Source organism: Streptomyces sp. NPDC096048, from assembly GCF_044763415.1.
Classification (GTDB): domain Bacteria; phylum Actinomycetota; class Actinomycetes; order Streptomycetales; family Streptomycetaceae; genus Streptomyces.
In genome coordinates, this window is record NZ_JBIWGG010000006.1 from 282399 (window position 1) to 338323 (window position 55925).

Genomic DNA, 55925 nt, shown 5'->3' on the forward strand with positions numbered 1-55925 from the left:
GTTCCCCCGCGGCAAGGCCCTCCCGGAGGACTTCGGCGAGGCCACCGTGGTCATCGTGGACCCCGACTTCCACAAGATCACCCCCGCCGAGCTGCGGCTCGCGCACCCGGAGCTGGAATTCGGCCGGTTCGTGGAGATCGTCGACGCGAAGACGCTGGAGGACGCCTGTCAGTCGGCGCGCACCGAGCAGTGGAGCCTGCTGCTGTTCCGCGACCCGACCAAGATCCCGCTGGAGATCGTCATCGCGGCGTCCGCCGCCGCCCGGGGCAGCCTGATCACGGTGGCGGCCGACGTCGAGGAGGCCGAGATCATCTTCGGCGTGCTGGAGCACGGCTCCGACGGCGTCATGATGGCGCCCCGCAAGGTCGGCGACGCCACCGCGCTGAAGGCCGTGGTCAACGCCGAGACCCCCGACCTGGTCCTGACCGAGCTGGAGGTCGTGGGCACGGAGCACGTCGGCATGGGCGAGCGCGCCTGCGTCGACACCTGCACCTACTTCCGTGAGGACGAGGGCATCCTGGTCGGGTCGCACTCCAAGGGCATGATCCTCTGCGTCAGCGAGACGCACCCGCTGCCGTACATGCCGACCCGCCCGTTCCGGGTGAACGCCGGCGCCATCCACTCGTACACGCTGTCCAGGGACGGCCGGACCAACTACCTCAGCGAGCTGAAGGCCGGCAGCAAGGTCGTGGCGTCCGACGTCGAGGGCCGCACCCGGCTCGTCACCGTCGGCCGGGTCAAGATCGAGACCAGGCCGCTGATCTCGGTGAACGCGGTCTCCACCGACGGCCGCGAGGTCAATCTGATCCTCCAGGACGACTGGCACGTGCGGGTGCTCGGCCCGGGCGGCAAGGTCCTCAACAGCACCGAGCTGAAGCCCGGCGACAAGGTGCTCGGCTTCCTGCCGACGGAGGACCGGCACGTCGGCTACCCGCTCGACGAGTTCTGCCTCGAGACGTGACGTAGTGGACGCGCTCCTGTACGTCCCGGCCCGGGTCGGCGACCTCGACGGCGCGGCGGCCGTCGTGCGTACGGCCCGGCCGGGTGCCGGTACGGAGCGGGTCGGCCTCGCCTTCACCCGCGAGGAAAGACTCCGCGCCGCGCTGGGCCCCGCCCAGCGGTGGATCCGGTTGTCCCGGCCCGCACTCCTGGCGCTGCTCGGGCCACTGGGCATCGAGCACGTCCGGATCGACCCGCTCTACGTCGGGCCGGAGATGCCGAGGATGCCGGAGGCGGCCGGCCTGCCGACCGTGGACATCCGCGGGAACGGACCCGTCCTGACCGGCCCGCGACGGTACGCGCAGTGGCTCCCGGACGACGTCTGGTGACGGTCGGCTCCGGCCGGCCTCACCGCCCCGGAACCGCCAAGTGGCGTACGGTGGTGCCGGGTTGTGACAGGCAAGGCTGACTCTTCATCCGTAGACCACCCCGGAACGGAGTGCCGGAGATGCCCACTGCTCTCGGTCGCGACGAACTCCTCCTGCGCGCCGGACGCGCGGACAGCCCGCACACGCTGTTCAGCACGCTGGCGACGCAACTGCGCAGGGCGGTCCCGTACGACGCCGCCGTCTGGCGGGCCACCGACCCGGAGACCGGCATGATCACGTCGCCGATCCTCGCGGAGAACATCGAGGATCACAGCTGTGCCGTCTACTGGCAGTACGAGCTGTTCACGGAGAAGGTCAACCTGTTCCGGGACCTCGCGCTGGCGCCGGTACCGGTGGCCAGCCTGTGGGAGACCACGGGCGGCGAGCCCGAGCGCAGCTCCCTGTACCGGGGTTTTCTGGCGCCGCGCGGGGTGCACGACGAGTTGCGGGCCGTGCTGCGGGTGGACGGCCGGCCCCACGGGTACATCAGCCTGTTCCGGGAGAAGGGGCGGGCCGAGTTCTCCACCGGGGAGCGCAGGTTCATGGAGGACCTGGGCACGCCCGTCGCCCGCCTGCTCAGGGCGTACGCCAAGCAGCGCCCCGAGGCCTCCGGCGACGCGCTGACCGGCACCGGGCTGCTGCTGTTCGACGCCGGGGGCGCTCTCGTCTCGGTCAACGACGAGGCACGGCGCTATCTGGAGGAGATGCCGCAGGGTCCCGCCTCGCTCACCGCGCTCGGCCTGCGCATACCCCTGTGGGTGCACGGCACCGCGATGCGGGCCAGGGCGATCGCCGAGGAGCGCGGCGGGGACACCGCGCGGATCAGGATGCGCACCCGCACCGGCCGCTGGCTGGTGTGCCACGCGTCCTGCCTGCGCGGGGCCGACGGGCGCCCGGGCGCCTCCGCGGTGATCATCGAACGCGCCCCGGTCTCCGACGTCACGCCGCTCGTCGTGCAGGCCTACGAGCTGTCGGAACGGGAGCTGGAGGTCACCCGGCGGGTGGCGCGCGGCCTGTCCACCAGCGGGATCTCCGAGGAGCTGCACCTGTCGCCGCACACGGTGCGCGACCACATCAAGGCGATCTTCGAGAAGCTCGGCGTGTCCAGCCGCGGCGAGTTGGTGGGCCGGTTGTTCACCGAGTACTACGAGCCCGTGGAGTCGTCCCCCACCGGCCGGCGGAGCTAGGACCCGGCCCGGCACGCGCGCCGAAGGAACCGGCACCACCACCCTAAGAACCGACCGCACCGCGGCCCCGCGCGGGCCGCCGCCCGAGCGGCCGTGCCCGCGCGCGCACGCGGCCGTGCGCGGGAGGGCCGGCATGTGCTCGAACCGGCACGTGCGCGGGACCGGCACGCGCCCGGGCCGGCAGGCCCTCGGGACCTGCCGCGGATCAGCTAAAGGAAGTGAAGATGCCGACCTCACCCATGTCGTACGGCCCCCCGCCGTACGCGCCGCCCCGGGCCGACGGCCCGGAATTCACCGTTCTGCTCGGCCCGGACTACTCGGGCAAGTCGTCGGTGCTGCGACGTCTCGCCGACAGCGGTCGCTGGACGGTGGTCACCTGCGACCAGGCACCGCTCGACACCGACTACGCGCTGATCGGCCGGGCCCGCCGGGAACTGCTGTCCGAGGCGCTGAGGGCACCGGCCGGACGCTACTCGCCGGACATCCTCCTCACCCTGATGCAGCTGGCCGTGGTGCACATGCGCGACCGCGTGACCGGCGCCCCGCCCGGACGCCCGGTGATCGTGGACTCCTACTACCTGAAGATCATGGCCAAGTGCACGCTGCTCGGGTACGCCAATCCCTCGTTGTTCTCCTGGTGGCGGTCGTTCCCGCAGCCCGCCCGGGTCGTCTACCTCGACGTTCCGTCCGCCGTCGCCTGGGAGCGCAGCGGGCGGGGAGCGGCGCTGAACCCGATGGAGCACTACGGCGACACACCCACCGAGGAAGCGTTCACCCGGTTCCAGGACGATCTGCGCGACTTGCTGCACGCGGAGGTGGCGGGCATGGAAGTGACCACCCTCGAACCGGGCTCCGGCATCGACCGTGCCGTCGACGCCGTCGTGCACGCGTCGGGACAGCGGGCCGGTGTCTGACATGGAAGCAGAACTGTTCCCCGCGTACCGGGAAAGGGTGCTGGCCGAGCGGGACGGGCTGCGAAAGGCGCTCGGCGACGTGCGGGCGGCACAGGACGGCGCACTGCGGCACCTGCTGAGCGCGAACGCCGACACCGAGTTCGGGCGGCGGCACGGCTTCGCCCGCTGCCGGAGTGTCGACGACTTCCGCGCGGCCGTCCCCATCGCCGACTACGAGGCCCTCGGGCCCTGGATGGAGGCCGCCGCGGCCGGCCGGCCGAACGTACTGAGCGCCGATCCCCCCGTGGTCTTCTTCAAGAGCAGCGGCAGCACCGGCGACAGCAAACGGATACCGGTCACCCGGGAGTTCATGCGGACCTCCTTCTTCCCGCCCTACTACGCGGCCTGGGCGAACATCGTCGAGCACCACCCGGAAGCCGTCCGCAGGCCCGACGCCACGCTCAACCTCAAGCACGACCCCGCGCCCGCCGCGGCCGCGACCCACTCCGGACACCCCCATCTCGGCGCCAGCCAGGTCGACTTCGGCCGGGTCTTCGGTGAGCGGCTGTCGGCGGAACCGGGCAGCCGCGCCCCCTGGAGCACCCTGCCGTCGTTCGTGGACCCGGCCGACCACCCGCGGCGCGACTACGTACGGCTGCGCACCGCCATGGCGCACGACGTGCGCTGCGTCATCGGTATCAACCCCGCCGTGGTGGCCGCGCTGCCCCACCAGCTGGTCCAGTGGTGGCCGCGCCTGGTCAAGGACGTGTACGACGGCACGGTCGACGGCCGTCCGGGGCCCGCCCCCGACCCGGAGCGCGCCCGGCTGCTGGACCGGCTCGCCGAACGCGCGGGCGCCCCGCTGCCCGCCCATGTCTGGCCGCGCATGGAAGTGCTGTTCTGCTGGACCACCGGACTGGCCTCCCTCTACCTCCCCCGGCTGCGCGAGGCGTTCGGGCCCGGGGTGAGCGCGCTGCCCGCTCCCGCGGCGGCGTCGGAGGGCTTCGTCGCCGTGGCGCTGGACCGGCATCCCACGGCCGGCTCGCCCGCGGTCACCGGCGGGCTGCTGGAGTTCGTCGACGCCGACGGGGAACTGTCTCCCGGCAGCGACACGCTGCTCTGCGACGAACTGGCGACGGGCCGCGAGTACCACGTCGTCCTCAGCCATGTCGGCGGCCTCTACCGGTACGCCCTCGGCGACGTGGTACGCGTCGTGGACCGCGCCGGGGGCGTGCCCCGGCTCGAGTACGCCGGCCGGCGCACCCTGTCCGACGCCGCCGGTGAGCGGCTGCGCGAGGGGCACGTGGTGAACGCGCTGCACGGCGCGACGCGTGCCACCGGCCTGGAGATCCGCAACGCCACCTGCCGGGTGACCGGGCGCCCCGCGCGGCCGGGCACGCCGGAACCCGGTGCGGACGGCCCACGGCGGTACGCCTTCGCCGTGGAGCCGTTCGGCCGTTGGTCGCGCGAGGAGACCGAGGCGTTCGGCCGGGCCCTGGACAGCGCGCTCGGCGGGCGGTCCGACGGCTACCGGGCGGCTCGCGCGAGCAACCGCCTCGGCGCCGTCGACCTGCACCGCGTGGCGTCCGGCGGCTTCGCCGCCGACTGGCAGGCCAGGGTCGCCGGGGGCACGCGGCCGGCACAGGTGAAGGACCGGGTCTTCCAGAACGACGACGCGGCGTGGCGCCGGCTGCTGGGCACCTGAACGGGCCGCCCGCGCCCGCCGGGCGCCGACGGAACAGGCGGGCGAACCCTTCCCGACGCGTGAACGGGCCCGCGCGCCCGCCGGGCGCCGGCAAAGCCGGCGGCCGACGCCCGGCCGGCACCTTCGCCCTCCCGCCCCCTCCCCCTCTCCCTCTCCCTTCTTCAAGGAGCAAACGTGGAAACCCTCGACGCGGTCGCCAGGACCTCCCTCCTCACGGCGGCTCTGCGGGCCCGGGAGAGCCGGCGCCCGGACCGGTTGTTCCGGGACCCGTTCGCCGCCCGGCTGGCCGGCGTCCTCGGCACCGACCTGTTCGGCCGGATCGGCGACGCCACCCGGCCGAACCGCGCAGGCCCCGCGGCGCCCGTACCGAGCACGTTCGCCTACAACGCGATCAGGACCCGGTACTTCGACGACCTCCTGCTCGCCCGCGTCGCGGAGGCCGACCGCCCCCAGGTCGTGATCGCCGCGGCCGGCATGGACACCCGGGCCCACCGGCTGCCCTGGCCGTGCCCGGTCGATGTCTTCGAACTCGACCGCGCGGAGGTCCTCGCGGCCAAGGAATCGGTGCTGCGCGCCGAGCCGGCGCCCCCGCGGGCGACCCGGCACCGGGTCGGCGCCGACCTGCTCGGCCCGGACTGGACCGCCGCGCTCACCGAGGCCGGCTACGACCCCGGCCGGCCCTCCATCTGGCTGCTCGAAGGATTCCTCTACTACCTCACGCGGGAACAGGTCGGCCAGGTGCTGGACCGGGTGCGGGACACCACCGCGACCGGCAGCACGCTCGCCGCGGACCTGGTCAGCGCCACGGCCCTCACCGCACCCGCCGTCGCGCCGCTGCTCGCGGTGTTCGAGAGCTGGGGCTGCCCGTGGCTGTCCGGGCACGACGAGCCGGAGGCGCTCTTCGCCGAGTACGGCGTCGAGGCGACGGTCCGGCAACCCGGGGAGCCCGGCGCCGACTTCGGCCGCTGGCCCGACCCGGTCCCTCCGCGGGACGTTCCCGGGGTCGGGCGCGTCTTCCTCGTCCACGGCCGGCGCCTGTGACCGCGCCCCGCCCCAGACTCCTGATCGCCCCGGTCACCGTCACCCCCACCAAGGCACTCGGCCTCAGCCACCTCAAGGGACTGCTGTGGGTGGACGTGATGTACCGCGCCACGCGGATGCTGGACGACCACGACGTCGACTACCTCTACAGCAACACGACCTTCAACGGCACCCGGCAGACCGCCGGCTTCTGGGAGTACCTCGACCGCGTCCACGGCGACGCCGACCTGAGCGCCGCCACCGAGGACGAAGTAGGCCTGCTCTACACGGAGTTCCAGACCCGCGGCGACCCGCCCGGCGACGCTGCCCTGCTGCCGTACGTCCGCGCCGTCGAGCAGACCGGCTGGACCCATCCGGTGAGCCGGCGGCTGCTGGAGCTGTGGCGCGGCCACTTCGCCTGGCTGGGCATGCACGACCCGGGTCTCACCGCCACGCGGCGGCCGGGCCTCGAGTTCGAGGAGACGGTCGAACGGCTCGCCAAGCACGGTCTCTGCCTGGACACCCGCGACGACGGCGGCCCCGTCTACCTGGACGCCACCGCCCAGGGGCTGCCGCTGCGCCCCGCCACGTCCGCCACGGGCCGCCCCAACTACCTGGGCTGCGCCCTGCGGGACCTGCTGCCGGCGGTGGAGGAGTACGACGAGATCGTCCTGCTCCACGACCGCGAGCTGACGGAGGACTACGTCCTGCTGCAGAAGCTCCTCGGTGCGCTCGGCGGCGCCCGTGCGCACCGGGTCTGTCTGGACCGGGTTCCGCTGGACGGCGCGGTGCGCTCCAGCCGGCACGGCGTCGCCCACGCGCACACCGTCGCCGGGCTGGCCGGCGCGCTGCGGGACCACGCGTCACCGGAGGCCGTCCGGCTCGGCACGAGGCTGTACTTCGTCGCCGGGCTCGGAAAGGGCGTGAACGGGCCGTCCTACCGCGAGGACCTCCTGCGCCAGACCGTCGAGCGCGCCGCCGGACTGCTCGCCCGCGAGGACCCGCCGTCCGCCCCGGACGCCCCGGAGTTCGTGCGCCGGCAGACCGGCGGGCGGGCCCACGTGGATCCCTACCGGCTCACCTCCGCGCTGCTGCGCAGGCACCAGCGAGTGCCGCTGCGCGCCGTCGCCTCCGCCGTCTACCTCTGACCGCCCGGCAGAAGGGGCACCGCCCGTGTTCACCCAGCAGTACCTCCGGGAGCACGCCGAACGCCGTGTCCGGGCCGCGCACGCCGGCCCGGCGGCCGAGCCGGGCCGGACGGCCGTGACGGTCGTCCTGCGGCGCTTCGAGCCCACGACGTTCGTGCGGTCCGCGGTGGCCTACGCCCTGAACCTGCCGGACACGCTGAGCGAGCCGTGGCTGCGCGCCTACACCCGCACGGTCTTCCTCTCCGGCAACCCCGACAACCTCCGTACGCGATTCGCCTTCCAGCACGTCAGCGCGGACGGCGCCATGGCGTGGACGCTGCCCGAGGACACCGGCGAGGCCCCGCCGCTGCGGCGCCTGCTGCGGCTCTTCCCCGCGGCCGCCCTGCCGCCGCTGCCCGCCCGGATCGAGATTCCGCCGCGGGACGGCGCCGGTCCGGACCTTCGCACGGCACGGCTCGACGTCGTCACCACCCGGGTGTCCCTGGCCGACTACCTCGTGCACGTCCACCACGCCCTGGCCGAGGCGGTCCTGTCCGGGGTGATCGGCGCGGGCACCGGAGTCGTGCTCCGGCACCTGCCCCGACTCGACCCGGCCGAGGGGCCTTACGCGATGCTGCGCGCCGTCCCCGACCGGGACGCGGCCGACGGCCGGCTGCGCGCCTGCGCGGGCGTCGCCCGGTGCGGCGTGGAAGGCGAGGAAAGCGAAGGGACTTGGGTTCATTTGGAGTGAAATGAGAAGGAAGCCCCTTCATGGCCTCGCCGCGGGCAACGCTAGCACTCAGCCCGGGATCAGGTCGCGCAGATTTTCGAGGGTGACGATCCGGGAGTCCGGGTGCAGCCCCTCGGGGCGTTCCAGACCGATGTACGTCACGGGCTCCTCCGGGACCGGCCCGCCGTCCCACAGGTCCAGGACCGTGGTGTCGCGGGACATCAGGTCGATCAGGTACCCGATCGTGAGCTGCTCGCGCTCCACGAGGGCACGCACCACCTTGGCCACGGACACCTGGTTCTCCTCGACCCGGTTCGCGTACGAGACCCCCTTCAGGTGCAGGTGCAGCCACTTGGCACGCCACCTGCCGTCGTCCCCGCGCCGGAAGACGAGCGGCAGCGCCACCCGGCCCGCCCCGCGCAGCTCCGACTTCATCCGCACCGTGCGCGGCTCGAACGGACGGCCCTTCTGCTCGCCCTCGCGCAGCATGAACCCGAAGAACGACTCCTCGACCTCCTCGAAGCTCTCGCCCGCGTAGATGTTGACCTGCGGAACGACGAACGTGCTGCGCACCCGGTCCAGGGACAGCTCGATGAACTCCGAGGCCCCGTCGGGCGCCTCGGTGACATCGCCCGAGTGCTCGCCCCCGACGGCTGTGAGGGCCGTGTAGGAGAGCCAGGAGTCGGTGCTGTAGTCGCTGTGCAGGAGCAGCGCCGACAGGTCGTAGTCGGTCCGCTCCCCGGTCTCCTTCCAGTACACGAAGAAGCGCAGCCGTTCGCCGTCGATCTCCGAGACCGAACCCCGCGGCAGTACGCCGAACCCGGCCGCGGTCGCCCTGCCGCTGAGCGGGAGCGCCACGTCGAGGACGTCGGGGTCGATCAGCAGCCGGCCCGGCGCCGGGAGCCGGCGGCGCGTCTCGGCGTCGAGGGCGGCGATCAGGCGGTCGCGGTCGGCGGCCGGTACCGCGGGCCGGACGTCGCGGGCGGCCCAGGCGCGGCCCCGGCGGTTGACGAAGACGCGGGGTTCGCCGGTCTCCCGCTCCCGGTTGTGGAAGTGCTCACGGACCGAGAGGACGACCCGGCCGGAGACCTCGGGAGCGACCTCCACCGCGGCGGCCACCACCGCGTCCCGCTCCTCCTGGTCGGCGGCGATGCGCAGCAGGAGGTCCAGGGCGCGGAACAGCCTGCCGGGAGCGGATTTCAGCAGCCGCACCGCACCGGGGACGTCGAAATCGTCGAGCAGCTGCTCGAGGCGGCTGCCGAAGGACCGCGCCTCCTTCTCGCCCCGCGCGACGGCGAACACGTCGGCGGCGTGCGGCCAGCGCGGGTACTCGTGCGGGTGGAGACGCTCACCGAGCCGCTTGAAGGGCTCCCGGTGCGCGTGCACGTCGGCGAGCTTGGCGGGGTTCGCCGCGATCAGCGCGTCGAGGCCCGCGAGCAGCCCCCGGCGCACCGGGCGCGACAGCTTCCGGAACCGGGTCGGCTCCTGGAGCGTCACGTCGCCGCCCGACAGCGCGCAGGCCAGGCGGAGCACATCGGTGACGGTGTCCAGCAGCAGACCGGCGCCGACGCCGAGGCGGGCCTCGTTGACGACCGCCCGGTTCTCCCGGACGGGGATGGCCTCCGGCTGGGGGCCGAGCGCGCATCGCTCGGCGAGAACCTCCAGGTCGCGCAGGTGGTCCTCGCCCAGGGGCGTCGTGCTGCCCGCCAGGGCCAGGTACAGGTCCGTGAGTTCGTCGTCCAGGCCCCGTCCGAGGTGCAGGACGGTCACCCGGTCGCCCGCCGCGGCGATCAGCTCGTCCTGCGCCGCGAGCATCTCCTCGTAGGTGTGCTGGTAGCGGCCGTACGCGGGAAGGCTGAGCAGGTCCAGCACCCCGTGCGCCAGTTGCGTCAGCACGTTCTCGCGCGACGTGGCGTCGCCGAGCGCCTCCGCCACACACCGGGTCCAGAATTCCTCGGTGTCCGGCACGTTCGCCGGGAAGTCGATGAAGTACGCGTTGTGCCGGACGTGGTCGCCCACCATCTCGCCCACGGTGCGCAGCGTCCGCTGGGCCGCGTGCACGACCGCGGCCTCGGACAGCCCGGACAGCCGCTCCAGCAGCTCGGCCGAGAGCTTGAAGCCCACGGATGTCAGCGCCACGTCGAACTGCCGCGCGGCGGCGGCCCCTTCACCGGCGGAGCCCTCGGGGACGGGGAGGCGGTGGGTGTGCCGGATGACCAGCGATTCGAGACTGTGCGCCATTCGGGGATGATCGCAGAGGTGTGCGAACCGGCGCACAGGGGTTTTCCGTACGCGCTTGCCGGTCGATGGACCTCGGCGGTCACCCGCCCCCGTCGCTGCGGCCGTCCTCTTCCGCCGTCGCCGCCCGGTCTCCCGGGTGGCGCAGTGCGCAGAAGTAGCCGACCGCGAGGGCGACGGCCATGCCGTAGAAGACCCACTGGTTGGCCTCGGCGAAGTCCATGCGGATCGCGGGCATCGCCTCCCGCATCGTCGTCTCCAGCGCGCCGTCACCCGTGGGGGTGCGGGAGTCCGCGTTGCCCGTGATCGCCTGCGTGACGTCGCGGGCCACGGAGTGCTCCGCGTCCGGCGGTACTCCGCGGGTGCGGAGGGTCTCCGTGACCCGGTCGGTCATCGTGTGGGTCAGCATGGTGCCGAAGACGGCCAGGCCGATGCTCGCCGCGTAGTTGCGGACGGTCTGGGTGATGCCGGTGACCTCGCCGTACGAGGCGTTGATCGCGCGGTTGACCGCGTCCGTCGACGCCGGGGCCAGGATGAAGCCGATGCCCGCGCCGGCGAGCGCGGCGTAGGGCCACTGGTCGTGCATGGACAGGTCGGTGAGTTTGCCCGCCCAGAGCGCGAAGCCCACGGCGCCGACCGCGCAGCCGATCCGCATCGCCGGGCGGGCGCCCCGCTTGTCGAGGATGCGGCCGCCCCACTGGGAGGCGAGGGCGAACCCGGCGAAGAAGTACAGCAGGTACAGCGCGGCCTGGTTGGGTGAGGCGCTGAGGGAGACCTGGGCGTAGACCGAGGCGAAGAAGAAGACGGGGACGAACGCCAGCATGGCGAAGAAGAGCACCAGCGTGTCCACGGTGAAGGCCCGGTCGCGGAAGACGGCCAGGTCGATCAGGGGGTGGCGGCGGGTGGTGCGCAGCTCGTAGTGGCAGAAGAAGGCGAGGAGGGCGAGGCCGCCCGCGATGCAGAGCCACGTCGCCGCGCTGTCCCAGCCCCAGGCCGACGCCTGCTGGAAGCCGAGGACGCTCAGGCCCATGCCGGCGACGATCAGCAGGGCGCCCCTGACGTCCAGCGACTCGTCGCGGCGGCGGTCGGAGATGTGGGCGAGCGCGGTGAGGATCAGCGCGATGATCGCGACGGGGACGTTGACCCAGAAGATCGCCCGCCAGGTCCAGGACGTGAGCCAGCCGCCGAGCAGCGGTCCTACGGCGGTCAGGGCGCCGGTGACGCCGAAGAAGAGGGCCAGGGCGCGGCCCCGGCGCTCCACGGGGAACACCGCCACGACCACGGCGAGCGCGGCCGGGAAGAGCAGGGCGGCGCCCAGCCCCTGGGTGGCCCGGAAGACGACGAGCCAGGTCAGTGCGTGGTCTCCGGCGGGTACGCAGCCGCACAGGACCGAGGAGACGACGAAGACGAGGGTGCCCGCCACGACCACGCGGCGCGGCCCCCACAGGTCGGCCAGACGCCCGCCGAGGGCGAAGAAGGCGGCCAGGGAGAGCAGGTAGGCGTTGATCACCCACTGCATGCCCGAGGTGGAGAGGCCGAGTTCGGAGACGATGTCGGGGGCCGCGATCGACACGATCGTCTGATCGATGAACGTCATCGCCACCGCGAACATCATGGCGGCGAGTGCCAGCGGCTGGGAGGCGGCGTGGCCGGCACCAGGCGCGTTCTCGTCCTGCTTCGTGTGCGTTCCGCTCACCCGGCCAGTGTGCGCCCGTCCCCGCGCCCCTGCATCCGGGGCCGCCGCCGGGTCGGCTCAGGAGCGGCCGTACTCCGCCAGGGCCGGTGTCAGCAGGTCGAAGGCGCGCGGCGCCTCCCGTGTCAGTACATCCGCGATCTCCGGGTTGGTGGACCCGGCCAGCGTCAGTTCCTGGATGCGGGAGAACAGGACCCGGTGGACTCCGCCCAGCAGTGCCGCGGCCGTGCGGGGCGTGATGTCGTCGGGCGGGGTGGCCGTCGTCTCGGCGAGGGCCGCGGTCAGCGCCTCCTCCCGCCGGTCGTGGAGGCCGCGCAGGCAGGAGGTGAGAGTGGGGCTGTCGGCGATCATGCGGGTGAAGGCCGGGCCGGCGAAGCCCGCCACCGGGTCCTGGGCCTCGACCGCCGCCAGGAAGGCACGGCGCAGGGCCGCCAGCGGGGTCTCGCCCGGTTCGCGCGCGGCGACGGTGTCGGCCAGGGCGGCGACGAACTGGTCCTGGTGGTCGAGGGCCAGGTCCTCCTTGCGCGGGAAGTAGTTCGTCACCGTCTTCTTGGCGACGCGGGCGGCGTCGGCGATCTCCGCGATCGTCGTGCGCTCGAAGCCCTGCTCGATGAAGAGCCTGGTCGCGTGGTCGGAGATCAGCTGCCGGGTCTCGCGCTTCTTGGTCTCGCGGAGGCCGGGCGCCGGTGTGTTCAGGTCCATGGAAGTAATCTTACCTCGGTAGTATTTTTATGTTGCCAGTCAGCATGCCCTCTGTGTAAACTTACTCTCAATGAATGAATTCACGGTACGGGAGTTCACCGTCAGCAGCCCGGACGCCGGTCCCTACGCCCTCGCCGAGGGGCCGGACGGCGCCCTCTGGTTCACCCTCGTCCACCAGGACGCCGTAGCCCGCCGGGACCCGGGCGACGGAAGGGTCACCGTCCACCCGGTCGGGGCCGGGCCGACCGTGATCGCGCCGGGCCCGGACGGGGCGATGTGGTTCACCGAGTACCGGGCGCACCGCGTCGGCCGTATCGCACCCGACGGCACCTACTCCTCCTTCGCACCCCCGACCCCCGAGGGCGGGCCGTTCGGGATCGTCGCCGGGCCGGACGGCGCCATGTGGTTCACGCTGTCCGGCGTCGACCGCGTCGGCCGCGTCACCATGGACGGCGAGGTCACCGAGTACCCGGCGCCCGGCGCCTTCCCGTCGGCCATCACCGTCGGCCCGGACGGGGCCCTGTGGTGCGCCCTCAACCAGCAGAACGCCGTCGGACGGCTCACCACCGACGGCCGCGGCACCGCCCACCCCCTGCCGACCGGGGGCGCCGCGCCGGTGGGCATCACCGCGGGACCCGACGGCGCGCTGTGGTTCACCGAGATCGGGGCCGGGCGGATCGGCCGGATCACCGTGGCCGGCGAGATCACCGAGTACCCGCTGTCCGACCCCGCGGCCCGGCCGCACGCGGTCACGGCCGGGCCCGACGGCGCGCTGTGGTTCACCGAGTGGGGCAGTGGCCGGATCGGCCGGATCACCGTCGACGGCCACGTCACCTCGTACGCGCTGTCCCGCCCCGACAGCGAACCGCACGGCATCGCCCGGCACGACGGCGCCGTGTGGTGCGCCCTGGAAACCGGCTCCCTGGCCAGAATCGAGGTCACCCATGACCGAACCCACGACCGATCCCACGACCGATCCCACGACTGATCCCACTACCGTTCCCGGGCCCGCCGCCGGCACCGCCCCCGACCCCGGCGTCCTGCACCCGCTCGCCCAGCACCCGCGGGTCGTCCTCCTCAAGCCGCTCGTCACCGACGAACGCATCCAGGTCGGCGACTTCACCTACTACGACGATCCCGACGACGCCACCGCCTTCGAGACGCGCAACGTGCTCTACGCCTACGGGCCGGAGAAGCTGATCATCGGCAGGTACTGCGCGATCGCCTCCGGCACCCGGTTCCTGATGGCCGGGGCCGAGCACCCCACCATGGGCGTGTCGACGTTCCCGTTCACCATGTTCGGCGGCGCCTGGGCCGAGGCCACGCTCGACCTCGTCACCGGCATGCCCAGCCGCGGCGACACGGTCGTCGGCAACGACGTGTGGTTCGGCCACGGCGTCACCGTCATGCCCGGCGTGCGCGTCGGGGACGGGGCGATCGTCGCCGCGGGGTCGGTGGTCACCGGCGACGTCCCGCCGTACACCGTCGTCGGCGGCAATCCCGCCCGCCCCATCCGCAGCCGGTACGACGCCGACGACGTCGCGCGGCTCCAGCGGGCCGCGTGGTGGGACTGGCCGGTCGAACTGGTCACCCGCCATGTCCGGACGATCATGTCGGGCAGCCCGGCCGACATCGAGGCCATCGCGACGAAGGAGCTCTCCTGACCGACACCGACCGCGTCCCCGGCCACCCCGCGACAGCCTCGACGGAAGGAACCCGCTTGACCGACCGAACGCACCACACCAGCGACTCCCCCGCCTTCGACGCCGCCGCCGAGTTCGACCGGCAGGTCCGCACCCTCGACGCGCTCGGCTACCCGGCGCTCTGCGGGCGCACCCCGGAGCAGTTCGCCGAACTGGTGGCACCGCTGCGCGCCGAGGCCGTGGCCCACGCGGGCGACGCGGGCGAGGAGTACGACGCCGCCGCGTCCGGCCGGGTGCCCTTCGTCCTGGTCGTCACCCGCGAACTCGCCCCGATCGAGCGGACCATGCCGCTGACCACGCTGCACGGCGGCCGGCTGCCCGGGTTCGTCGACCGCTCCTTCGAGCCCGGCTCCCTGGAACGGTTCGTCGCCACCGAGGAGGCCGAGCCGCCCGGCCGGGACGGCGTCCACATGCTCTTCGACGTCGAGCGCGGGGAGGAGTTCTGCGGAGTCGTACCGCGCGACGCGATGGCCGCCGTCGCCGAGCGGGGCCGCGGTCTGCTCACCATCGAGGAGGGCATCGCGCTGATGACGCACGCACCTCAGGTGCTGGTCAAGAACAAGTGCTTCTCGCTGGGCGGTTCACGGTCCGGCGACCGCCGGGTCCCGGCGATCTGGATCAGCCAGAAGGCCCCGAAGCTCGGCTGGTGCTGGGAGGGCAATCCGCACACCTGGCTCGGCATGGCGTCGGCCGGCGGCCGGCGGGCCTGAGCCCTCACGCCGGCCCGGCCGCTCCCCCGCCGTCATGGCCCTGGTACCGCAGCAGCAGCATCGCGGCGTCGTCGTGGTGCGGTCCCGCCGCGTGCCGCACCAGGTCCCCGCGGAGGGCGTCCAGGGCCCGGTGGACGTCGGAGTCCTTCAGGAGGTGGGCGCGTTCGGCGAGCGGGTAGAAGCCGCCCTCCTCGTCCCGGGCCTCCGTCACGCCGTCGGTGTAGAGGAGCAGCTGGTCGCCGGGGACGAAGGGCACCGGATACGGCTCCGGTCCGGGGCCGCCGTGTGCGGCCAGGCCCAGCGGGAGGGCGTGGTCGGGCGGCTCCGGGAAGTCGGCGGTGCCGTCGTGGTGGACGACCATCGGGGCCGGGTGGCCGTAGTTGAGGAGGACGACCTGGTGGTCGTAGCCGATCTCGGCGACGACCGCGGTCACGAACTTCTCGTCCTCCAGCTCGCGGGCGACGCTGCGTTCCAGCCGCTCGCCGAGCTTGACCAGGTCCTTCTCGTCGTACGCCGCCTCCCGGAAGGCGCCGAGGACCCTGGCCGCGGTCTCCACCGCCGCCAGGCCCTTGCCCTGCACGTCGCCCACGATCACCCGGACGCCGTGCGGGGAGGCCACCACCTCGTACAGGTCGCCGCCGATCCGGGCCTCGGCGAGCGCCGAGGTGTACGAGACGGCCGCGTGCAGCGGGCCCGCGGTCAGCGGTACCGGGCGCAGCAGGACCCGCTGGGCCACCTCCGCGATCGACCGCACACTGGCCAGTTCCGCCTCCCGGCGCGAGCGCATCACGGCCGCCGCGATCCCGACGCCGGTCACACCGGCCACCGACACCATGGCGGTGTAGCCGCGGGGGCGGTCGAAGAGGCCGTTGTACAGGCCGAGGCCCACGCAGAGCAGCAGCGCGACCAGCCCGATCACCGCCGTACGCCGCCAGCCGCCGACCAGTCCGGCGAACGCCGGGCCCAGCGACACCAGCGGCAGGAGTCCCACCCCCGGCCCGGCCGTGAGGTCCACGACGGCGACCACGGTCATGGCCGCGGCGGGCATCCAGGACAGCATCGCTGAACTGGACGGCGACTTCTTCACGGTCATGACTACTCCGGTGTCGCAGCGCTCAAGAGTCGCCTCTTCCCTGTGCTCGGGCGTCCCTCCCCAGTCTCTTAGACTATGCAACGGTTTGTCGGCGCAGGAGTTCCCGAGCGGTCCTTAATCCAATCGAGGCCGGGTGACGCGCCCGCCGGCCCGGCATGTCGCGGGGCTAGCATCCGCTCATGACGACCTCAGAGAACACGCAGCGCGACGACAGTCTTCCCCTCGACGTCGGGATCGACGCCCTCCAGGGCGGGTCCGCCGACCTCTCCCAGTACGCGGGCCGGGTCGTACTGGTGGTGAACGTGGCCTCCAAGTGCGGGCTCACCCCGCAGTACGCCGGCCTGGAGCGGCTGCACGAGCGGTACGCGGAGCAGGGCCTCACCGTGCTCGGCGTGCCGTGCAACCAGTTCATGGGCCAGGAGCCGGGCAGCGCCGAGGAGATCGCCGAGTTCTGCTCGGCGACGTACGGCGTGACCTTCCCGATGACCGAGAAGGTGGACGTCAACGGGGAGGACCGGCATCCGCTGTACGACCGGCTCGTCGGGTTCGCCGACGCCGAGGGGCACAGCGGGGACGTCCGCTGGAACTTCGAGAAGTTCCTGATCGGGCGGGACGGCAAGGTCGCCGCGCGGTTCTCGCCGCAGACCGAGCCGGAGTCGGCCGAGGTCGTGGCGGCCGTGGAGGAGCGGCTGGCGGGTTGACCTTGCCCCTGGGGCAGGCCCGAGCGTCGTCGTCGCCGGGCGGAACAGGCCGCCCGGCGACGGAGGATGACGACGTGGACGATGCACGCGACGACGAGTCGCTGACCATCGGGGCGTTCGCCGCGCGGGCCCGGCTGTCGGCCAAGGCCCTCAGGCTGTACGACCGTATGGGCCTGCTGGTGCCCGACCGTGTGGACGAGGCCACCGGCTACCGCTACTACCGCACCGGGCAGATCGAACGCGCCCGGCTCGTGGCCCTGCTGCGCCAGTTGGACATGCCGCTCGCGCAGGTCGCGCAGGTGGTCCACGCGGACGGGCCCGGGGCCGCCGTTCTGCTCGACGCCTACTGGGCGGGAGTGGAGGCCCGGGTGGCCGGGCAGCGGACGCTCGCCGACTACCTCCGTGGACGTCTTTCGGGGAGGAGCTCCGAGGTGTACGGAAAGTTCGCGGTCGAGACGGTGGACGTGCCCGAGCAGGTGGTGATCAGCGAGACCCGGCACACACTGGCGGGCGAGCTGCCGGCGTGGATCGGTGCCTCGCTGACCCGGCTGGAGGAGGCGGCGCGGGGCTGCGGGGGTGTGACGGCGGCGCCGTTCGTCGTCTACCACGCCGAGGTGTCGATGGAGAGCGACGGCCCGGCGGAGTCGTGCGTGCCGGTCGCCGACGAGGCGGCGGCCCGGGCGTGGAGCGAGGAGCGGGGGCGGGCCTGGCAGTCGCAGGTGCGGGTGGAGCCGGCCCGGCGGCTGGCCTACACCCGGATCACCAAGGCGCAGGTGGCCCATCCGCAGATCCTGGCCGCCTTCGAGGCGGTGGAGGAGTGGGTCGCCGCTCAGGGTCTGACGGTGGCGGGTCCGTGCCGTGAGGTGTACTTCGCCGACTGGGAGGCGTCGGGTCCCGAGGACCCGGTGTGCGACATCGCCTTCCCCGTCGGCTGAGCCCGGCCGGGCTGAGCCGACGCGGGGCCGGAACTGAGCAGAGCCCTCTCGGCAAGGTCGGCGAACTGGTCGAGAGGGCTCCGTCGGGCCGGCGGACGGCGCGCGGAGTCGGTTACTCCTTGACCGAGGTCACGAAGGCGTTCCACGCGTCCGCGGGGAAGGCCAGCGTCGGTCCCGCGGGGACCTTGGAGTCGCGGACGGCGAGTGCCGCCACGACCGGTGACTTGACCTCGACGCACGCGCCGTTTCCTCCGGAGTAGGAGGACTTGGTCCACGATTCCTGGGCGCCCTGAAGAATTGCCATGTCTGCTCCGATGGCGAGTGCTGAGTGCGGTTTACGCCAATGACGCTTGATCTTTGGCGTGATCGACGCTACTCGCTGACCCAGCCGTACGGAGCAGCCATTCACCCGACCGGGTGGCATATTCCAGGTGACTCTTCCAGTACTACGCACCAGGGATGTAACATCCGTCGCCGCATCAGCGGGCGTACTCCTTCGCCACGTCCTCGATGCGCCGCCGCGACTCCTCCACGTTCAGGGCCTGGGCCCGCAGGTGCTCGTACATCACCGTGTACTTCTGCACGTCCTGCGCCTTCTCCAGGTACAGGTCGCTGGTCACGCCCTCGATGTACACGACGCTCGAGTCGGCGGCGTCGGCGAACTCCAGGATCGAGTACTGCCCGTTGATGCCGGGGTGCGCCCCGACGTCGAACGGCAGCACCTGCACGGTGATGTGCGGCAGCTGCGACATCTCGGCGACGTGCTCCAGCTGCTCGCGCATCACCTGCTTGCCGCCCACCACCCTGCGCAGGCAGGCCTCGTCCAGGACCACCCACAGCCGCAGCGGGTTGATGTCGGCGGAGATGCGCTCCTGGCGCCGTATGCGGACCTGCACCCGTTTCTCGATGTCGGCGACCGAGGTCTCGGGCAGGGCACCCTGGATGAGCGCCTCCGCGTACGGGCGGGTCTGCAACAGGCCGGTGATGATCTGGGGTTCGTAGGTCCGCAGCGACTCCGCGTCGGTCTCCAGGCCGATGTAGACGCTGTACGGGATGTCCCCGAAGGCGTGCCACCAGCCCTGCTGGCGCGAGTCCTTCGCCATCTGCATCAGCGAGTCGACGATCCGCTGGTCCTCGACCTCGTAGACCCCGCACAGGTCGCGGACGTCGCGCTGGCTGATGCTGCGCCGGCCGTTCTCCAGGCGGCTGATCTTCGACTGCGAGACCAGCAGCCGCTCCGCCACCTCCTCGGCCGTCATGCCCTTGAGCTCACGGAGCCGGCGCAGCTCCTGGCCCAGCCGGCGTCGCCTGACGGTGGGATTGACATTGGACGCCACGGGACGTGCACCTCCGGCTGCGTGACTCATACCTGCCACTTTGCGTATCTGCTGCTGAGCAGACTGCCACCAAGGTGCTTCGTACCGCTGGGAAACGGTCGATATGCGCCGCGTACACGCCAGTTCGGGGCGCCACCCGCACACATGGCCGCGCGGGGCGGCGGGACCGTACCGCCGTCCGGGCGTGCCGGGCGTACGGTCGGTCCCGCCGCCCCGCGCGAACCTGCGGCTCCCGTGACCGGGCTTAGGGGACTGATGGTGCGGCGGTGCGGTACTGCTGTGCCCTCAGGGCTGAGCGCTCAGGGCTGTGCGTTCACTGCTGTGCGTTGCTGCGGTGGGTGCGGCTCAGTGGGCCACCGCACGCGCCATGGATCCGTGGCGCGGTTGCGCCGGAACACCGCGGGCGGGTTCCGGGGCGGGCCTGGCACCCGGTCCCGCGGCCTGTCGGCCGGCCGGGGCCGGAGCGCGGCGTGGCTGTGCTCCCGCGCCGTTCTGGACGTCCATCACCGCGTGCGCCACCAGTCCGCCCATGGGGTCGTGCCTGATGAGGTCCCGCAGGCGGGACCGTGACGAGCGTCCTTCGTTGCCCGGGTAGAGGTGCTTGCCGAGACCGACCGCGTGGGCCAGCGCGGCGAGCGCCGCGGTCCGCGGGTCCGGCGGTACGCCGGTGCGGATCGCCGAGTCAAGGCGGGCCTTGATCTCCCTGCTGATCGCCGTGTCCGTCGCCTGATAGCGAGTCGTCGGCAGCACCCCGCACATCTGGCCCTCCACGGCATGCACCATGCCGCATCGCTCCAGATGCGAGAGGTAGGTCTGGCGCAGCCCCAGGCGGGGCCCGCCAATCCAGTTGACCGCCCGTACGGGAGCGCCACGCCTTCGCAGCAACTCCAACGCGCAGTCCAGTGTTGGATCTCCTGTCGGCCGTGGTGCCACCACGGCGATACGATCCCCGTCTGGGGCTATCCGTCCGGCCAGCGCCAGCTCCACCAGCTGTGCTCCGGCCAGACCGAGGTCGAGCGACTGCGGCTGTGCGGTGGTACCCGTGGTCGGGTCCAACGCCAGCAGCAGAAGCTCCTCCGGAAGTGTTCTGCGGCTCCTGCCCATCCATGCCTCCCCGCGTGGATGACAGACAGGGTGACCCCTCTCACATTGGTCTGTCGAGGGTGCGTGACCGGTTCGCAATGGAACCAGTAGGTATGTCGTTCTCGTCTACCGCGTGGGTTCCACCCGTACACAGGACACTGGTACATGGTTTCGGTACGGGTTCGGTAGCGCGCACGAGGCGTGCGGCGCATGGAGGAGGCATCGGTGGCGGGCGAGTCCCCCGACAGGTCGAAGCAGCGCGAGTCGTCGGAAGAACCGACGTCGGGGAGCGCGGGTCCGGTTCCCGAAGCCAGGACCGAGGCGAGCGAGACGCGTGATCCGCGGCTGGCGGTGGCACGGGAGGACGCGAAGCCGCCGGCGTCGGCCGGGTCCGCCGGGGCCGCCGGGTCCCGTGGGGGCGTCGATACGGCGACCCGGGTGCTGTCGGTTCGCGAGACGGAGACGGAGTCCGACGCGGCGTCCGACACGGCGTCCGACGTGGAGGCGGAGGGCGGGGTCGCGGGCGCCGGCTCGGAGAACCCCGTCGAGGACGGCTCCTCCGAGGCACCCGGAGCGTCCGACGCCTCCGAGGAGTCCGATACGTCCGACACCTCCGAGGACGAGCGCGCCGAGCCCGCCGCCACCACCGACGGCCGGCTGCGGGACGCCGTCGCGGCCTGGGTGGCGACCGCGGACGAGCGGGCCGCCGTGGAGGCCGGTACCGAGGACACGCCGCGCGCGGGGGCCGCGGAGGAGACGCGACGGGACACCGCCGCGGACTCCGACGCGCCCGACGACGAGCGCGACGCGACGGCCACGGACGCCGACACGGGATCCGGGACCGGCTCCGATGCGCCCGCAGACGCCGAGGAGCACCCGGGCGGCGAGCCCGACGACCGCTCCGACGCACCCCAGGACGCCCAGGAGCGCGACGACGAACGCGCCGCCACCGACACCGCCGCGGACTCCGGCAGGCGCGAGGGTGCGGAGCGGCGCGCGGACGCCGCCGCCACCACGGACGCCGCCGCGTCCGAGGACACCGACGCGTCCGAAGGCGCCGACACGTCCGAGGGCGCCGACACGTCCGAGGGCACCGAAAAGCACGTGGCCGCCGAAGAGCACGCGAACGGGGCGCCCGACGGCCGCTCCGGCGCGCCCGCGGGCCCCGCGGAGAGCCCGGACGGTGAGCGCGCCGCCGGAGCCGCCGGGGCCGCCGGGGCCGCCGACAGCGACGCCCATGACGGCTCCGGGGACGACGGGCGTCCCGTCGATCACCCCACCGCCGTCTTCAAGGCCCCGCGACCCGCCGCGCCCGCCGTCGACCAGCCGACGACCATGCTGAAGCTGGGCGACACCGCCAACCCGCCCAAGCGGACCGGCAAGGGCGCCGACGTCCCCGTACGGCCCGCCGAGACCGACGCCGAGCGGACCAGCAAGTTCGTCGCGCTCCGGCACCCGGACGACCCCGCGACGCGCAAGCCCCCGCCCGAGGCCCCCAGGGCGCCGCAGGCCCCCCGTACCGGAGCCACCGCCGCCGTACCGCAGGCCGGGCCCGAGCGGACGACGCAGCAGCCGGTGCCGCCGAAGCCGCCGCTGGACCTGCTGGCGGAGCTGACGAACACCCCGCCGCCCCCGGAGACCCCGCTGCGGACGACGGTGCGCCGGGTCAAGATCTGGACGCCGCTGGTCATCCTGCTGGTGATCGTCTTCGGCGTCGTGCAGTCGATGCGCGAACTGCCCGCGCCGGAGCTGGACCTCACGGCGCAGGACAGTTTCACCTTCGAGGGCGGCAAGCCCGAGATCCCGTGGCCGGCCAGCGGACAGGCCGCGCTGGACGTACAGGGCATCGGCACGTTCGGCTCGTCCGGCGATCAGAAGCCCGTGCCGATCGCGAGTGTCGCCAAGGTCATGACCGCGTACGTGGTCCTGCGCGACCACCCGCTCAAGAGCGGCGCCGAGGGTCCGAAGATCGAGATCGACCAGGCGGCGGAGGACCAGTCGCAGGCCGGCCAGGAGTCGACCGTCAACGTGTACCAGGGCGACTCGATCTCCCAGCGCGAGGCCCTGGAGAGCATCCTGATCGCGTCCGCGAACAACGTGGCGCGGCTGCTCGCCCGTTGGGACGCGGGGTCCGAGAAGGCGTTCGTGGAGAAGATGAACGCCGCCGCGAAGGACCTCGGCATGACGAACACGACGTACACCGACCCGTCGGGTCTGGACAACACGACGGTGAGCACGGCCGTGGACCAGGTGAAGCTGGCCAAGGAGGCGATGAAGTCGCCCGCGTTCCGTGAGGTCGCCGCGATGATGTCGTACGACGACTACAAGGGCGTCAACCACTCCAACTGGAACCACCTGGTCGGCCACAACGACGTCGTCGGCATCAAGACCGGCACCACCACCTCCGCGCTCGGCAACCTGGTCTTCGCGGCGAAGAAGGAGATCGGCGGCGAGACCCGGACCATCGTCGGTGCCGTGGTCCGCCAGCCGGCGGGCGGCAAGGACAACACCATCCTCGGTGCCGCGCTGGACTCCAGCGACAAGCTGATCCGGGCCGCGCAGGACACGCTGGAGTCGTCGACGATCCTGAAGAAGGGGAGCGTCGTCGGATACGTCGACGACGGTCTCGGCGGCCGGACGCCGGTCGTCGCCACACAGGACGTCAAGGCCGTCGGCTGGCCGGGCCTGACCGTCAAACTGACGTTCGAGGCGGACGAGGTGCCGCACACGGCCGCGGCCGGTACGAAGGTCGGCACGCTCACGGTGGGCGACGGCGAGGCGGCCGGCGCGGTGAAGGTGCCGGTCGCCCTGCGGAAGGACCTCGTGGAGCCCGCCCTCACGGACAAGCTGACCCGCCTGGGCTGACGGCCGGCCCGCCGGGGCCGCACCGACGCGCACGCCCCCTCGGCCACCCGGCCGCGGGGGCGTTTGCGTCCCGGAAGCTCCCGGAAGGTCCCGGAGGGGGGTCGCGGGGCCCCGGAGGGGAGGAAGCCACGGTGCGGGAGTGCGTGCTAGCGTCACGAAACGGGGCAGGTCGCCGGTCACGGGAACGGGACACGGCCGTAAGCAGAAGACGGGACACGGGGAGTGCCTTCAGGTGGCCACTGCGGAGCCGACACGCGCCGACGACGCCGATCCCGGGCCGGGAGCCGGCCCGCGACCACACGTACCCGCGCCCCGCAGGGACACCGCGGAGAGCGGGCGGAGCGGGAGGGCCGGCAGTGGCCCGGCGGACGGCGGCCGTGAGCCGGACCGCACCGGACCGGAAGCGCCGTCCGCTGTGAAGGCCGCTTTCCTGGCCGTGCGCGAGCGCATGCTGCGCCACCCCGTGCTGTCCGTGACCGCGCTCGCCGGAATCCTCCACATCGCCTGGTTCTTCACTTTCGCGAACAGTGGCGGCGACCTCGCCGCGCAGGACGCGTGGTCGGAGTTCGTCGGCCGCCATCCGGACTCGGCGTACAACCTCGCCTGGTACGGCGGCATGCACCCGGTGTCGTACAGCGTGGTCTCGCCGTATCTGATGTCGGTGCTCGGCGTGCGTACGACGATGATGATCGCGGGGACGCTGTCGGCCGGACTGCTGACGATGATCCTGATCCGCGGCCGGGTGGTCCGCAACCCGCTGTGGGCGTCGCTGGCGGGCCTGTTCGGGCTGCTGGCCAACGCGGCGTCGGGGCGGGTGACGTTCGGGCTGGGCATGATGTTCGGGCTGGGCGCGGTCGCGGTGGTGTTCTGCTGGCCCTACCGCTGGCGGCACGAGCGGTGGGCCAAGGGGCTGTGCGCGGCGCCGCTGGCCGCGCTGTCCACGATGGCCTCGCCGGTCTCGGGTCTGTTCGTGGGCCTGGTGGCGGTGGCCCTGTTCCTCCAGAAGCGCCGCCCGGGTGCCTGGTCGCTGGGGCTGGCCCCGGCGGTGGTCGTCGCGCTGTCGGCCGTGCTGTTCCCGTTCTCCGGTACGCAGCCGATGGCCTTCGGTTCGGCGGTGCTGCCGATCGTGTACGCGGCCCTGGTGTACGCGTTCGTGCCGCCCACCTGGACGACCGTACGGATCACGTCGGCGGTCTACGGCCTGTCCGTGCTGCTGGTCTGGCTGATCAGCTCCCAGATCGGGTCCAACATCACCCGCCTCGCGATGCTCTTCGCCGGGGTGGCGCTGGTGGCCGCGCTGCCGTTCACGGTGGCGCGGACGCGCAAGTGGTACGCGCTCGTGGTCGCGATCGTCGGCTTCGTCGGCTGGATCGGCTTCAAGTCCGCCGACGACGTCATCCACACCCAGCCGACCGCCTCCTGGGCGCGCGAGCTGGCACCGCTCCTCAACGAGCTGCAGGAGGTCGGCGCGGAGCGGGGCCGGGTGGAGGCCGTGCCCGCCCGCTCCCACCGGGAGGCCTCGGCGCTCGCGCCGTACGTGAACCTGGCCCGCGGCTGGACCCGCCAGGCCGACATGGAGCGCAACCCGCTCTTCTACGACGACACGCTCAACTCGGCGAACTACCACGAGTGGCTGAAGCGCTGGGCCGTGCACTACGTGGTGCTGCCCAAGGGCGAGCCGGACGGCGACGGCGGCAAACGCGAGCGGGAGCTGATCCAGCGGGGTCTGCCGTATCTGAAGCAGGTCTGGGGCGACGCCAACTGGCAGCTGTTCCAGGTGCTCGATCCGACGCCGCTGGCCGAGCCCCACGCCGTCGTCCGGAGTGCCGAGCAGGACGCGTGGACGCTCGACGTGAAGCAGCCGGGCCGCGTCCTGGTCCGGATGCCGTACTCGCCGTGGCTGAGCCTCGTCGACGCCGAGGGCAAGAAGCTGGAGCCGCCGCGGGAGACGGAGGCCTCCGAGAACGGTCCGGAGGACACGCCGAAGACGTACGACAACGTCAACGGCTGCCTGACGGAGACCGAGGAGACCGCCGAGGGCGACAAGTGGACGGTGCTGGTCGCCCCCGAGGCGGGCACGTACCGGCTGGCGTCGCCGTACGGGCTGAAGCGGGGCACGCCGTGCCCGGACGAGCTGAAGTAGACGACCTCGGAACACCCGTCCGGGCGTTCATGTAGGTGAACCGAGGTCAGCAAGCCGAACATTTTTACTCGCTCTTGACCCTCCCCTTCCTTGTCGTGCCCGCGTCGACGCAACCACGATGAGCGGGCACTTCGCGGCCTGCCTCGCCCCTACCCCGCTCGTGCGAAGTGCCAGCCAGCTGAGCGGAGTTCACAAGGCGGACCCCGGAAGGGGGCACATGAACGGTCTCGACTGGTCCGTGCTCATCGGCTACTTCGCCGTCATGGTGGCGATCGGCCTCTGGTCGCACAAACGCGTGGACAACGTCAGCGACTTCTTCACGGCCGGCGGCAAGATGCCCTGGTGGCTCTCCGGCATCTCGCACCACATGTCGGGCTACAGCGCGGTGATGTTCACCGGGTACGCGGGCATCGCCTACACCTACGGCGTCACGTCCTTCGTCACCTGGTCCTTCCCCATCGCGCTCGGCATCGCCATCGGGTCCAAGCTGTTCGCGCCGCGCATCAACCGGCTGCGCTCACGGCTGCACGTGGCCTCTCCCCTGGAGTACCTCAAGAACCGGTACAACCTGCCGACCCAGCAGGCCCTCGCCTGGTCCGGCATGCTGCTGAAGATCGTGGACGTGGCCGCGAAGTGGGCGGCCATCGCCACGCTGCTGTCGGTCTTCACCGGCATCACGCTCAACCAGGGCATCCTGATCACCGGTGTCGTCACGGGCATCTACTGCACGATCGGCGGCCTGTGGGCGGACGCGCTGACCGAGCTGGGCCAGTTCGTCATCCAGCTGCTGGCAGGTGTGGCGATGTTCGTGGCCGTGGTGGTGAGACTCGGCGACCACGGCGGCTTCTTCGGCGTCTGGGACGAGCCGGAACTCCAGGGCCACGGCGAACCGCTGGTCGGCCCGTACGGCACGGTGTTCCTCCTCGCGTTCCTCTTCATCAAGCTCTTCGAGTACAACGGCGGCATGCTCAACCAGGCCCAGCGCTACATGGCCACGAGCAACGCCCGCGAGGCCGAGCGGTCGGCGCGGCTGTCGGCGGTGCTGTGGCTGGTCTGGCCGCTGGTGCTGTTCTTCCCGATGTGGATGTCGCCGCTGCTGGTGGAGTCGCAGAAGGCGGACGGCTCCGACTCCTACGCCCTGATGACCGAGCAACTGCTGCCGCACGGTCTGCTGGGCCTGGTCATCGTCGGCTTCTTCTCGCACACCATGGCCATGTGCTCCTCGGACGCCAACGCCATCGCGGCCGTCTTCACCCGTGACGTGGCACCGGTGCTGTCGGCGCGGGCCAGGAGCTGGAGCGAACGGGCCGGGCTGCTGGCGGCGCGGCTGGCGACGGTCGTCTTCCTCGGCCTGTCGATGGCGGTGGCGACGCAGGTCGACTCGCCGACGTTCAAGGACATCATCACCGTCGTGATCAAGTGGGTCGCCGGACTGATGGGTCCGATCGCGATCCCGATGATGCTCGGTCTGCTGCGGCCCTTCCGCCGCTCGGGGCCGACGGCCGCACTGACCAGCTGGGCGCTGGGCCTGCTCGCCTTCTGGCTGGTCAACTACCCGATCAACTGGAACGTGGAGGGCGGGGTGCCGCTGGAGTACCAGGTGTCCATCCCGCTGGCCGTGTCGCTGGTCCTCTACATCCTGATCGGCTTCCTGAAGCCGGAGGACACCCCGGAACGGCTCGCGATCATCGAGCGGGTCAACACGGACGGCGACGACGACGCCTCGGGCGCGGCGGCGGCCGTCCCGGCGCCGGCGGGCGGCGTGGCGGACGCGATGGGCCGCACCCGGGTGGGCGACCAGGGCTGACCGGCCCCTGCCCCGGCCGGGCGTGAGCGACCGGTGTCCCGGCAGTCGGGGCACCGGTCGGGCTCAGCGCACTTCCTGGATGCGGATCTGGTTGCCGGCGGGGTCGCGGAAGGCGCAGTCGCGCACACCGTACGGCTGCTCGGTCGGATCCTGGACGATCTCGGCGTTTGCGGCGCTCACCCTCTCGAAGACGCCGTCGAGGTCCTTGGTGGCCAGCAGGATCCAGCCATAGGTGCCCTTGGCCATCATCTCGGCGATGGTGCGGCGCTCGGCGTCGGTGATGCCGGGGTCGACGGCGGGCGGCGCGAGGAGCAGGGAGGTGCCGGGCTGATCGGCGGGGCCGACCGTGATCCAGCGCATCTTGCCGTTCCCGACGTCCTTGCGGATCTCGAAGCCGAGGACATCGCGGTAGAAGGCCACCGCCGCGTCCGGGTCGTCGTGCGGGAGAACGCTCGTGTGAATGGTGATGTCCATGACCGCCACGCTAGCCGGGCCCCGGTGACCGGCGCTTCTCGAATCCTGACCGGCCCGCCCGGCGCACCCGCTCGGCCGCCTCCGGACCCGGCGCCTCCGGACCCGGCCGGCTGACCCCGCGGCGGCTACCCCCGCGGGTACCGCGCCAGCCACCCCGGCGACGATCCCGCCGGGCCGTGCAGGGCCGGGCCCTGGGTCATCTCCATGGCGAAGTCGTCGGCCAGTTCCAGGATCGTCGGGCGGCCCTCCAGCTCGGCCACCCAGGCCGGTGGGAGGGCCGTTTCCCCGTGCAGCGCGCCGAGCAGTCCGCCGGTCAGGGCACCGGTCGCGGCGGAGGGCCCGCCGTGGTTGACGGCGAGCCGCAGTCCGTGCCGTACGTCCTCCCCGACGAGGGCGCAGTACACCGCGGCGGCCACCAGCCCCTCCGCCGTCCCCTCGCCGATCAGCTCGGTGACGCGCCCCGGGCTCGGCATCCCCTGCCGTACCGCGCCGAGCGCGTGCTGCAGGGCGTCCGACACGGGCTGGTGCCCCGGCCGGGCGGCGAAGAGGGCCAGTCCCCGCTGCACGGCACCGTCCAGGCTCTCCCCGCGGGCCAGCCCGTGCACGATCACGGCGTACGCGCCGGCCGCCAGGTAGCCGGTGGGGTGGCCGTGGGTCTGCGCCGCGCACTCCACGGCGAGCTGGGCGACCAGTTGCGGCTCCCAGCCGACCAGGAGCCCGAACGGCGCCGACCGGGCGGCCGCCTCGGGCCCGCGCTCACCGGGATTCTTGGGCGCCTCCGGCGTGCCCATGGTCTCGTCGCCGAGTCCGAGCAGCAGCGCGCGCGTCGCGTCCCGGCGGGCGTACAGCCACTCCTCGCGGGCCAGCCAGCCGTCGTCCTTGCGCCGCAGGTCGGGCCCCCAGTCGCGCTGGGTGGCGGCCCAGCGCCGGTACGCCCGGTGCAGGTCGGTCGGCGGATGCCAGGCGCCGGTGTCCCGCCGTACCTGGGCGCGGATCAGCCCGTCCACGGAGAACAGGGTGACCTGCGTCAGGTGGGTGACGGCACCGCGCCGGCCGTACGCGGAGGCCAGGTCGGTGAGGCCCTCCGCGCCGTGCGCCTCCCGGATGCGGTCGAGACCGAGCCCGTCGACGGGCGCGCCGAGGGCGTCCCCGATGGCCACCCCGAGCAGCGTCCCGCGTACCCGGCTGCGGAAGTCCTGCTGCTCGGCACGCCCCCAGACGGCACCGGCTGTCGCGCCCACCTGGACCTCCCCTCGGCACTGCCCACATCACTGTCCACGTCACTGCTCACGTCACCGTCCACAGCAGTGTCCGTGCGTACGACGTCCAGCACTGTATTCGAACGGGGCGGCCGGTTCAGGAGCGGAACGGTGTGGAAACGTTCACGTGGCGGCGCGCGTCTCACGGCAGCAGCGGACGAAGTCCTGGACGACGGGGTTGTCGTCGTCGGCGGGGGCCCAGGCGACACCGACCTTGCTGGGGCTCACCCCGGTGACGGGGCGGTGGACGACGCCGGGGCGGGTGTAGAAGCGGGCCGCGGATTCGGGGGCGAGGGCGATGCCGTATCCGTTGGCGATCGCGCTGAGCCAGTCGTCCGGCTGCTCGGTGACCGCGCCGACGCGCACCGGGTGGCCGTCGCGCTCGTCGGCGGCCAGCCAGTACTCCCGCCACCGGCCCGTTTCGGGCGGGGCCGCCACGAACGGCTCGTCCCACAGGTCGCGGAAGGCGATCACCTCGCGAGCGGCGAGGGGGTGCGCCTCGGGCAGCACGACGCAGCGGGGTTCGCTGAACAGGACCGTCACCCGCAGCGCCTCCTGACCGGGGAACGGCAGACGCACCAGGGCGACGTCGACGTCCGAGTCCGCGAGTCCGGCGGAGGGGTTCGACCAGGCGGCCTGCCGCATCTCGGCCCTCCAGCCCGGACGGCGCCGGGCGAACTCCGCGATGATCGGCTGTGTCGCCTCGTTGGCGGCGCTGGCGATGAACCCGACCCGCAGGACGCGGGCGGCACGGCTCGCCGCGGACCTCGTCTCCCGCACCGCCCGCTGCCACCCGGCCAGCAGGGCGGGGGCGCGTTCCGCCAGCGCCCGCCCCGGCTCGGTGAGGGTCATGCCGGTCCTCGACCGCGTGAACAGGTCCACGCCGAGCCCGGCCTCCAACTGCCGGATCCGCTTGGTCAGCGCGGGCTGGGAGACGAACAGTCGCTCGGCGGCCCGGGTGAGGCTCCCCTCCTCCGCCACGGCCACGAAATACCGCAGCAAACGGGTGTCGACGTCCATGCCGCCAGGTTATAGGCGCAGGTATTGGACGTCGCGGCACGCCGAGGTGAAGGCTTGGTCCGGGGAAACGGGTGGAAGGAGAGGCGTGTGTTCACGGCCTATGTGATCGTCACCGTCGTCGCCGTCGCGGCGAACGCCGGGATCGCCGTCGCGGACCTGGTGGGGGCCCGGTTCGTCCTCGCCAACTCGGCCGAGGTGGAGGTCCCCGCGTCGTGGATTCCGGGGCTGGCCGCCCTCAAGGCCGCCGGAGCCGCCGGGCTCCTCATCGGTCTGCTCGGCGTCCGGCCCCTCGGCATCGCCGCCGCGGTCGGTCTCGTCCTGTTCTTCGTCGGTGCCGTCGTCGCCCACGTCCGCGCGCGGGTGTTCCGCAACATCGCGTTCCCTGCCGGGTACCTGGCTCTGAACACGGCCGCGCTCGTCCTGGTGGCCAGGTGAGAGCCGGCGGAGGACGGAACGCCGTCGGGTGTTCGCGGTGCACGCGGCTGCATGGAAAGGCCGCCGGGTGGCGGACCGGCTCCTGGGGCAGACCGGCCGTCAGGGATCGCTTCACGGCCGTCGCGGTCCGCGTAGGCCGCCACGATGCGCAGGCCGCGCCCCGGCTCCGCCCCGTCGGCCACCGGGTCGGCGGCGCGCGGGACCCGGTCGCCGCGCTCGTCGGTCACCTCGACTCGGCGGGTGCCGTCGGTCCGGGAAGAACGGCGCCCGACCGGCGTTGTGCGGCGCCTCGTGGACAGAGTTCGTCGAGTTCGCGGCCGGGCGTTGACTGATCCGGCGGTGGGAGGAAGATCGTCGTCATGACGACCACCCCACGCGCCCTCTCTCTCGCGGCCACCGTCCTCACGGGCATCCTCGCCCTCTACATCGCCCTCGTGGCCCTCGGGAACATCACCGACTTCGGCAGCAACCAGCAGTTCGTGCGTCATGTCCTCGCGATGGACACGACCTTCAAGGACGACGACCTGATGTGGCGGGCGATCACGAACAAGGGCGTGCAGGACGCCGCGTACGTGGCCATCATCGTCTGGGAGACGGTCGCCGCGCTCGTGCTGATCTACGCGACCTGGCTGTGGATACGCCGGGACCACGCCCCCGCGCGGCGCATGACCACGTACGGCACGCTCATGCTGATGCTGCTCTTCGGGGCCGGGTTCATCGCGATCGGCGGGGAGTGGTTCGCGATGTGGCAGTCGGAGGACTGGAACGGCCTGGAGGCGGCGACGCGGGTGTTCCTGCTCAGCGGGGTCGTGCTGATCGTGGCGCACCTGCCGTCCGGGCAGACGGAGGCTGCTCGGTAGACGGAGACTGCTCGGTGGACGGCGGCTACCCGACCACGGTGACCGTCGTGCCCGAGGTCGCGAACTCCCAGAGCGCGTCGCCGTCCGCCTTGGGCAGCCGTATGCCGCCCGTCTTCGCGTCGGCGGCGGCCGGGGGCGGCGAGGAGCCGTCCACGGCGTTGGAGAAGGCGACCCACACACCGTCCTCCTGGGCGAAGTACATGATCTGCTCGACCTGGACCCCGTCGGAGCCCGTCGTCGGGTCCTCGCGGCGGGTGCCGACGGTGTACTCGCCGGTGTCGGGGTCGACCGTTCCGGGCCACACCGTGAAGGACCGCCGGGCGGCGTCGCTGGCGTCGACCAGCCACACCCGGTCCTGGCCGACCGAGTAGACGACGCGCCGCCCGGTGCCGGAGCCGTCGGGCACCCGGGCCGGTGCGGTCTCCTTCGGCGTCGGGTGCGCGTCAGCCGACGCCGAGGGGCTCGGCTCGGCGGCCGCGGCGGTGGGATGGGGTCCCCGGTCCGCCTGTACGGCCAGGACGCTCACCGCCGCGATCGCCCCCACGGTCAGACCGGAGACCCAGGTCCATGAGGGAAGTCGGGCAGGCACGGGCACGCATCTCCTCAGCTACGAGAACCCCGACACACCGGGGGCCCGATCATCGTACTGCGGGCGGCCCGTGCCCCGGCCCCGGCCGGACGTCAGTCCAGTACCGGCAGCAGCTCCGGCAGATGACCGTCCGACGCCGTCGCCGCCCGCTGCCGCTCCTCGGACACCGGGCCGTACAGCGTCGTCCGGGGCTTCGCCGGGCGGCCCGCCGCGTCCGCGACCGCGATCAGGTCCTTGACCGACTTGTACGAGCCGTACGACGAGCCCGCCATACGGGAGATCGTCTCCTCCATGAGGGTGCCGCCGAGGTCGTTCGCGCCGGAGCGGAGCATCTCCGCCGCACCCTCGGTGCCCAGTTTCACCCAGCTTGTCTGGATGTTGGGGATGTGCGGGTGCAGGAGGAGACGGGCCATCGCCGTCACCGCGCGGTTGTCCCGCATGGAGGGACCCGGCCTCGCGATGCCGGCCAGGTACACCGGCGCGTTGGTGTGGATGAACGGCAGCGTCACGAACTCCGTGAAACCGCCCGTGCGCTGCTGGATGCCGGCGAGGATACGCAGGTGGCCCAGCCAGTGGCGGGGCTGGTCGACGTGACCGTACATCATGGTCGAGGAGGAGCGGATGCCCAGTTCGTGGGCGGTCTCCACGACCTCGATCCAGGTCGCCGTGGGCAGCTTGCCCTTGGTCAGGATCCAGCGGACCTCGTCGTCGAGGATCTCCGCCGCCGTGCCCGGGATCGAGTCCAGGCCCGCTTCCCTCGCCGCGCTCAGCCACTCTCGGACGGACATGCCGGTACGCGTCGCGCCGTTGACGACCTCCATCGGGGAGAAGGCGTGCACGTGCATGCCGGGGACGCGTTCCTTGACCGCCCGCGCGATGTCGAAGTACGCCGTGCCGGGCAGGTCCGGGTGGATGCCGCCCTGCATGCAGACCTCGACCGCGCCCACCTCCCAGGCCTGCTGCGCGCGGTCGGCGACCTGCTCCAGGGAGAGCGTGTACGCGTCGGCGTCCGTGCGGCGCTGGGCGAAGGCGCAGAAGCGGCAGCCGGTGTAGCAGACGTTGGTGAAGTTGATGTTCCGCGTGACGATGTACGTCACGTCGTCGCCCGACACGGACTTGCGCACGTCGTCGGCCACCGCGCACAGGGCGTCCAGCGCCGGGCCGTCGGCGTGCAGCAGGGCGAGGGCCTCGTCGTCCGTCAGCTTCGTGGGGTCGTCGGCCGCCGTCGCCAGCGCGGCGCGTACGTCGGTGTCGATGCGCTCCGGTGCCATGCCGGGGGCGGCGGCCTCGCGCAGGGCGCCCCAGTCGCCGTACACCTCGTCGAAGTCGTCGCGGCGGTCCGACGTACGGCCCTCGGTGTCGATGGTCGTGTGCAGGTCGGTGCGGCCGGACGCGGTGAACGCCTCGTCCGGTTCCTGCCACGGGTGGCCCTCGACCGTCGCGTCCTCGCGGGCCAGGCCGGTGGCCGGGTCGGCGAGGGCCGCCACGTGCGGGCGCAGCCGCGGATCCAGCCAGGGTTCGCCGCGCTGGACGAACTCCGGGTACACGCAGAGGCGTTCGCGCAGCTCGAAGCCGGCCGTGCGGGACTTCTCGGCGAGTTCGTCGATCTGCGGCCAGGGGCGCTCGGGGTTGACGTGGTCGATGGTGAGCGGGGAGACCCCGCCCCAGTCGTCGATGCCCGCGCCGATCAGCCGCTCGTACTCCGCGTCCACCAGGTTCGGCGGGGCCTGGAGACAGGCGGACGGGCCCATGATGTGGCGGGCGACGGCCACCGTGGCGACCAGTTCGTCCAGTTCCGCGTCCGGCATGCCGCGCATCGCCGTGTCCGGCTTGGCGCGGAAGTTCTGGATGATCAGTTCCTGGATGCCGTGGTAGGCGCGGGAGACCTTGCGGAGGGCGAACAGCGACTCGGCGCGCTCCTCGTAGGTCTCGCCGATGCCGATGAGGACACCGGAGGTGAAGGGGACCGAGGAGCGGCCGGCGTCCTCCAGGACGCGCAGGCGGACCGCCGGTTCCTTGTCCGGGGAGCCGTGGTGGGGGCCGCCGGGCTCGGACCACAGGCGGGTCGCGGTGGTCTCCAGCATCATGCCCATGGAGGGGGCGACCGGCTTGAGGCGCTGGAAGTCCGTCCAGGTCATGACGCCGGGGTTGAGGTGCGGGAGGAGGCCCGTCTCCTCCAGGACGCGGATCGAGATGGCGCGGACGTAGGCGATCGTGTCGTCGTAGCCGTGCGCGTCGAGCCACTCGCGCGCCTCGGGCCAGCGGTCCTCGGGCTTGTCGCCGAGGGTGATGAGGGCTTCCTTGCAGCCGAGGGCGGCGCCGCGCCGGGCGATGTCGAGGACCTCGTCGGGGGACATGAACATCCCGTGCCCCTCGCGGCGCAGCTTGCCGGGGACGGTGACGAAGGTGCAGTAGTGGCACTTGTCCCGGCACAGCCGGGTCAGCGGGATGAAGACGCTCTTGGAGTACGTGATGACGCCGGGGCGTCCGGCGGCCTCCAGGCCCGCGTCCCGGACCCGGGCGGCGGACGCGGTGAGCGCTTCGAGGTGCTCGCCGCGGGCCTGGAGCAGCACCGCTGCCTCGGACACGTCGAGGGCGACGCCGTCCCGCGCGCGTTTGAGGGCGCGACGCAGGGAGTTCTCGGTGGGGCCCGTGGGACCCGTGGGGTCGGCGGGCCCGGTTCCGGAGGTCGCGGAAGTCGTCATCCTTCGAGCATACGAGCGGGGTGATCGAGACGCCGGGCCCGTCCCGCCGGCCCACCGCGGCGGGCCCCTGACCCCACCGCCCGGTTTCCCGCTCTCAATCCGCCGAACCCCTTTCCTTGCCCGGGAGTTCACGGCTCAATACGAGGGTTGCACGCACCACCCCCGCACCACCGATGTCATGCCACTGACGACACCTGGGAGCAGCAGCATGTGCGAGGACGACCACGCCGGGATCGGCAGACGCGCGGTGTTCGTGACGGGAGCGGCCGCCGCGCTTACGTTGGGAAGCGTGAGCTTCGCTTCGGCGGCAGGCCAGAACAGCCGGGACCGGCAGACCAGAACCGTGCGCGGCACCCTTCCGCCCGGCTCCCCCGACTTCGTGTACGTCCCGGTCGAAGTCCCCTCAGGGGTCCGGGAGATCAAGGTGGCCTACACCTACGACCGTCCCACCGTCCCGGCCGGCACCCAGGGCAACGCCCTCGACATCGGCCTCTTCGACGAGCGCGGCACCGACCTGGGGGGCCGGGGCTTCCGCGGCTGGTCGGGCGGTGCGCGCACGGAGTTCTTCGTCCGGGCCGATGAGGCGACACCGGGGTACATCCCCGGGCCCGTGCGAGCGGGCGTGTGGCACATCGCGCTCGGCCCGTACACGGTGGCTCCGCAGGGGCTGTCGTACGAGATCACGATCACTCTGACGTACGGCGACGGGGACAAGGCCGTACGGCCGGTGTACCCGCCCGAGCGCGCCAAGGGGCGGGGGCGTGCCTGGTACCGGGGCGACTGCCACCTGCACTCCGTGTACTCCGACGGCCGCTACACCCTCGCCGAGATCGCGGCGCTGGCGCGGGCGGCGGGGCTGGACTTCATCAACTCCTCCGAGCACAACACGCACTCGGCGCACGCGCACTGGGCCGAGGTGGCCGGGGACGACCTGCTGATCCTGCTCGGCGAGGAGGTGACGACCCGCAACGGCCACGTCGTCGCCCTCGGCACCGATCCCGGCACCTTCGTCGACTGGCGCTACCGGGCCCGCGACAACCGCTTCGGCCGTTTCGCCCGGCAGATCCGCCGCGCCGGCGGGCTGGTCGTCCCGGCCCACCCGCACGCCACCTGCATCGGCTGCAACTGGAAGTTCGGATTCGGGGAGGCGGACGCGGTCGAGGTGTGGAACGGGGCCTACACGCCCGACGACGAGGTGGCGCTGGCCGACTGGGACGGCATGCTGGTCGCCGCCGTGCGGGACGGGCGGGACGGGCGCGGCTGGCTCCCGGCGATGGGCAGCAGCGACTCGCACCGCGCCCCGGACGTCATCGGCCGCCCGCAGACCGTCGTCCTCGCCGACGACCTGACGCGGGAGGCGATCCAGGAGGGCATCCGGGCGGGGCGGTCGTACGTCGCCGAGTCGGCGAAGGTGTCGCTGGCCCTCACCGCGTCCGGCGGCCGGGGCGAGCACGCCGGCATCGGCGAGCGGCTGCGCGTGAACGCCGACACCCCGGTCACCGTCCGCCTGGAGGTGACGGGCGCGCCGCGCTGCACGGTGCGCTTCGTGACGGACCAGGGCGTGCTGTTCACCGGGCCTCCACTGCCGGTGTCCGGGGCGGGCGTCGTGGAGTGGCGGACGACCGCCTCGTACGCGGCGTACGTACGGGCGGAACTGCGGCACGAGGCGGCGGCGGGGCCCGTGCCGGGAGCGCTGGCCGCGTTCACGAATCCGATTTTCCTGGGGCGCGGGTAGGCCGACGGCAGGCATATTCGAGTAATCGGGAATCCGGCCGCATTACCGTTCGCCGCCTCGGGCCGGGTAGCACTCATGTAGACTCGTCGTGCGTTATCGCAAGGGGAAGGAAGCCTCAAGGTGATCTGACAGGCGTGGAAACCGAAGGTCCCTCGGACTTCCTTCCCCGATTACCGCTCTTGTTCCTCGGCGGAGAATGCGCAGTCGCGCAATTCCCCGCGCTACTGGCGCACGAGGACGATCACATTCCAGACGAACGCCCCGTGGACGAGAAGACACGTGGCCCATGCCCCGCCCGTGCGGGTCCCGTGGCGCAGCACCGTGCTCCAGCCGACCGCCATCAGGACGGCGGACAGGGCCAGAAGCCCCCAGGAAGCGGCGAGCCACGGCGTGGCGGGCTCCGTGAAGAGCCTGACCAGCGCCAGGGGAGCGAGCGCGAGCAGAGGCAGGGCCCACGTGCCTTCCGTGGCGGCGCGGGGGGACATGGTGTCGGTCATACCGGGTACTCCGTGTCTTCGTGTTCGGCCGAGTGGGCCCGCGTCAGCGAAGGGCGTTGTAGATCTCGAGGAGCGTCAGGCCCGGAGTGATGGCCTTGAGCGGCGCCTTCACCCACCAGGACAGCCCGTCGTACCACTTCTTGAAGTCGCTGTACTTGCCCTTGATGGCCTTCGCGAAGCCGCCGACCTTGCTGAACGCGGCCTTGATGGCACTCCACTTGCCGGCTGCCGCGTACTGGCCGTCGGCGACCGCGCGCATCTCCGAGCGCTCGGCCGCGGAGAGTTCGGCCGCCAGCGGGCTCGCCAGCAGGGTGCGCGCCGCGTGCTGGGCCTCGGCCTGCTGCGTGGCGGTGACGGTGGCCCGCGTCGGGCTCGGGGCGGGCTGGGCCGCCTGGGCCAGACCGGCGGTCCCGCCGAGAGCGATGGCCGTCACGGCCGAAACGGCGGCCATACGCAGTGCATTGCTGTTCATTCGCATCTTCCTTGCGTCGTCGCAAGGGGAAAGAAGCCCGTGCATGGGCGATCTGAACAGGCGTGGAAACCGACGGTCCCCCCCCGGTACTTCTTCCCCCGATTCGGTCTGCCGCCGACCCTCTGGTCAGGAGGGAAAACGACATGTACCGGAACTCCATTGGTCGGTGGAGCGCCAGGCACATGAGCATGCTACCCACGAATCGATCACTTGACCACCGGCAGATACACGCACGGTAATTGAGCATTCATCGAATTCATGCCGGGCGGCCGCGCCCGTTCCCCGGCGTCAATTCCCGGCCAGGTCCACGACGACCGCCGCGTGGTCGGAGGGCCATACACCGTCCACGGGTCCGTCGCCCGCCCGTCGCGCGGCACGTACCCGGCCGAGTCCGCCCGGTCCGGGCGGCCCCACGAGGACGTAGTCGATCCGCGCGCCCGCCACCCGCCCGCCGGGGATGTACGGGTTGGCGCCGTTCCAGGTGGCCGACGGGGCCGACGGGTCGGCGTACTCCCAGACGTCGAGCAGGGCGGCCCGGCCGGGGACGGCGGGCTCCGCGCCGGTGAGGAGCCGGAGCTCGGCGGAGTCGGGAGTGGCGTTGAAGTCCCCGGTGACAACGGGCGGGAAGGCGGTGCCGTGGCGGTGCCCGGCGACGAACTCCGCCAGGGCGGCGGCCTGTTCGCGGCGCACCGCCGAGGCATGGCCGCCCGAGTTCAGGTGGGCGGTGAAGAACGGGACCGGGTGGCCGGGCGCGTCCAGGCGGGCGTAGAGCGCGAGGCGTCCGTCGTCGAGTTCCTCGGGGGCGGGCAGCCGCAGCACGGCCCGCTCCACCACGGGCCAGCGGCTGAGCACCGCGGTGCCGATGCCGACCGTGTCGTCCCCGATCCGCCACTGCCACCGCTCGGGGGCCTCGGAGGCGGCCCAGGCGCAGTGCAGGCCGAGTTCACCGGCCAGCCACTCGGCGAGGTTCGCGCCGTCGTCGGCGGCCCACACCTCCTGGAGCCCGACGACATCGGGCTCCAGCTCCGCCAGCACGGCGAGGATCGCCTTCTGCCGGTCGGCCCACGGCCCGAACCGCCACCACAGATTCCAGGTCACGACCCGCACACCCGCACCGCCCGTCTCTTGCCCCTGCCCACATCTTCCCTCTGAGGTTTTCCGGGGAACATGAAGGCACACGAAACGGGAGCGTGAACGAACGATGTCGAAGCCGTCCAACGCCGGACAGTCGTCCAACGCCCAGAAGCCGCCCTACGCCGAGAGGAAGTACCGGGCCGTCACGGCCGTCCAGCGCCGCCTCAACGCCGTCCTGCGCCGCCTGCCGGCCCAGACCGTGCTGGAGACCACCGGCCGGGTCTCCGGCCTCCCCCGCCGCACACCGGTCGGCGGGCGCCGGGTGGGCGACTCCTTCTGGCTGGTGTCGGAGTTCGGTGAGCGGTCCCAGTACGTCCGCAACATCCGGGCCGACCCGCGGGTACGGGTACGGATCAGGGGCCGCTGGCACCCGGGCACGGCCCACCTCCTCCCCGACGACGACCCGGTCGCGCGCCTGCGGCGCCTGCCCCGCTTCAACAGCCTCGCGGTGCGGGCCATGGGGGTCGGGGCGGGGCTGCTGACGGTGCGGGTGGACCTGGAGGGGTGAGGGAGCAGGTGAGGGACCTGTGATCGGCGTCTCCCACGGCTGACGAGGTCGGCATGAACAAGGCAAACTGACGTAGTTGCTCAGGACGTCTAGGGGGACTGCATGGACGGTGTACCGCGGGTTCCGGAGCAGCGGCGTCCCGGATCCCCGGCGGAACCGGACAGGTCGACGGCGCTGCGCTTCGGTGTGCTCGGCCCCGTACGCGCCTGGCGCGGAGAGGAGCCGCTGGCCACCGGCTCCCCGCAGCAGCGCGCCCTGCTGGCCGCACTGCTGCTCCGCGAGGGCCGTACGGCCACGGCCGCCGAACTGATCGACGCCCTGTGGGGCGAGGAACCTCCGTCGCAGGCGCTGGCGGCGGTACGCACGTACGCGTCCCGGCTGCGGAAGGTGCTGGACCCCGGGGTCCTGGTGAGCGAGTCGGGCGGATACGCCGTGCGAGGCCTGGACGAGGGGGCGTTGGACCTGTCCGCCGCCCAGGACCTGGCCGCCGAGGCGGAGAAGGCACGGGCCGCCGGGAACCTGTGCCACGCCCGTGACGTGCTGCGCCGCGCGCTGGCGCGCTGGGACGGCGAGGTGCTGGCAGGCGTCCCGGGCCCCTACGCGGAGGCGCAGCGCGTCCGCCTGGAGGAGTGGCGGCTCCAACTCCTCGAAACGTGCCTCGACATGGACCTGGAGCAGGGCTGCCACGCCGAGGCGGTCTCGGAACTCACGGCCCTCACGGCCGCGCACCCCCTCCGCGAGCGCCTGCGCGAGCTGCTGATGCTGGCCCTCTACCGCAGCGGACGCCAGGCCGAGGCCCTCGCGGTCTACGCCGACACGCGGCGCCTGCTCGCCGACGAACTGGGCGTCGACCCGCGCCCCGGCCTCCGGGAACTCCAGCAGCGCATCCTCCAGGCCGACCCGGGCCTGGCCGAGCCGTCGGCACCGGCCGCGGAGACGGTGGTGGCCCCGGTCCGCCCGGCCCAGCTGCCCGCCTCGGTCCCGGACTTCACCGGCCGGGCGTCCTTCGTGCGCGAGCTGAGCGACGTACTGGCCGCCGCCTCCGGCGAGAAGCACGTGGGCCGCGTGATGGCGGTCTCCGCGCTGGCCGGCATCGGCGGCGTCGGCAAGACGACCCTCGCGGTGCACGTCGCCCACCGGGCGCGGGCCGCCTTCCCGGACGGGCAGTTGTACGTCGACCTCCAGGGCGCGGGCGCGCGGGCGGCGGAACCGGAGACGGTACTGGGCTCCTTCCTGCGGGCCCTGGGCACGGCCGACTCGGCCGTTCCGGACTCCCTGGAGGAGCGGGCCGCCCTGTACCGCTCCGTCCTGGACGGCCGCCGCGTCCTCGTCCTCCTCGACAACGCCCGGGACGCCGCACAGGTACGCCCGCTGCTGCCCGGTACGGACGGCTGCGCGGCGCTGGTGACGTCGCGGGTGCGGATGGTGGGCCTCGCCGGGGCGCACCTGGTCGACCTGGACGTGATGTCCCCGGAGGAGGCACTGGCCCTGTTCACGAAGATCGTGGGCGAGGAGCGGGTGGCCTCGGAGCGGGAGGCGGCGCTGGACGTGGTCGGGGCGTGCGGCTTCCTGCCCCTGGCGATCCGTATCGCCGCGTCCCGGCTGGCCGCCCGCCGCACGTGGACGGTGTCCGTCCTCGCCGCCAAGCTGGCGGACGAGCGGCGGCGCCTGGACGAACTCCAGGCCGGCGACCTGGCCGTCAAGGCCACCTTCGAACTGGGCTACGGCCAACTGGAACCGGCCCAGGCCCGCGCCTTCCGGCTGCTGGGGCTGGCCGACGGCCCGGACATCTCCCTCGCGGCGGCGGCGGCCGTACTGGACCTCCCGGCGGAGGACACCGAGGACCTCCTGGAGTCCCTGGTGGACACGTCGCTGCTCGAATCGGCGGCACCGGGCCGGTACCGGTTCCACGACCTGGTCCGCCTCTACGCGCGTGCGTGCGCGGAGCGGGACGAGCATCCGCCGAGCGAGCGGGGGGCCGCGCTGTCGCGGCTGCTGGACTTCTACCTGGCCACGGCGGCGGGGGTCTACGCGATCGAGCGGCCCGGGGACCGGCTGGTGGACGGCCTGGAGCCGACGGAGTACCCGGGGCTCACGTTCGACGACGGTTCGGCGGCGCTGGACTGGCTGTACAGCGAGGCGGCTCCGTTGCTCGCGTGCGTGCGGCAGTGCGCCGGAACGGCCAGGTCGCGGCGGGCGGTCGACCTGCTGTGGGCGGCCAAGGACCTGACGGAGTCCGGTGCCAACTCCCACCAGTACGAGGCGACGGCACGCGCGATGTGCGACGCCACCGAGGAGGCCGGGGACGCACGCGCGCAAGGCCGGGCGCGGACCACTCTCACCAACGTCCTCCTGGTCTCCGGCCGCATCCAGCAGGCCGCCGAACAGGCGGAGGCGGCGATGACGCTGGCGGAGGCGGCGCGGGACACGACCGCCGTGAGCTGGGTCGCCAACGACCGGGGGCTCATCTCGCTGCACCAGGGCCGGTTCGCGGACGGACGGGCCTTCCTGGAGCAGGCCATCGACGGGTACCGGGCAGCCGACAACCGCGCCGGCGAGGCGCTCAGCCTGTGCAACCTCTCCCGCGCGCACCTGGGTATGGGCAACACCGAGAAGGCGGTGGCCATCGCGCACCGCGGACTGACCGCGCAACTCGACATCGGCAAAACCATGCGCCTCGCCAACGGGCACTTCACCCTGGGCATCGCGCTGACCGCGGCCGGCCGCCACGGCGAGGCCCTCCAGCAGTTCTCCGACGCCCTGGGCATCTTCGAGGGCCATCGGCAGCGCCTGTGGCAGGGCACGACCAACTTCCGCATCGCCGAGGTGCACTTGGCCGCCCGCCGCCCCGCGCAGGCGGCACAGCACTCGGAACAGGCACTGGCGCTGGGCTGCATCGGTGGCGACCGCATGCGGGGAAACGTCCTGACGCTGCTGGGACGCTCCCTGTCCGCGCTCGGGCAGGCGGACCGGGCGAAGGCGTGCTGGCAGGAGGCGCTCAACCTGCTCCAGCAGTGCGGCGCACCGCAGGCGGACGAGGTGCGGGCCCTCCTCTCGCCCCTGACGGCTGCCTGAACCACCCCGGCGGGCGGGCGGGTGGGGCGTTCAGCATTCGTTTATCGCCCTCGGGCACTGTCGTTCCTGTCACACCGTCGCGTCGGGGGGCAGACGGGGGTGGCCGGGAGCCCGGGAAGTATCGTGCGGCTCCGAACGCCCGTCCGGCGGCCCACGGGGGAGCTACCGGACGGGCGTTGCTCACTCGCCGACATCGCAGCAGAGGACTGATGACATGAGCGACAAGAAGCAGGACGCGGAGATCACCCCGCAGGACAACGCCATGCCCGCGCCGCCGGCGAACGACGAGACCGTCACCACGCTCGACAACGCCATGCCCAGCGGGCCCCTCCAGGACACCATCAGGACGATGGACAACGCCATGCCGGCCCCGCCCGCCCTGGACCTGGACGGCGACGGCAAGTAGACCTTCCTCCCACACGGGGATCGGCCGCGGCGGCGCGGAGGGGAGCCGCCGCGGCCGACGTGTGTCCACCGCGGCCCGCACTCAGGTGGTGCGGGCCGTTCCCGTGCCCTTCTCCGCGTCCAGGGCGTACACGCAGCGGTCCTTGCTGCACGCGTACACGATGCCGTCGCGGACGACCGGTGAGCCGGTGATCTCGCCGCCGGTCGCCAGCTTCCAGCGGAGGCGCCCGTCGTCGGCCTTCAGGGTGTAGAGCAGGTGGTCGGTCGAGCCGAAGTGGATGCGGCCCTCGGCCACCGCCGGGGCGCCCACGATGTCGCCGCCCGCCTGGAAGCGCCACTTGGGAGTGCCGGTGACCGCGTCCAGGGTGTAGAGCCCCTTGCCGCTGCCCACGTGGACGTGGCCGGCGGCCACCAGGACCGGGTCGGTCGAGGAGCGGGCCTCCGTGGCGATGCGCCAGCGGTCGCGGCCGTCGGTGGCGTCGAGGGCGTAGACCGTGCCGAGGTAGTCGGCCAGGTAGACGCCGCCGCCGGTCACCGCGGGGCCCGGCACGAAGGTGGGCGGGGCGAGGAAGACCGCCGGGGCCTCGAAGTGCCAGCGGACGTGGCCGGTGGTGACCTCCAGGGCGAGGGCCCGGGTGCCGGCGGAGACGTAGACGTAGCCGTCGGGGGCGTGCGCGACACGGACCGGCACCCCGCCGCAGGAGGCGGCGTCGCCGATCGGGTACGACCAGCGCTCGTCGCCGGTGCGGGCGTCCAGGGCGCGCAGCCGGGCGTCCTGCCAGACGTACACCGTGCCGTCGTGGAGGGCCGCGCCCGCCTCCGGGGACTCGAAGTCGGTCTGGGCGCCGGTGATCTCCCACAGCTTCTGGCCGCCCGAGGCCTCCCAGCCCTGGACGCCGCCGCCGCGGGTGGCGGTGACCACGGTGCCGCGGGACGCCTGCAGCGAGTACACCCAGGCGTCCGTCTGCAGACGCCACAGGTCGGCGCCCTCGCGGGCGTCCAGGGCGAAGAGGGTCGGGCCGTCGGAGGCGTGGATGCGGCCGTCCGCGACCGCCATCGACCAGGCGACGTCCCGGGTCTTGAAGCGGCGGCGCCCGGTGGCCACGTCCAGGGCGTGCACCTCGAAGGAGGTGACGTAGACGAGGTCCCCGGCGACGGACGGCGTGCCCCAGACGTCGTTGGACATGCGGAAGCGCCAGGGGCGCCAGCCCGCCGGTGACGCCTCGGGAGGCACGGTGGGGGCGGGCGGGGCCACCGCCGGTACGGCGGGGTCGGCGCCGTTGACGCCGGGGCGCGGGCGGGACCAGGACGCGGCGAGGGCGGACTCCGGCGGGGGTGCCGCGACCGCCGCGGAGCGCATGTCGGCGACGCGCGGGCCCGGGCCGATGGGCACCGGGGCGCCGGCCAGCCGGACCGGGCCGGAGTCGGGGGCGCCGGCGGGCGCGGGCACCGCCGGTCCGTGCACGGGCGGCGCCGGTACGACGGGGTCGTGCGAGGGCGGGGGCGGCAGCACGGGCGCGGGTACGGCGGGCCGGGCGCCGGCCGGGCCACCGCCGCGTCCGCCGCCCGTCGCGGCGGGCTTGACCGGGGGACGCCCGTTGCGGCGGCCCTCGATCAGGCCCACCGCCCGCTCGGGCAGCCACGCCGACGCCGTACCGCTGTCGTCGGAGCCGGAGCCGAACAGGTGCGGGGCGAGCTGGGCCTGGAGGTCCGCGGGGTTGGGCCGGCCGGTCGCCTCCATCTGCATGCAGGACTCGATGAGCGGGCGCAGCTCGTCCGGGAGCCCTTCGAGGTCCGGGCCCTCGCGCAGCAGCATGAAGACCGTCTCGACCGGGTTGGCGCCGTGGAAGGGCGGGTGCCCGGTGGCGGCGAAGACCAGCATGGAGCCGAGCGAGAACACGTCGCTCGCGCCGGTGACGCTGCGGGAGTCCTTCGCCTGCTCCGGGGACATGTAGGCGGGGGTACCGACGGCGACGTTCGTCATCGTCAGACGGGTGTTCGATACGCCGGACGCGATGCCGAAGTCGATCACCCGGGGGCCGTCCTCGACGACGAGGACGTTGGAGGGCTTGAGGTCGCGGTGGACGAGTCCGGCGCCGTGGATCGACTGGAGCGCCTCCGCCACACCCGCCGCCAGCCAGCGCACCGCCTGGGCCGGCAGCGGCCCGCACTCGTTCACTATCTCTTCGAGGGAGGGTGCGGGGACGTAGGCCGTGGCCAGCCACGGGACCGCCGCGCGCGGGTCGGCGTCGACCACCGCCGCCGTGTAGAAGCCGGAGACCGCGCGGGCCGCCTCCACCTCACGCGTGAAGCGGACGCGGAACAGCTGGTCCTCCGCCAGCTCCGTCCGGACCGTCTTGATCGCCACGCGCCGGCCGGACGCCGAGCGCGCGAGATAGACCAGCCCCATGCCCCCGGCGCCGAGCCGGCCCAGCACCTCGAACGGCCCGATCCGCCGCGGATCGTGCTGCGTCAGCTGATCCACCACTTGCCTGCCACCTCCCCGTACGGGCCGCGCCACCCACATATGCGCGCGACCGCAGTGCAGCGTCTCACCACCGCACCTCCGTGGCGCCACGCACCCCGATTCTTCCTGTCCGAGGCGCTGGTGGCGAACCTGGGGACAATCGGGGTGTCTCACCCGTTCCCGGGCAAAGGGTTACGGTCCCGCGGTCCCGCTCAGCGTTGCAGCAGCGCGAACGACGCCCCTTGGTCGTCCGAGACCACGGCCACCCCTCCGTACGAGGTCTCGAACGGCGGCACCCGTACCCGCCCGCCGAGCCGGGCCACCGCACCGAGCGCGGCCTCGACGTCCCCGACCAGGAAGTGGACGAGGAAGTGCGGCGGCATCTCGGCGGGGAAGACGGACGAGACCGGGGCGCGGCCGAAGTCGGGGTCGGCGTCCGGGCCGAAGAGGGCGTCGTGGAAGAGGTCGCCGTAGAAGGTGTTGGCGGCCTCGGTGTCCCGGGTGTACAGCTCGGTCCAGGTGAAGGTGCCCGGCTCGTGCCGGCGCCCGAAGCCGGGGTGGCCGTCCGGCTGCCAGAGGGCGAAGACGGCTCCGTCGGGATCGGCGGCGAGCGCGGTGGTGCCCAGTCCGCCGACCGGGTGGGGCGGGGTGACGATCTGGCCGCCGCCCGCCCGGATCCGCTCGGCCAGTGCCGCCGCGTCCGGGGTGTGGAAGTACACGGACCAGACGGTGGGCATCCGGCCGTCCCTCTTGCGGACCAGCGCGGCGACGGGCACGCCGTCCAGCCGCGCCCACACGGACTCGTCGCCCGCCGCATCCGCCGGGCCCTTCGCCGGCCCCGCCGCCGGTTCCCCGAAGGTCCAGCCGAACAGCTCGCCGTAGAACCGCTTGCCCGCCTCCACGTCGGAGAGCTGCGCGTCCACCCAGCAGGGGACGCCCTCCGAGCAGGCGGGCACATCCTCCGGGTCGCCGGATGTCCGCTTCGCTGATGCCCCGTTTTCGGCCATGCCGTCAAAGTAACCGCGTCCCCCGCACCCCGCAGACCAGGCACACCAGCCTCGTACCGCCCGCGCACCCCATTTGCAGTCGGCCGAATCGCGCTCGGATCACCCGTCGGTAAGCTGACGGCATGACAGGACAAGTGCGTACCGTCGACGGCCGCGTGGCCGGTCGACGTGGGCAGGCGACCCGGCAGAAACTGCTCGACTGCCTCAGCGAAATGCTCAGCTCCTCCCCCTATCGCGATGTCAAAGTCATCGATGTCGCCCGCAAGGCCGGCACGTCGCCCGCGACCTTCTACCAGTACTTCCCGGACGTCGAGGGCGCCGTCCTGGAGATCGCCGAGCAAATGGCGGCCGAGAGCACCGTGTTGGCCGACCTGACGGCGGGCCGCTCGTGGGTCGGCAAGGCGGGCTGGCAGACGGCGCAGGAACTCGTCGACGGGTTCCTGGAGTTCTGGCGGAAGAACGACGCGATCCTCCGAGTCATCGACCTGGGTGCGGCGGAGGGAGACAAACGTTTCTCCAAGATCCGGATGAAGATCCTGAACTCGGTGAACTCCTCCCTCGCGGACTCCGTGGCCGAGCTCCAGGCCAAGGGCAAGGTCGACAAGGACGTCAGCCCCGCGGCGATCGCCGGTTCGCTGGTCGTCATGCTCGCGGCCGCCGCGTCGCACCAGAAGGGGTTCACCTCCTGGGGCGTCAAGCAGGCCGAACTCAGGCCGAACCTGGCGCTGTTGATGTACCTGGGCGTCACGGGCAAGAAGCCCACCAAGTAGCAGTACGCCCGGCAGCCTGTCATCCGGGCCGCGCATGCCCCACCCCGCGCTACGCCGACAGCGGCCGGTCCCGCACCACGTGCTTCATCACCAGCGTCGACGTCAGCCGCTGCACCCCGGGCAGGGTGGCGAGCCGCTCGTCGTAGAGCCGCTGGTAGGCCGCCAGGTCGGCGGCGACCACGCGCAGCAGGTAGTCCGGCTCCCCGAACAGCCGCTGCGCCTCCACCACCTCCGCCACCTCGCTGACCGCCCGCTCGAACTCGGCGACCGTGTCCCGGTCCTCCTGCCGCATCGACACGAAGACCAGCGCCTCGAAGTTCAGCCCCACGGCGGCCGGGTCCACCACCGCACGGTAGCCGCCGATGGCGCCCGACCGCTCCAGCTCACGCAGCCGCCGGTGACACGGCGAGACGCTCAGCCGCACCCGCGCGGCCAGCTCGGTCACGGTCAGCCGCCCGTCCTGCTGGAGCTCGGCAAGAATCTTCCGGTCCATGTCGTCCACGGGGAAGATTCTTCCACCACATGCCCTGATCAGCGAAAACTTCGGGAACACCTTCGGGACGTATACGCCTAATCTTCCCGGCATGGACTCGGGACTCCTCATCTCCTTCCTCGCCCTGGACCTCCTGCTGGTGTGCGTGCCGGGCGCGGACTGGGCGTACGCCATCACGGCCGGGCTGCGCGACCGGTCGGTGACGTGGGCGGTGGGCGGCCTGGTGGCCGGGTACGCGCTGCACACCCTGCTGGCGGCGGCCGGGCTGGCGGTACTGGTGGCCGGGTCGCCGGGTCTGCTCACGGTGCTGACGGTGGCGGGGGCGGCGTACCTGGTGTGGCTGGGGTGGTCGGTGCTGCGCCGGCCCGGCACTCCGGGTGCCGCGCAGGCCGGCCCGGCCACCGCGGAGGGCGGCTCCCGCGCCCGGGTCTTCCTGCGCGGCGCCACCATCAGCGGGCTCAACCCCAAGGGCCTGCTGCTCTACCTGTCCGTGCTGCCGCAGTTCCTGGTCACCCGGGGTGCGCACCTGCCGGTGCCCGTGCAGACTGTCGTCCTGGGAGTGCTGCACATGGCGTGCTGTGCCGCCGTCTACCTCACGGTCGGTCTCGCCGCCCGTGCCGTCCTGGGCGCGCGCCCGGCCGCGGCCCGCGCGGTGACCCGTACGTCGGGCGCCGCGATGCTGGGCATCGGCGCGTTCCTGTTGGTGCAGCGCCTGGCGATGTCCTGACGGACGTCCGGCGCGCGAGTCCGCCGCGCGGGGAACAGCCTTGTACCCGGCCGGTGTTGAGCCAAGGCAACGACGTCCGTACCCGCTGGAGGAGACCGGAATGGCCCTGACCCGCGAAGAGCGTGAGAAGTTCCTGGCCGAGCCCCACATCGCGGCGCTCGCGGTCGACGCGGGGGCCGGCCGCGCCCCGCTGACCGTGCCGATCTGGTACCAGTACGAGCCCGGCGGCGACGTATGGATCATGACCGGCCTCGACAGCCGCAAGAACGAGCTGATCAAGGCGGCGGGCCGGTTCTCCCTGATGGTCGACCGGCTGGAGCCCACCATCCGGTACGTGTCGGTGGAGGGGCCGGTCGTCGAGACGGTCACCGCCACCGAGGAGGACCTGCGGGAGATCACCGCCCGCTACCTCCCCGCCGAGAAGGTCGACGGCTACGTCGCCTTCGCCTCCGCGAACCACGGCGAACAGGTCATCGTCCGCATGCGGCCCGAGCGCTGGGTCTCCTCCGACCTCGGCTCGGTGTGAACCGGGGCCCGGCGCCCGTGACAATCGGGGCATGGGAACCGATCTTCACGAGTCGCTGAGGTCGCTGCGGGTGTGGGATCCCGCGGTCACCGAACTGCCGCCCTTCGACCCGGCCACCGCGCCCGGCGATCCCCTGGCCCTGTTCACGGCGTGGTTCGCCGAGGCGGTGGCGGCCGGTCAGACCGAGCCGCACACCGTGTCGCTGGCGACGGCGGACGCGGAGGGCCTGCCGGACGTACGCGTCGTGATGCTGCACGGCGCGGACGCGGACGGCTGGTCCTTCGCCACGCACGCCGGCAGCCGCAAGGGCCGCCATCTCGCCGCCCGCCCGTACGCCGCGCTCGTCTTCTACTGGCCGGTGCTGGGCCGCCAGGTGCGCCTGCGCGGCCCGGTCGCCGTCGCCCCGGCCGAGGAGGCGCGGGCCGACCTGCGCGCGCGGTCGACCGGCGCGCTGGCCGCCGCCCTCACCGGACGGCAGAGCGCGGACCTGGACTCGCCCGACGAACTGGCCCGCGCCTCCGAGGCGGCCTGGGAGCGGGCCGGCCGGGAGCCGGACGCGCCCGTCCCGTCCTGGACGCTGTACCGGCTGCGCCCCGACGAGGTGGAGTTCTTCCAGGGGGACGCCCGCCGCCGCCACGTACGGCTGGCCTACCGGCGGACGGAGGAAGGCGGCTGGGGCACGCGGCTGCTGTGGCCGTGAGCGACGGTCACCGCCCGGCGGGCGCAGAGGGCTCCGCGTCTGTCGCCAGCCGCGCGTGCAGATGCGCGTCGCGGAACGCGTCGTGCCGACCGGCCTCGAACATCGCCCCGCGCAGCGTGCCCTCGTAGGCGTACCCGCAGCGTTCGGCGATCCGGCAGGAGGCGTCGTGGCCCGCCGCGTGCCCCAGTTCCAGGCGGTGCAGGCCGAGTTCCGCGAAGGCCCAGCGCGACGCGAGGAGCAGGGCGCGGGTGGCGACCCCCTGGCCGCGGGCCTCGGGGAGCACCCAGTAGCCGACCCGGGCCAGCTTCAACGGCAGGTTGATCTCGTTGACGCCGATGTGGCCGAGCACCGTACCGCTCTCCTCGTCCGTGATCCGGAAGGACGCGGACCTGCCCTGCCCGGCGTCCCGGGCGCGTGCGCGCAGCGCTTCACGGGCGCCGCCGAGGTCCGTCCACAGCTTGAGCGGCGTGTTCCAGCGCTGGAACTCGGGGTCCAGGCAGCCGCGCAGCCACGTCTCTGCGTCGGCGTCGGATCCGGCGTCCCAGGACCGGAGACGGAGGCCGTGTCCGCGCGGCTCGGTGAGGGAGGGGGCGAGGGTCTGCATGCGTGTGTGGGCCATCGAGCCATTCAATCCGACCACCGGCGGCGGTCGTGACCGATCCGCAACCGATTCCGGTCTTGACCGAGACCCATCAACCGCACGCCTGATTACGCTCGCCGCATGGCCGACTCCACAGCGTCCGCTGAACCGCAGCCCGCCCACCCCGCGGACCGCCCCGTCTACGTCATCGGTGCCGGTCCCGGCGGCCTCGCCGTCGCCCACGCGCTGCGCGCGCGGGGTCTGCGGGCCGTCGTCCTGGAGCGGGCCGACCACGTCGGCGCCTCCTGGCGGCGCCACTACGACCGGCTGCGCCTGCACACCACCCGACGGCTCTCGGCGCTGCCGGGGCTGCCGATGCCGCGCCGCTTCGGGCGGTGGGTGGCCCGGGACGACGTGGTGCGGTACCTGGAGAAGTACGCCGAGCACCACAAGCTGGAGATCGTCACCGGCGTCGAGGTCTTCCGCGTCGAGCGCGCGCCCGACGGCGCCGGCTGGCTGCTGCACGCCTCGGGCGGCCGTGAGCTGACCGGCGCCGCGGTCGTGGTCGCCACCGGCTACAACCACACCCCGCGCCTGCCGGACTGGCCCGGCCGCGACACCTACACCGGCGAGGTCCGGCACGCCGCCGAGTACCGGAACGCGGCCCCGTACGCGGGCCGTGACGTCCTGGTCGTCGGCGTCGGCAACACCGGGGCGGAGATCGCCGTGGACCTGGTGGAGGGCGGGGCCGCCCGGGTCCGGCTGTCCGTGCGCACCGCACCCCACATCGTCCGCCGCTCCGTCGCCGGCTGGCCCGCCCAGTACAGCGGCGTCCTCGTACGGCGGCTGCCGACCCGCCTCGTCGACCGGCTCGCCCGGCCGCTGGCCGGGATCAGCACGCCCGACCTGTCGGCGCACGGGCTGCCCCGCCCGGACACCGGCCTCCTCACCCGGGTCGCCGAGGGCGCCGTCCCCGTGCAGGACGTCGGTCTGATCGACGCGGTGCGTGGTGGCCGGGTGGAGGTCGTGGCCGCCGTGGACGGCTTCGAGGACGGCAAGGTGGTCCTCGCCGACGGCACCCGTGTCGCACCGGACGCCGTGATCGCCGCCACCGGCTATCTCCGGGGCCTGGAAGGGCTGGTCGGCCACCTCGGCGTACTCGACGCACGCGGCAGACCGGCCGTACAGGGCGCCCGCTCCCCCGAGAACGCCCCCGGCCTGTACTTCACCGGCTTCACCAACCCGATCAGCGGCATGCTCCGCGAGCTGGCGATCGACGCGGGACGGATCGCGAGGGCGGTGGCGAAGAGGGACGGGGGCCGGATCTCGCGGCTTCCCGGCTGAGCGGCGGCGAGGCGTCGTCCCTACCGGCGGGGGCGTCGTCCCTACCGGCGGGGGCGTCGTCCCCACCGGCGGGGCGTCGTCCCCACACACCCATGCCCGGCAGCCCGGCAGCCCACGACCCGGTCACGACAGGACGGTCACCGGCACCGGGCGTCGTCGGATCACCAGCGCCATCAGTGCCGCCGCCGCGCACAGGGCGCCGGAGGCGACCCAGACCACGTCGTACGAGCCGAAGTGGTCGCGGGCGACACCGCCGAGGAAGGCGACGAGGGCGGCGCCGACCTGATGGGAGGCGAGGACCCAGCCGAAGACGATCGCGCTGTCGTCGCCGTAGTGCTCGCGGCACAGGGCGAGGGTGGGCGGGACGGTGGCGACCCAGTCGAGGCCGTAGAAGACGATGAAGAAGACCATCGGGGGGTGGACGGTCGGCGCGAGCAGGATGGGGAGGAAGAGGAGGGAGACGCCGCGCAGGGCGTAGTAGACGGCGAGCAGGCGGCGCGGTTCGAAGCGGTCGGTGAACCAGCCGGAGGCGATCGTGCCGACCACGTCGAACACGCCGATCACGGCGAGCAGCGAGGCGGCTGCCGTCAGCGGCATGTGGTGGTCGTGGGCGGCGGGGATGAAGTGGGTCTGGATCAGGCCGTTGGTCGAGGCGCCGCAGATCGCGAAGGTGCCGGCCAGCAGCCAGAACGGGCCGGTGCGGGCGGCGGAGAAGAGCACCGTGAGCGCGCGGCGGGCGGCGCCGGGCACGGGGGCGGGCTTGGGGACGAACTCCTCGGCCCCGTAGGGCTTCTGGCCCACGTCCGCCGGGTGGTCGCGGAGCAGGAGCCAGACGAAGGGGACGACGGCGAGTGCGGCGAGCGCGACCGTGACGGCGGCCGGCCGCCACTCGTACGTCTCCACGATCCAGGACAGCAGCGGCAGGAAGATCAGCTGTCCGGAGGCCGAGGCGGCGGTGAGGACGCCGGTGACCAGGCCGCGCCGCTCGGTGAACCAGCGGTTGGTGACGGTGGCCGCGAAGGCCAGCGCCATCGAACCGGAGCCGAGGCCGACCAGCAGGCCCCAGCAGAGGATGAGCTGCCAGGCGGAGTCCATCCACACCGTCGCGCCCGAGCCCAGCGCGATGACGATCAGGGCGACGGCGACCACGCGACGGATGCCGAAGCGGTCCATCAGCGCCGCCGCGAAGGGGGCGGTCAGCCCGTAGAGCGCGAGGTTGACGGAGACGGCGGCGCCGATCGTGCCGCGCGACCAGCCGAACTCCTGGTGGAGCGGGTCGATCAGGATGCCGGGCAGAGAACGGAAGGCGGCGGCGCCGATGATCGTCACGAACGTGACGGCGGCGACCCACCAGGCACGGTGCACCCGGGCGCGGCGGCGCGGGCGGGCGGGCTCCGGCCGGTGTACGGATGCTGCGGCGGCGTCGGTTGTCTGGGGCACGTCATCGAGCTTCCGATGCGCGGAACGTCCGATCCAGTGGCCCGAAAGACAGCGTTCGCTAGGATCGGGCCATGACGTCCGACCGTACGTACCGCGCTCCCCGGCCGCACCGCGTCGTCGTACTCGCCCTCGACGGCCTGCTCCCCTTCGAACTGGGCATCCCGCAGCGGATCTTCGGGCGCGCCAAGGACGAGCGGAAGCACCCGCTGTACGAGGTCGTCACCTGTTCGGTGCGCCCGCCGGGGCCGGTCGACACCGACGCCGACTTCGCGATCCTGGTCGAACACGGCCCCGAGGCCCTGGCCACCGCCGACACGGTCGTCGTCCCGGCCTCCTACGAGCTGGGCCCCGTGTACGAGGAGGGCGTACTGACCGGGGAACTGGCCGCCGCGCTGGCGCTCGTCCGGCCCGGCACCCGGCTCGTCGCGATCTGCACGGGCGGTTACGTCCTGGCCGCCGCCGGGTATCTCGACGGCCGGCCGGCGACCACGCACTGGGCCTCCGCGGAGCACTTCCAGCGGCTGTTCCCGAAGGTGCGGGTCGACCCGGACGTGCTGTTCGTCGACGACGGCGACGTGCTCACCTCGGCCGGGGTCGCGGCCGGGATCGACCTGTGCGTGCACATCGTGCGCCGGGACCACGGCACCGCCGTCGCCAACGAAGTGGCCCGCCGCACCGTCGTGCCGCCCCACCGCGACGGCGGGCAGGCGCAGTACATCGAGCGGCCGGTGCCCGATCCCCAGCAGTCCTCGACGACCAACGCCCGCGCCTGGGCGCTCGGCCGCCTCCAGGAGCCGATCCAGCTGCGGGACATGGCCGCCCAGGAGTCGATGTCCGTACGCACCTTCACCCGCCGTTTCCGCGAGGAGGTCGGTGTCAGCCCGGGTCAGTGGCTCACCGGACAGCGCGTCGAACGGGCCCGGCACCTGCTGGAGTCCACCGCGCTCTCCGTCGACCAGGTGGCCCGCGACGCCGGCTTCGGCTCGGCCCAGTCGATGCGGCAGCACTTGCAGGCGGCGCTCGGGGTCACCCCGAGCGCGTACCGGCGGACTTTCCGCGCGGAGTTGTCCACAGCCTGTGGACGGTGAGCGGGGGCTGCACCCCGCCCCCGGATTCCCTGACTCCCCGGGCCCCCAGGACTCCCGGGCTCGTCAGACTCGGCAGCTCGTCGGAACGGCGGCGCGGCGCTGTCCGCCCCGAGCATGGCATCGCGCGCCGCCACCCGACTCCGGCGCTCCCGCCCGGCTCCCGTCACCCCCGAGGGAACCGCCGCCGAATCACGACCCACGCTCGTCGAGGGCTCCGTCACCGAGGCCTCGTCGTCCCCTCGCGGCGAATCGTTGCCTACAAGCGTGAGGAAACGGTCACGATCCGTCAACCGGCAAAGGGGGATTCATCACTTACGCCCTGAATGCGCAGGACGCGCACGGAAGCACGCCCCGGCGCACTGCCGCATCTCCCCCGGGAGACGCGAGGGCTCGTGCACCCGGCGCATCCCGCACCGCCGGCCGCTACACCACTTCGTACGCGAACCCCTCGTACGGCATCACGCCGCCACCGCTCCCGCAGACCGGCGCGGTGTCCTCCCGCCCGGCGCAGCGGTCCAGTTCGCACCAGATGCGCTTGCCGGTGCCCTCCCGGCTCCAGCCCCAGCGGTCGGCGAGGCCGTCGACGAGAGCGAGGCCCCGGCCGCCCGTCGCCTCGCCGTCCACGCAACGGGCCACCGGTGCCCGGTCGCTGGCGTCGTCCACTTCGAGGCGGACGGTCGCCTCCTCGGCCCCCTCCGCCACCGCTCCCGGCAGTACCAGCCGCAGCACGGCCGAACTTCCGGTGTGCACCACGGCGTTGGTGACCAGCTCGGAGACGAGCAGGACCAGCGTCTCGGCGAGTGGTTCGTCGGCCTCTATCCCGGCCCCGGCGAGCCGTGAGCGCGCCCACCGCCGCGCACGCCCCACTTCCGAGGGGTCGGGCCGGACCTCCAGCTGCACTTGAAGCACCTGCACCGCTCACACCATCCGAACCGGCGGACACAAAGGCTCGCGCCTCATGAGGGCCACGATCGTAGCCATTTTCTGCATGGCCAGAACAAAGGCCGGGCCAGGGATCACGGAACGTGAATCCCGTGTGGGACAGCATGGTTGACGTACAGTCACCCCAACAAGCGCTTCGGGCATATTCCAGCGCGAAGGAGTACCCGTGCGGCATACTGTGCGACGCTCGTTCCGGGTAGTCGAACAGGCGGCGGCCGACGGCCGTTCCACCCTGCGGGGCAGGGCGCACACCGCCGGTTCCGGAGCCGCCCCAAGGGCAACTCCGGCACGGCTGGCGCTCGGGACCACTCGCATCCCACACAAGGTACCGGAATGTGGCGCCGACTCCGGGCCGTGACGGGTCACACGGCGGACACGACCCGGTATCAACGCTCTGTGATGCCGCCCTGCCACGATCCGCGACATCCGCGCGACATCTGTTCGGGAAGCGGCGGCCGTCGGCGCGGGACGCGCTACTCGGGCACGGTGAAGTACCGGGCGAAGGCCGGGACGATCTCCGCCTCCGCCACCTTGCCGTCGCCGTCCGCGTCGAGTGCTTCGGCGACCGACCGGGCGGCGTCCCCGGGCACCCCGAGGGCGGTGAGCACACGCGCGGCGGCCTCGACCGTGGCGGCTCCGTCGCCCTCGGTGTCGGCGACGTCCAGGGCCGCGTGCAGGAAGGGCCGGGCGATCTCGGCGAACCGGTCCGGGGTGTCCCGCAGCCGCTTGACCGCCCCGGAGACGAACTCCTCGCGGGTGATGCGCTGGTCGCCGTCCCGGTCGGCGATGCCGGCCATGCCCTGCCAGAACGCCTCCGCGCCGCCGTACAGGGCCTGGCCCTTCTCGGAGCGGGCGGCGGTGCCGAACTCGGCGAGCACCGCCTTGGCCGCTCCGCTGAAGTCCGAGCGGTCGATGTACCCGTTGCCGTCCTGGTCGAAGGTGGCGAACCGCGCGGCGATCCTGCGCTCGTACTCGCTGTTGACCATTGTCTTCTCCGGCCGCCTCACGTCGTCGGTTTCGTTGGATGCGTATCACTCCCGCGTGACGCTCGGAGCGTACGACGCCGAGCGCGACCGCGGGCGGGATCTACGCGGAGAGCGGGCGCGGTTCGTCACCGGTCGCCGAGGCGATGTCGGGATGGACGTCGAAGAGCCGGCGCACCCCGAGCGCACCGAGGACGCGGTTGACGTGGGAGCCGTCGACGGCCCCCTGGGCAGGCAGTATCAGGCGCAGCCGGCCCTGACAGGAGCGGATGAGCCGCCGGGAGGCGATGAGCACACCGACCCCGCTGGAGTCGCAGAACAGGACCTCGGAGAGATCCAGGACAAGGCTGTGCCGCCCCTCGGCCACCTCGTCGTGCACGCGCTGCCGCAGCACCGGTGACGTCACCAGGTCGAGTTCGCCCGACACCTGGAGCACGGCCCACCGGCCCCGCTCGCCGCCGGTCACATTGAACGTCACCACCATGCCCTTCATTCGTCGGAACGTCCGGAATCACCCGAAACGGAAGCCATGCTTACGTTTCTTGGCGGCGCGCCTGCCCACCGGCCGTTCCCGCAAACGCCTGCCCGGAAACGGGGTCCGGTCAGAAGAGGCTTGTTCCAGACGGTTTCGATCCTGTTCGATCGAATCCG

At 72.8% G+C, this 55925-nt stretch carries 51 protein-coding genes (1 of these 51 only partly in view); 28 read left to right on the forward strand and 23 right to left on the reverse strand.

Annotated elements, in window-relative coordinates; all coding sequences use genetic code 11:
* From bagC to ACIQ6R_RS18545, 8 genes are all read left to right on the forward strand, one after another.
* Nucleotides 1-961, forward strand: the 3' portion of a protein-coding gene (gene bagC, locus ACIQ6R_RS18510; protein ID WP_404222460.1) for a bagremycin/ferroverdin biosynthesis 3,4-AHBA synthase BagC/FevH. It extends 146 nt beyond the left edge of the window; 961 of the gene's 1107 nt are visible here — the last part of the coding sequence; its start codon lies beyond the left edge, outside the window; the stop codon is at nt 959-961.
* Between the two features lie 4 nt (nt 962-965).
* On the forward strand, nt 966-1328 hold the full coding sequence (locus tag ACIQ6R_RS18515; RefSeq protein WP_404222461.1) for an SAV_915 family protein: 363 nt from the start codon (nt 966-968) through the stop codon (nt 1326-1328).
* Nucleotides 1329-1447: 119 nt separating this feature from the next.
* On the forward strand, nt 1448-2554 hold the full coding sequence (gene bagY, locus ACIQ6R_RS18520; RefSeq protein WP_404222462.1) for a LuxR family transcriptional regulator BagY/FevT: 1107 nt from the start codon (nt 1448-1450) through the stop codon (nt 2552-2554).
* Nucleotides 2555-2778: 224 nt separating this feature from the next.
* On the forward strand, nt 2779-3468 hold the full coding sequence (locus ACIQ6R_RS18525; RefSeq protein ID WP_404222463.1) for a hypothetical protein: 690 nt from the start codon (nt 2779-2781) through the stop codon (nt 3466-3468).
* A gap of 1 nt (nt 3469) precedes the next feature.
* Nucleotides 3470-5152 (forward strand): GH3 auxin-responsive promoter family protein, encoded by a 1683-nt coding sequence (locus ACIQ6R_RS18530; protein ID WP_404222464.1) that lies wholly within the window; start codon nt 3470-3472, stop codon nt 5150-5152.
* Between the two features lie 174 nt (nt 5153-5326).
* Nucleotides 5327-6193 carry a class I SAM-dependent methyltransferase gene (locus ACIQ6R_RS18535; RefSeq protein WP_404222466.1) on the forward strand — a complete coding sequence of 289 codons (867 nt, stop codon included), beginning with the start codon at nt 5327-5329 and terminating at the stop codon, nt 6191-6193.
* Nucleotides 6190-7320, forward strand: coding sequence for a hypothetical protein (locus tag ACIQ6R_RS18540; RefSeq protein ID WP_404222467.1), 1131 nt, complete (start codon nt 6190-6192; stop codon nt 7318-7320). Before ACIQ6R_RS18535 ends, ACIQ6R_RS18540 begins: the two co-directional genes overlap by 4 nt.
* Before the next feature lie 25 nt (nt 7321-7345).
* Nucleotides 7346-8050 carry a DUF6182 family protein gene (locus ACIQ6R_RS18545; protein WP_404222468.1) on the forward strand — a complete coding sequence of 235 codons (705 nt, stop codon included), beginning with the start codon at nt 7346-7348 and terminating at the stop codon, nt 8048-8050.
* Nucleotides 8051-8098: 48 nt separating this feature from the next.
* On the opposite strand, the gene ACIQ6R_RS18550 is transcribed toward ACIQ6R_RS18545, so the two are convergent.
* The 3 genes from ACIQ6R_RS18550 to ACIQ6R_RS18560 form a co-directional block, all read right to left on the reverse strand.
* Nucleotides 8099-10270 (reverse strand): hypothetical protein, encoded by a 2172-nt coding sequence (locus tag ACIQ6R_RS18550; protein WP_404222469.1) that lies wholly within the window; start codon nt 10268-10270, stop codon nt 8099-8101.
* 79 nt (nt 10271-10349) lie between these two features.
* Nucleotides 10350-11882 carry an MFS transporter gene (locus ACIQ6R_RS18555; RefSeq protein ID WP_404222676.1) on the reverse strand — a complete coding sequence of 511 codons (1533 nt, stop codon included), beginning with the start codon at nt 11880-11882 and terminating at the stop codon, nt 10350-10352.
* 138 nt (nt 11883-12020) lie between these two features.
* Nucleotides 12021-12662, reverse strand: coding sequence for a TetR/AcrR family transcriptional regulator (locus tag ACIQ6R_RS18560; RefSeq protein ID WP_404175811.1), 642 nt, complete (start codon nt 12660-12662; stop codon nt 12021-12023).
* A gap of 70 nt (nt 12663-12732) precedes the next feature.
* Here ACIQ6R_RS18560 and ACIQ6R_RS18565 point away from each other — a divergent pair, with 70 nt between their 5' ends.
* From ACIQ6R_RS18565 to ACIQ6R_RS18575, 3 genes are read left to right on the forward strand one after another with little or no spacing between them, the layout of a single operon-like run.
* On the forward strand, nt 12733-13650 hold the full coding sequence (locus tag ACIQ6R_RS18565) for a virginiamycin B lyase (protein WP_404222470.1): 918 nt from the start codon (nt 12733-12735) through the stop codon (nt 13648-13650).
* Nucleotides 13607-14326: a CatB-related O-acetyltransferase gene (locus ACIQ6R_RS18570; RefSeq protein ID WP_404222471.1), complete on the forward strand. Its 720-nt coding sequence runs from the start codon at nt 13607-13609 to the stop codon at nt 14324-14326. The genes ACIQ6R_RS18565 and ACIQ6R_RS18570 overlap by 44 nt, the downstream gene beginning before the upstream one ends.
* Before the next feature lie 56 nt (nt 14327-14382).
* Nucleotides 14383-15075, forward strand: coding sequence for a DUF5701 family protein (locus ACIQ6R_RS18575; protein WP_404222472.1), 693 nt, complete (start codon nt 14383-14385; stop codon nt 15073-15075).
* 4 nt (nt 15076-15079) lie between these two features.
* Here the strand turns inward: ACIQ6R_RS18575 and ACIQ6R_RS18580 are convergent, their stop codons facing one another.
* Entirely contained in the window at nt 15080-16168 is a 1089-nt protein-coding gene (locus tag ACIQ6R_RS18580) for a PP2C family protein-serine/threonine phosphatase (RefSeq protein WP_404175823.1), read from the reverse strand.
* 179 nt (nt 16169-16347) lie between these two features.
* Between ACIQ6R_RS18580 and ACIQ6R_RS18585 the strand changes: the two genes are divergently transcribed.
* A complete protein-coding gene (locus ACIQ6R_RS18585; protein WP_404222473.1) occupies nt 16348-16869 on the forward strand; it encodes a glutathione peroxidase in 522 nt (173 codons plus the stop codon).
* 74 nt (nt 16870-16943) lie between these two features.
* Entirely contained in the window at nt 16944-17804 is an 861-nt protein-coding gene (locus ACIQ6R_RS18590) for a MerR family transcriptional regulator (protein WP_404222474.1), read from the forward strand.
* 112 nt (nt 17805-17916) lie between these two features.
* Here the strand turns inward: ACIQ6R_RS18590 and ACIQ6R_RS18595 are convergent, their stop codons facing one another.
* The 3 genes from ACIQ6R_RS18595 to ACIQ6R_RS18605 form a co-directional block, all read right to left on the reverse strand.
* On the reverse strand, nt 17917-18108 hold the full coding sequence (locus tag ACIQ6R_RS18595; RefSeq protein WP_404175832.1) for a DUF397 domain-containing protein: 192 nt from the start codon (nt 18106-18108) through the stop codon (nt 17917-17919).
* A gap of 175 nt (nt 18109-18283) precedes the next feature.
* On the reverse strand, nt 18284-19141 hold the full coding sequence (locus ACIQ6R_RS18600; protein ID WP_404222475.1) for a helix-turn-helix domain-containing protein: 858 nt from the start codon (nt 19139-19141) through the stop codon (nt 18284-18286).
* A 345-nt stretch (nt 19142-19486) separates the two neighbouring features.
* Nucleotides 19487-20245, reverse strand: coding sequence for a GPP34 family phosphoprotein (locus ACIQ6R_RS18605; RefSeq protein ID WP_375914169.1), 759 nt, complete (start codon nt 20243-20245; stop codon nt 19487-19489).
* Between the two features lie 189 nt (nt 20246-20434).
* Here ACIQ6R_RS18605 and ACIQ6R_RS18610 point away from each other — a divergent pair, with 189 nt between their 5' ends.
* From ACIQ6R_RS18610 to ACIQ6R_RS18620, 3 genes are all read left to right on the forward strand, one after another.
* Nucleotides 20435-23089: a D-alanyl-D-alanine carboxypeptidase gene (locus ACIQ6R_RS18610; RefSeq protein WP_404222476.1), complete on the forward strand. Its 2655-nt coding sequence runs from the start codon at nt 20435-20437 to the stop codon at nt 23087-23089.
* Between the two features lie 232 nt (nt 23090-23321).
* A complete protein-coding gene (locus ACIQ6R_RS18615) occupies nt 23322-25232 on the forward strand; it encodes an MFS transporter (protein ID WP_404175842.1) in 1911 nt (636 codons plus the stop codon).
* Between the two features lie 217 nt (nt 25233-25449).
* Nucleotides 25450-27039 carry a sodium:solute symporter family protein gene (locus tag ACIQ6R_RS18620; RefSeq protein ID WP_404222477.1) on the forward strand — a complete coding sequence of 530 codons (1590 nt, stop codon included), beginning with the start codon at nt 25450-25452 and terminating at the stop codon, nt 27037-27039.
* Nucleotides 27040-27102: 63 nt separating this feature from the next.
* Here the strand turns inward: ACIQ6R_RS18620 and ACIQ6R_RS18625 are convergent, their stop codons facing one another.
* The 3 genes from ACIQ6R_RS18625 to ACIQ6R_RS18635 all read right to left on the reverse strand — a co-directional run bounded on the left by ACIQ6R_RS18625 (nt 27103) and on the right by ACIQ6R_RS18635 (nt 29792).
* Nucleotides 27103-27513, reverse strand: coding sequence for a VOC family protein (locus tag ACIQ6R_RS18625; protein ID WP_404175848.1), 411 nt, complete (start codon nt 27511-27513; stop codon nt 27103-27105).
* Between the two features lie 125 nt (nt 27514-27638).
* Nucleotides 27639-28754, reverse strand: a complete 1116-nt coding sequence (locus tag ACIQ6R_RS18630; protein WP_404175850.1) for an ADP-ribosylglycohydrolase family protein — start codon at nt 28752-28754, stop codon at nt 27639-27641.
* Between the two features lie 141 nt (nt 28755-28895).
* Nucleotides 28896-29792: a LysR family transcriptional regulator gene (locus tag ACIQ6R_RS18635; protein ID WP_404222478.1), complete on the reverse strand. Its 897-nt coding sequence runs from the start codon at nt 29790-29792 to the stop codon at nt 28896-28898.
* 87 nt (nt 29793-29879) lie between these two features.
* On the opposite strand from ACIQ6R_RS18635, the gene ACIQ6R_RS18640 reads away from it, so the two are divergent.
* Entirely contained in the window at nt 29880-30227 is a 348-nt protein-coding gene (locus ACIQ6R_RS18640; RefSeq protein ID WP_404222479.1) for a DoxX family protein, read from the forward strand.
* Between the two features lie 359 nt (nt 30228-30586).
* The gene (locus ACIQ6R_RS18645) at nt 30587-31087 is read left to right on the forward strand and encodes a DUF2165 domain-containing protein (RefSeq protein ID WP_404175862.1); all 501 of its coding nucleotides are present in this window, start codon (nt 30587-30589) and stop codon (nt 31085-31087) included.
* Nucleotides 31088-31112: 25 nt separating this feature from the next.
* On the opposite strand, the gene ACIQ6R_RS18650 is transcribed toward ACIQ6R_RS18645, so the two are convergent.
* Both ACIQ6R_RS18650 and ACIQ6R_RS18655 read right to left on the reverse strand, forming a co-directional pair.
* A complete protein-coding gene (locus ACIQ6R_RS18650) occupies nt 31113-31676 on the reverse strand; it encodes a hypothetical protein (RefSeq protein ID WP_404222480.1) in 564 nt (187 codons plus the stop codon).
* A 92-nt stretch (nt 31677-31768) separates the two neighbouring features.
* Nucleotides 31769-34381 (reverse strand): bifunctional FO biosynthesis protein CofGH, encoded by a 2613-nt coding sequence (locus ACIQ6R_RS18655; RefSeq protein ID WP_404222481.1) that lies wholly within the window; start codon nt 34379-34381, stop codon nt 31769-31771.
* A gap of 208 nt (nt 34382-34589) precedes the next feature.
* On the opposite strand from ACIQ6R_RS18655, the gene ACIQ6R_RS18660 reads away from it, so the two are divergent.
* A complete protein-coding gene (locus tag ACIQ6R_RS18660; RefSeq protein ID WP_404222482.1) occupies nt 34590-36116 on the forward strand; it encodes a CehA/McbA family metallohydrolase in 1527 nt (508 codons plus the stop codon).
* Between the two features lie 221 nt (nt 36117-36337).
* Here ACIQ6R_RS18660 and ACIQ6R_RS18665 read toward each other — a convergent pair whose 3' ends face one another.
* The 3 genes from ACIQ6R_RS18665 to ACIQ6R_RS18675 all read right to left on the reverse strand — a co-directional run bounded on the left by ACIQ6R_RS18665 (nt 36338) and on the right by ACIQ6R_RS18675 (nt 38192).
* Complete coding sequence (locus tag ACIQ6R_RS18665) at nt 36338-36613, reverse strand: hypothetical protein (RefSeq protein WP_404175874.1); 276 nt, start codon at nt 36611-36613, stop codon at nt 36338-36340.
* Between the two features lie 43 nt (nt 36614-36656).
* Nucleotides 36657-37085 carry a hypothetical protein gene (locus tag ACIQ6R_RS18670; protein WP_404175877.1) on the reverse strand — a complete coding sequence of 143 codons (429 nt, stop codon included), beginning with the start codon at nt 37083-37085 and terminating at the stop codon, nt 36657-36659.
* A 288-nt stretch (nt 37086-37373) separates the two neighbouring features.
* Nucleotides 37374-38192, reverse strand: coding sequence for an endonuclease/exonuclease/phosphatase family protein (locus ACIQ6R_RS18675; RefSeq protein ID WP_404222484.1), 819 nt, complete (start codon nt 38190-38192; stop codon nt 37374-37376).
* A 94-nt stretch (nt 38193-38286) separates the two neighbouring features.
* Between ACIQ6R_RS18675 and ACIQ6R_RS18680 the strand changes: the two genes are divergently transcribed.
* From ACIQ6R_RS18680 to ACIQ6R_RS18690, 3 genes are all read left to right on the forward strand, one after another.
* A complete protein-coding gene (locus ACIQ6R_RS18680) occupies nt 38287-38727 on the forward strand; it encodes a nitroreductase family deazaflavin-dependent oxidoreductase (protein WP_404175883.1) in 441 nt (146 codons plus the stop codon).
* 102 nt (nt 38728-38829) lie between these two features.
* Nucleotides 38830-41802: an AfsR/SARP family transcriptional regulator gene (locus ACIQ6R_RS18685; RefSeq protein WP_404222486.1), complete on the forward strand. Its 2973-nt coding sequence runs from the start codon at nt 38830-38832 to the stop codon at nt 41800-41802.
* 214 nt (nt 41803-42016) lie between these two features.
* Nucleotides 42017-42208 (forward strand): hypothetical protein, encoded by a 192-nt coding sequence (locus tag ACIQ6R_RS18690; protein ID WP_404222487.1) that lies wholly within the window; start codon nt 42017-42019, stop codon nt 42206-42208.
* Between the two features lie 81 nt (nt 42209-42289).
* Here the strand turns inward: ACIQ6R_RS18690 and ACIQ6R_RS18695 are convergent, their stop codons facing one another.
* Together ACIQ6R_RS18695 and ACIQ6R_RS18700 are read right to left on the reverse strand one after the other, a co-directional pair.
* Nucleotides 42290-44695 (reverse strand): PQQ-binding-like beta-propeller repeat protein, encoded by a 2406-nt coding sequence (locus tag ACIQ6R_RS18695; RefSeq protein WP_404222489.1) that lies wholly within the window; start codon nt 44693-44695, stop codon nt 42290-42292.
* A 191-nt stretch (nt 44696-44886) separates the two neighbouring features.
* Nucleotides 44887-45681: a VOC family protein gene (locus ACIQ6R_RS18700; RefSeq protein ID WP_404222490.1), complete on the reverse strand. Its 795-nt coding sequence runs from the start codon at nt 45679-45681 to the stop codon at nt 44887-44889.
* Between the two features lie 134 nt (nt 45682-45815).
* Between ACIQ6R_RS18700 and ACIQ6R_RS18705 the strand changes: the two genes are divergently transcribed.
* Nucleotides 45816-46451, forward strand: coding sequence for a TetR family transcriptional regulator (locus tag ACIQ6R_RS18705; protein ID WP_404176680.1), 636 nt, complete (start codon nt 45816-45818; stop codon nt 46449-46451).
* 49 nt (nt 46452-46500) lie between these two features.
* Here ACIQ6R_RS18705 and ACIQ6R_RS18710 read toward each other — a convergent pair whose 3' ends face one another.
* A complete protein-coding gene (locus ACIQ6R_RS18710; protein ID WP_404222491.1) occupies nt 46501-46953 on the reverse strand; it encodes an Lrp/AsnC family transcriptional regulator in 453 nt (150 codons plus the stop codon).
* 82 nt (nt 46954-47035) lie between these two features.
* On the opposite strand from ACIQ6R_RS18710, the gene ACIQ6R_RS18715 reads away from it, so the two are divergent.
* The 3 genes from ACIQ6R_RS18715 (at nt 47036) to ACIQ6R_RS18725 (ending at nt 48897) form a co-directional block, all read left to right on the forward strand.
* The gene (locus tag ACIQ6R_RS18715) at nt 47036-47671 is read left to right on the forward strand and encodes a LysE family translocator (protein ID WP_404175901.1); all 636 of its coding nucleotides are present in this window, start codon (nt 47036-47038) and stop codon (nt 47669-47671) included.
* A 100-nt stretch (nt 47672-47771) separates the two neighbouring features.
* Entirely contained in the window at nt 47772-48197 is a 426-nt protein-coding gene (locus ACIQ6R_RS18720; RefSeq protein WP_337306653.1) for a pyridoxamine 5'-phosphate oxidase family protein, read from the forward strand.
* A 31-nt stretch (nt 48198-48228) separates the two neighbouring features.
* Nucleotides 48229-48897 (forward strand): pyridoxal 5'-phosphate synthase, encoded by a 669-nt coding sequence (locus ACIQ6R_RS18725; RefSeq protein ID WP_404222492.1) that lies wholly within the window; start codon nt 48229-48231, stop codon nt 48895-48897.
* A gap of 7 nt (nt 48898-48904) precedes the next feature.
* Here the strand turns inward: ACIQ6R_RS18725 and ACIQ6R_RS18730 are convergent, their stop codons facing one another.
* A complete protein-coding gene (locus ACIQ6R_RS18730) occupies nt 48905-49516 on the reverse strand; it encodes a GNAT family N-acetyltransferase (RefSeq protein ID WP_404222493.1) in 612 nt (203 codons plus the stop codon).
* A 102-nt stretch (nt 49517-49618) separates the two neighbouring features.
* Here ACIQ6R_RS18730 and ACIQ6R_RS18735 point away from each other — a divergent pair, with 102 nt between their 5' ends.
* Entirely contained in the window at nt 49619-50821 is a 1203-nt protein-coding gene (locus ACIQ6R_RS18735; protein ID WP_404222494.1) for a flavin-containing monooxygenase, read from the forward strand.
* A 123-nt stretch (nt 50822-50944) separates the two neighbouring features.
* Here ACIQ6R_RS18735 and ACIQ6R_RS18740 read toward each other — a convergent pair whose 3' ends face one another.
* The gene (locus ACIQ6R_RS18740) at nt 50945-52261 is read right to left on the reverse strand and encodes an MFS transporter (RefSeq protein ID WP_404222495.1); all 1317 of its coding nucleotides are present in this window, start codon (nt 52259-52261) and stop codon (nt 50945-50947) included.
* Between the two features lie 71 nt (nt 52262-52332).
* Here ACIQ6R_RS18740 and ACIQ6R_RS18745 point away from each other — a divergent pair, with 71 nt between their 5' ends.
* The gene (locus tag ACIQ6R_RS18745) at nt 52333-53349 is read left to right on the forward strand and encodes a GlxA family transcriptional regulator (protein WP_404222497.1); all 1017 of its coding nucleotides are present in this window, start codon (nt 52333-52335) and stop codon (nt 53347-53349) included.
* 423 nt (nt 53350-53772) lie between these two features.
* Here ACIQ6R_RS18745 and ACIQ6R_RS18750 read toward each other — a convergent pair whose 3' ends face one another.
* The 3 genes from ACIQ6R_RS18750 to ACIQ6R_RS18760 all read right to left on the reverse strand — a co-directional run bounded on the left by ACIQ6R_RS18750 (nt 53773) and on the right by ACIQ6R_RS18760 (nt 55758).
* Nucleotides 53773-54249 (reverse strand): ATP-binding protein, encoded by a 477-nt coding sequence (locus ACIQ6R_RS18750; RefSeq protein ID WP_404176683.1) that lies wholly within the window; start codon nt 54247-54249, stop codon nt 53773-53775.
* 515 nt (nt 54250-54764) lie between these two features.
* The gene (locus ACIQ6R_RS18755) at nt 54765-55277 is read right to left on the reverse strand and encodes an EF-hand domain-containing protein (RefSeq protein ID WP_404175920.1); all 513 of its coding nucleotides are present in this window, start codon (nt 55275-55277) and stop codon (nt 54765-54767) included.
* 100 nt (nt 55278-55377) lie between these two features.
* The gene (locus ACIQ6R_RS18760) at nt 55378-55758 is read right to left on the reverse strand and encodes an STAS domain-containing protein (protein WP_404176686.1); all 381 of its coding nucleotides are present in this window, start codon (nt 55756-55758) and stop codon (nt 55378-55380) included.
* Nucleotides 55759-55925 lie beyond the last annotated feature (167 nt).

What these genes read in the sequence shown, in the direction of transcription:
- ACIQ6R_RS18700 (WP_404222490.1), bottom strand. Translation starts at nt 45,681, where the DNA reads ATGGCCGAAAACGGGGCATCAGCGAAGCGGACATCCGGCGACCCGGAG.
- ACIQ6R_RS18655 (WP_404222481.1), bottom strand. Translation starts at nt 34,381, where the DNA reads ATGACGACTTCCGCGACCTCCGGAACCGGGCCCGCCGACCCCACGGGT.
- ACIQ6R_RS18555 (WP_404222676.1), bottom strand. Translation starts at nt 11,882, where the DNA reads ATGATGTTCGCGGTGGCGATGACGTTCATCGATCAGACGATCGTGTCG.
- ACIQ6R_RS18610 (WP_404222476.1), top strand. Translation starts at nt 20,435, where the DNA reads ATGGAGGAGGCATCGGTGGCGGGCGAGTCCCCCGACAGGTCGAAGCAG.
- ACIQ6R_RS18620 (WP_404222477.1), top strand. Translation starts at nt 25,450, where the DNA reads ATGAACGGTCTCGACTGGTCCGTGCTCATCGGCTACTTCGCCGTCATG.
- ACIQ6R_RS18690 (WP_404222487.1), top strand. Translation starts at nt 42,017, where the DNA reads ATGAGCGACAAGAAGCAGGACGCGGAGATCACCCCGCAGGACAACGCC.
- ACIQ6R_RS18560 (WP_404175811.1), bottom strand. Translation starts at nt 12,662, where the DNA reads ATGGACCTGAACACACCGGCGCCCGGCCTCCGCGAGACCAAGAAGCGC.
- bagY (WP_404222462.1), top strand. Translation starts at nt 1,448, where the DNA reads ATGCCCACTGCTCTCGGTCGCGACGAACTCCTCCTGCGCGCCGGACGC.
- ACIQ6R_RS18680 (WP_404175883.1), top strand. Translation starts at nt 38,287, where the DNA reads ATGTCGAAGCCGTCCAACGCCGGACAGTCGTCCAACGCCCAGAAGCCG.
- ACIQ6R_RS18580 (WP_404175823.1), bottom strand. Translation starts at nt 16,168, where the DNA reads ATGACCGTGAAGAAGTCGCCGTCCAGTTCAGCGATGCTGTCCTGGATG.
- ACIQ6R_RS18585 (WP_404222473.1), top strand. Translation starts at nt 16,348, where the DNA reads ATGACGACCTCAGAGAACACGCAGCGCGACGACAGTCTTCCCCTCGAC.
- ACIQ6R_RS18760 (WP_404176686.1), bottom strand. Translation starts at nt 55,758, where the DNA reads ATGGTGGTGACGTTCAATGTGACCGGCGGCGAGCGGGGCCGGTGGGCC.
- ACIQ6R_RS18625 (WP_404175848.1), bottom strand. Translation starts at nt 27,513, where the DNA reads ATGGACATCACCATTCACACGAGCGTTCTCCCGCACGACGACCCGGAC.
- ACIQ6R_RS18745 (WP_404222497.1), top strand. Translation starts at nt 52,333, where the DNA reads ATGACGTCCGACCGTACGTACCGCGCTCCCCGGCCGCACCGCGTCGTC.
- ACIQ6R_RS18660 (WP_404222482.1), top strand. Translation starts at nt 34,590, where the DNA reads ATGTGCGAGGACGACCACGCCGGGATCGGCAGACGCGCGGTGTTCGTG.
- ACIQ6R_RS18755 (WP_404175920.1), bottom strand. Translation starts at nt 55,277, where the DNA reads ATGGTCAACAGCGAGTACGAGCGCAGGATCGCCGCGCGGTTCGCCACC.
- ACIQ6R_RS18670 (WP_404175877.1), bottom strand. Translation starts at nt 37,085, where the DNA reads ATGAACAGCAATGCACTGCGTATGGCCGCCGTTTCGGCCGTGACGGCC.
- ACIQ6R_RS18565 (WP_404222470.1), top strand. Translation starts at nt 12,733, where the DNA reads ATGAATGAATTCACGGTACGGGAGTTCACCGTCAGCAGCCCGGACGCC.
- ACIQ6R_RS18645 (WP_404175862.1), top strand. Translation starts at nt 30,587, where the DNA reads ATGACGACCACCCCACGCGCCCTCTCTCTCGCGGCCACCGTCCTCACG.
- ACIQ6R_RS18530 (WP_404222464.1), top strand. Translation starts at nt 3,470, where the DNA reads ATGGAAGCAGAACTGTTCCCCGCGTACCGGGAAAGGGTGCTGGCCGAG.
- ACIQ6R_RS18720 (WP_337306653.1), top strand. Translation starts at nt 47,772, where the DNA reads ATGGCCCTGACCCGCGAAGAGCGTGAGAAGTTCCTGGCCGAGCCCCAC.
- ACIQ6R_RS18595 (WP_404175832.1), bottom strand. Translation starts at nt 18,108, where the DNA reads ATGGCAATTCTTCAGGGCGCCCAGGAATCGTGGACCAAGTCCTCCTAC.
- ACIQ6R_RS18605 (WP_375914169.1), bottom strand. Translation starts at nt 20,245, where the DNA reads ATGGGCAGGAGCCGCAGAACACTTCCGGAGGAGCTTCTGCTGCTGGCG.
- ACIQ6R_RS18735 (WP_404222494.1), top strand. Translation starts at nt 49,619, where the DNA reads ATGGCCGACTCCACAGCGTCCGCTGAACCGCAGCCCGCCCACCCCGCG.
- ACIQ6R_RS18525 (WP_404222463.1), top strand. Translation starts at nt 2,779, where the DNA reads ATGCCGACCTCACCCATGTCGTACGGCCCCCCGCCGTACGCGCCGCCC.
- ACIQ6R_RS18730 (WP_404222493.1), bottom strand. Translation starts at nt 49,516, where the DNA reads ATGGCCCACACACGCATGCAGACCCTCGCCCCCTCCCTCACCGAGCCG.
- ACIQ6R_RS18725 (WP_404222492.1), top strand. Translation starts at nt 48,229, where the DNA reads ATGGGAACCGATCTTCACGAGTCGCTGAGGTCGCTGCGGGTGTGGGAT.
- ACIQ6R_RS18665 (WP_404175874.1), bottom strand. Translation starts at nt 36,613, where the DNA reads ATGACCGACACCATGTCCCCCCGCGCCGCCACGGAAGGCACGTGGGCC.
- ACIQ6R_RS18685 (WP_404222486.1), top strand. Translation starts at nt 38,830, where the DNA reads ATGGACGGTGTACCGCGGGTTCCGGAGCAGCGGCGTCCCGGATCCCCG.
- ACIQ6R_RS18635 (WP_404222478.1), bottom strand. Translation starts at nt 29,792, where the DNA reads ATGGACGTCGACACCCGTTTGCTGCGGTATTTCGTGGCCGTGGCGGAG.
- ACIQ6R_RS18570 (WP_404222471.1), top strand. Translation starts at nt 13,607, where the DNA reads ATGACCGAACCCACGACCGATCCCACGACCGATCCCACGACTGATCCC.
- ACIQ6R_RS18550 (WP_404222469.1), bottom strand. Translation starts at nt 10,270, where the DNA reads ATGGCGCACAGTCTCGAATCGCTGGTCATCCGGCACACCCACCGCCTC.
- ACIQ6R_RS18715 (WP_404175901.1), top strand. Translation starts at nt 47,036, where the DNA reads ATGGACTCGGGACTCCTCATCTCCTTCCTCGCCCTGGACCTCCTGCTG.